The organism is bacterium (assembly GCA_030019025.1).
Classification (GTDB): domain Bacteria; phylum Hydrothermota; class Hydrothermia; order UBA1063; family UBA1063; genus UBA1063.
This window is the reverse complement of the sequence record JASEFR010000006.1, coordinates 1-43486: the sequence shown is the minus strand read 5'-3', so window position 1 is coordinate 43486 and position 43486 is coordinate 1. Positions and strand designations below refer to the sequence as shown.

The following is a 43486-nucleotide window of genomic DNA, read 5'->3' as shown; positions in this document are numbered from 1 at the left end:
GAGCGAAGAGGCTTATTTAGTTTTTTTTCAAGAGGAAGACACCCTCACGGAATTCTTAATTTTAAAGAATTCACAGGGAAATTTATTCAGAACTCCAATACCCCCTGAATTTCCACACTTCTACACCATATCAATTCTCGAAAAAGCGCCGGAAGAGGTTATTGACCTTTTAAAGTCAGAATTCGGGGAAATCCTTATAGCAAACCTTCTAATTAAAAAAAGAGACCCCGAGTATTTTAAAAATCACTTTCCAAATCTCTCTACGACAACCCGCAATTACATTAAATTAAAAGTACCCGAAGATTTTGAGCGGTGGGTGTACAAAGTTAAGCCTAAAAATCAAGAAAAGTTCGGCAAAATTCTTAAAGAATTAGTAAAAGGAAGAGTTGACGTAGTGCCAATCTCAGACCCCCTTGATGTGCAGCAGAAAGTAGAATCCGCTCTAAGCAAAACAACCAATCTACCCCTTCTATCGAGGAATTTAGTAGTAACGACGCTCTTTGAGTTACAAACAGTGGGCTTCGACTTCAACTATTACTCTTTTAAAGTAGAAGAGTGGGAAATTGGTGCTATACTCAGCCTTATCTATTTTAATACGCTCTATGTTATATTTCAGTGGACTTTTTACGAACACTCAAAATACGATATCGAAGACCTATTGGTACTTGCTATGCTAAAAGAAGCTTCAATCATCAAGGTAAATGAACTCATGATTTTACAGGATTTGAAATCGAGCGCAATTCCGAGTGAATCTGTAAACATTTGTGACCTCTATCTTTCAAAATGAACTCTTAAAACATTTCTATCTGCATCGAATTCACATACTCTCCCAATAGGGAAAGGTAAATTCATTTTACCGTGCCCTCCCGGAAAATTTGTGCTAAAGGGAATTTTGTTTTTTCTAAAAAAATTTATATACACATCGTAACCAACATCACTGAAACCTACAATTACACCTTTTACTTCTCGAAAAATCCCGCTGTATTTCAAAAAATGAAGCATTCTGTCAACGCGATATTCCTCTTCATTATACTCTTCAAGAAAGAGGATAAAATCTTGTATATGAGGTAAAAAATTAGTGTTAACAAGAAAAGAAAAGCAAGTCAAGTTTCCCCCGTAAATTTTTCCTGAAAATCTGCCTCCACTGGAATATCCTTCCCACCGAATTTCATAAGATACCTTATTTACTACTTTCTCCAAATAATGAAAAAGCTCATCACCACCAGCAAAGAAGTTTGTCGCAAGCATTGGACCATGAAATATATCAAAGTTCTCAAAAACAGAAAGAAAATTTAAAACAAAAGTTAAATCACTAAAACCTATCAACGTCTTTTTCACTTTTGCAAAGTTAAGCTTAACTATCTCATCCAAAATCCTCGACAATCCATATCCACCCCTGGAAGGAATAAGAATAGTAGAACGAGATTCAAAGAATGCCCACTTAAAGTCATTAAATCTTTCTTTATCCGAACTTACATCCAGCCCACGTCTTCCCAATAAATTGGGGGAAAGCTCAACTTTTATTCCACGGCTTTCAAGGTTAAGAATTGCTTTCTTCAATAGATTTTCATCGGGTTTCGAAGAAGGAGAAAAAGTTGCAATCTGCATTTACAAATTGAAATCCTTCCTTTCTACTTCGGACAGCCAAAATACTTTTTCTATAAGTTTTAAATAGGTTTCATCAGGAATTACATTCCTTCTTCGCATCATTTTCTTCGCAGTCTCGATAGCTTTCCCTAATTCGTGGATCTGCCATTCCTTTCCACCACCCCAGAAAAAAGATGGTATAAATTTGGGATGAAAACCACCACCGAAAATGTTAGTGAAAACTCCTACAATAGTACCTGAATTAAGCATGGTGTTAATTCCAGTTTTTACGTGATCCCCGAAAATGGTGCCTATGAACTGGGAGCCAGTATCCCATTCCTGCTTTCTATACCTTAGCCTGATGGTAGAATAATTATTCTTCAGGTCACTGGTTACCGTATCAGCCCCAATGTTTACCCAAGGTGCAACGTAAGAGTGACCCAAAAAACCATCATGTTGTTTATTAGAGTAGGAGTGAAAGATTGAGGATTCAATCTCCCCTCCAACCTTACATACAGGACCGATAGTCGTATTTTTAAAAATTTTACTAAAAGGTTTAATCAGTACACCTTCTCCTAAATAAACAGGCCCCTCAATGTAAGCAAAAGAAGAAACTACAGCGTTTCTTTCAATTATCACGGGGCCTTCTGTAGCATCAATAAATACAAAGGGTGATATTTGTGCTTCATCCGATATAAAAACAGCATCTCCCAAAATTCTTACATCCACCGGTATTCTAAAAGAAAAACGGTCGTAAAATCTCAAAAAATCTTGTGTTATAAAAATCCCATTCAGATTTATTAAATCCTCAAGCCTCCTAAAAAGTTCAACTCCTTGAACCTTCTTCCAGACTTTTACTCCCTGAATCAACTCTTTGATATCCGATATGTCTGCGTTAGATGGAAACTCCAAAGCAAAAGACAAAACCACCCCTTCTTCATCAACGCAACCCTCACCTGGCTCAACCTCGAGAAGAGTAGAAATTAGTTTTTGATACGGATTTAGCCTGGAATTAATAAAAACACAAATTCCAAAAGAAGAGCCATTTACCTTAAGATGTGGAAACAGGAATTGTGTATAATCCTTCAAAAAATCTCTGACTAAAAGAACATCAATCTGAGGTAAGACTTTTTCCCACTTCTCATATAGCGTCGAAACCCCAAGGCGCAGATTTAAAAAAGGATTCAACCAAACAAGAGGAAGAAAGCTGCTTATATGTTCGTCCTCAAACAAAATGAAATTTCTTTTCACGCTTTTCCTCCTTTATTGGAAAATATTCTTTCTTTCAAAACGGGGTAAAATTTTAAAGGGTAAACTATCAACACGAAAGAGAACAACGCGATGCTTAAAAACATAAAAACCCTCCCCAGGGTCTCGAAGTTGAGCAAGAAAGCAAAAAACATACCAAAGTAAAAAACGCCGGCAATTTTACCAAGCCAGAGCGAACCAAAGGCAAGTTTAAAACGAAAGAACAAGATGCTTCCTACTAAAAGTATGAGTAAATCTCTGAAAAAGAAAAACAAAAAAGCCCAAGTGGGTAAAAAAGAATATTTGTAAAAAATATAAGAGATAAACATCGAAAACACCTTATCAACACCATGGTCCAACACTTTCCCCATAGGATTTTCAAGGTGGTATTTTCTTGCAAAGTAACCGTCCAACACATCAGTTATAACAATCAAGATAAGAAAAAGACTCGTCAAAAAAATTCTGGACTCCTTCATAAAAACAAAGATCGGGCAAATCAGCAAAAGCCTGCAAACACTGAGAATATTTGGAAGAGTGAATATTTTAAACCTTACAGAGTGAAATCGAGTCACTTTATTAATGATACTTTATGCGCTAAGAAAAGTCAAAAATCTTAAACTACATAAAATATTTCTAACTCTAAAACACATTTGTGACATCGAATCAACGCGACCAATGGTGTTTTTGAATAAAAGCATGCTTGGAGTTATAATTTAGCAAAAACAAAGGAGGTAAACATGAGGAAGGTGTTACTTTTGGGGTTGTTTTTCTTTTTTATAGCCTGTGCAACAACCCCTCACAAATCATCCGGAATCATATATATGCAGCAGGGCCTGTATAACAAAGCAGTTACAGAATTTCAAGCGTGGGTTGCAGAAAATCCAAATAATCCTGAGGCCCATATATGGCTTGGCAGAGCCTACATAGGAACACGTAATTACATCAAAGCCGCCGATGAATTCATTAAAGCGTACGAGCTGGACGCAGACTCCGGAAAGTATCTCAAAGAATTTGGAGAAAACGAGATAAACACAATTTTGACAGCAGGGAAAAACTTATTCCAGCAGGGTGATGATTCTACAGCCCTAAAATACTTCACTTACGTTACGAAAATCAATCCCAAAGACGAGAGAGCTTACTTGGCAATCGCTGTAGTGTATAATAAACTGGGAAATTTAGAAGATGCCATTAACTATGCAAATCAAGCTATTGAAATTAATCCAAACGATTTGCAGGCACTTTACTACAGAGCGAAGTTTTACGCTCAAGCCGGGCAAAAAGAAGAAGCAAAAAGAGATTTAGTAAAAATAATTGAAAAAGACACAACCTTTGCTAAAGCATATTTTGACTTAGGAGTTCTCCATTTCGATGATCAGGAGTTCGAAAAAGCTGCACAATACTTCAAAAAGGCATACGAGCTTGACAAAGAAAATCTCGATGCACTGTTAAACATGGCTCTTTCTTATTACAGGCTTTCTAATTACGAAGAAGCGGAAAAATTATTCCGCGAGTATTTGGAAAAACAACCCGATGCTTACGATATCTGGTTTACGTTAGGGGCCTGCCTTTACAATGAAAATAAAATGCAAGAAGCTCTGAATGCCTTTGACAAGGCCATTGAATTGAAACCCGACTACGAAGACGCTTATAGTTTCAAGGCTCTAATTTATAACCAACTTAAAATGAACAAAGAACTTATGGAAACCATCAAAAAACTCCAGGAAATAAAAAGCAACAACGGAGGTAATAAAAAGTGAAGAAAGACTTTTTGTCAATCCTTGATCTCTCAATTGAAGAGGCACATGAGTTGTTAGATTTCTCACTTAAAGTAAAAAAAGGAAAGATAGCCGAAAAGACGCTTGACGGTAAAATCCTCGCCCTCATTTTTGAAAAGCCTTCCCTTCGTACAAGGGTAACTTTTGAAAGAGCCATTTACGACCTTGGTGGCAAACCCATTTACCTCTCTAACAATGACATAAAACTCGGCCAGAGAGAATCCGTAAAAGATGTTTCAAGAAATCTCGAAAAGTGGGTTGACGGTGTTGTAGCAAGGGTTTTTGCCCACTCTACATTAATTGAAATGGCACAGAATGTCAGAATACCTGTAATAAATGCCCTTTCAGACCTTGAACACCCTTGCCAGATTGTGGGGGATTATTTAACTATTCTCGAAAAATCAGGAAAAACTAAAGTTAACCTCACTTTTATAGGAGACGGGAATAACGTCGCCAACTCCTTAATGCTAATGACTTCTCTATTAGGAGGAAAATTTACCATCGCTTGCCCTCAAGGGTACGAACCCAACAAAAACTTATATGAGAAGGCAATGGAAATTTCAAAAATCACTGGCGCGAAAGTTGAAATCGTACGAGACCCGAAAGAAGCAGTCAAAGACGCAGATTTCATCTATACAGACGTATGGGCTTCAATGGGGCAGGAACAAGAAGCAGAACAAAGAAGGCAAATTTTCAAAAACTATCGTGTAGATAGTGAACTACTAAGGCTTGCTCCTTCTCATGTAGCAGTATTACATTGTCTTCCTGCTCACAGAGGTGAGGAAATTACCGACGAAGTCCTTGATGGACCTCATTCCATCGTGCTTGACCAGGCTGAAAACAGACTCCACTCAGAAAAAGCAATCCTGATAAAACTTTTCAGGAATATGTATTGAGAAATTCGGATTCTTTAATAAAAATAAAGGGGCCGAACGGCCCCTTTATTTTTAGGAGATTATCGCTCTTATTAGCCCTTGTTCACCATCTCTTTAAGGGTTGAGGATGCTCTGAATACGGGGACTATTCTGGCAGGAATCTTAATCTCCTGCTTGCTTCTGGGATTTCTGCCTTTTCTTTCAGCTCTTTTCCTTACATCGAAAGTACCGAAGCCGATGATTCTCACAGGATTCTTCTTTGCGAGGGAGTCTTTCACTACATCGATGAATGCATTCACCACAAGTGCTGCGTCTTTTTTGGTTACACCAGCTTTTTCTGCTACTTTGTTTATCAGTTCTTGTTTGTTCATACCTCACTCCTCCTTTTTTTATTTATCAAGCATTTCTGTAGGTACTATAATAAATAAAGCATAGCGCACATTTTGTCAAGATTTTTGCTGTCGGGAAAAGCGAATTTAAGAGAATGAACTAATAAGTCTTTCAGTAAGAAGGACTTACAAAAGTATTGCCTTTATGCGTTCCTGAGGCAAAATATCCAATATTTTATCCGCGAAATCAGCGCTCTCTATTATCTTGAATTCAGAAAGATACCTTTTTCCCCCAATCCACGTAAAAAGATCAATGTTTCCTCCCGATGAAACCTTTATCAGTTCGAAAAGCTCATCTATCTTTGGAATATCGATACCATCAAGATTGATCTCAATCGCCTTAACCCCCTCAAACTCAGTTATATCATTAATCCTCAGTTCCTTCCCATCCCCATTTTCTGAAACTCTGCCTGAGATTAAAACGATCTGATCTTCTTTTAGCAATTCTGCTTTGTCTTTAAACAATTGGGGATGAATATATCCTCTAACTTCACCTTCAAAATCGGCTATTTTAATACTAGCATAAACCTCTCCGTTCTTATTTTTCTTTTTTGAAACATCACTAATAACACCAACCAGCAACACCTCATCCCCATCCAGCAAATCATCTTTAATCTTAGAAGAATTTATAGGCTGAAATTTTACAAAAGGAAATTTGTCGAGGGGATGAATACTCAAATAAAGTCCAAGGGCCTCTCTTTCAAAATAAATGATATCATCTAAGGTAAAAGGTAAGTGCTTGTACTTTTCTATTGGACTTTGGTTAGAAGAGAATGTGAATAAAGTGCCCATCTTTACAGAAGATTTAGAGGATTGCAATAATTCATCCAACGCCTGAAGCAATGCTTTTCTGTTGGGATAAAACTCGTCAAAAGCCCCCGCCTTTATAAGGCTTTCCAGCGTTTTTCTATTAACCTTTCGCGTATCCACAAGGGATATAAAATCTTCAACACTTTCAAATTTACCTTTTGAACTTCTAACCTTCAATATTTCTTCAACCGCTGCTTTTCCAACATTTTTTATCGCCCCTAATCCATACATTATGGAGTTCTCACCTTCAATCTTAAATTCATAATCGCTTCTATTTATAGAAGGTGGGACGATACTAATTCCGAAGGTCTTGGCTTCATTCAAGAATTTGAAAATTTTTTCCTGGGCATCCTGAGTATTCATTTCTGCATTAAGATTAGCAACAATGAATTCAAGGGGATAATGGGCTTTTAAATACGCCGTAATATAAGCAAGTTTTGCATATCCGGCGGCATGAGACTTATTAAAACCGTATTCTGCAAAAGGTGCAATGAAATTGAATATTTGTTCAGCCTTCTCTTTTTCTATACCATTCTTGACACTGCCTTCGACAAAGGACTCCATCATTTTTTCCATAACTTCTTTTTGCTTCTTACCCATCGCCTTCCTTAACACATCTGCTTCACCAAGAGAGAATCCCGCAAGGGTAGATGCAAGGAGCATAACCTGCTCCTGATAGGCAATAACTCCGTAAGTCTCTTGAAGAATATCTTTTAACCTCTCGTCTAAATAATCAATTTTCTCCTCACCGTTTTTTCTCCTTATGTAGCTTTCAAGCATTCCACTCTTCATTGGTCCGGGGCGATATAAGGCAAGAACCGCAATTAAATCCTCTATCTTCCCTGGTTTTACACGTTTTAAAACATTTCTAAAACCTTCAGATTCCAACTGAAAAACACCTATTGTGTCCCCCTTTGAGAGCAACTCATAAGTTTTTATGTCATCGTAATTTATCCTATCAATGGAAAAATCCGGGGTTTTCCGTTTTACGAGCTTCTCCGTCTCATACACAATAGTGAGCGTCCTGAGTCCAAGAAGGTCAATTTTCAAAAGGCCTAACAATTCCAGAGACTTCATATCAAATTGAACAGTGACGGTGTCTTCATCTTCCGACCGGTAAAGGGGAGCAATTCTGTAAATTTCAACAGGTGCAACAACTACGCCTGCAGCATGGGTAGATATGTTTCTAACACGGCCTTCGATTCTACATGCATAATCGTAAACTTTTTTGTAAACTTCGTTGGAATTGATCAAATCTCTGAAAACAGGATTAGTTTCATATTCATCTTGAAGAGAACCAGTCTCAGTGATAGTTTTGGCAATTTTGTCACTCTCGCTGTAGGGAAGTCCTAAAACCCTTGCTACATCCTTAATTGCCTGTTTCGCTTTTGCTCTTCCAAAAGTTATAATTTGAGCAACGTTGTTTTCACCATATTTTTCTCTAATATATCTTATCATTTCGTCTCTTCTATTGTCAGCAAAATCTATGTCTACATCCGGTGGGGAAACTCTTTCTGGATTTAAAAACCTTTCAAAAAGCAAATTATACTTTATGGGATCCACATCCGTGACACCAAGAGCATACAAAACAAGAGAACCAACAGCCGATCCTCTTCCTGGACCAACGGGTATATTTCTTTTTTTCGCCTCGTTGATTAAGTCCCAGATAATGAGAAAATACATTGAGAAATTTAATTCCTTAATTACTTTAAGCTCTTTTTGGAGTCGCTCCATATACTCTGCTGGAATTTCACTCCCCCTAAATCGCTCCTTAAGGCCTCTTAAGGCCAGATCGGATAGCATTTCAAAAGCACTACTGTACTGTTCAGGAATATCAAAGCGAGGTAAGTGTATATTTGTTGGATCCAACTCAAGAGTCAAGTTAACCCTATTTGCAATCTCAACAGTATTTAGAAGAGCCTCTTCTAATTCTCCAAATATGTTCCACATTTCCTCTGGACTCTTAAAGTAGATTTGGTCAGTTTCTATTTTCATTCTTTTAGGATCATCAAGATGTGTCCCTGTCTGGATACAAAGAACAACTTCCTGAAGGATTTTATCGTCAGGTCTTAGAAAATGCACATCATTTGTAGCTACAACTCTTACATTATATTTACTCGAAAGCTCCAGCAATTTTCGATTTACAGTTTTGTTCTCATTAAGACCGATGTCTTGAAGTTCAAGGAAAAAGTTGTCTGGTCCAAAAATTTCAATGTAAGACTGAAGAGTTTTTTGTAATTCCGCTTCATCAAACCCGAGTAATATTTTCCTGGAAAGCTCACCCTGGAGGCAACCCGAAAGAGCAATAAGCCCCTTCGAGTTTTTTTTCAAGAATTCCTTGTCCACCCTCGGTTTATAATAAAATCCTTTCAGGTAAGATTCTGTGGAAATTTTTAAGAGATTTCGGTAACCTTCATCATTTTCAGCCAACAACGTGAGGTGGTATATTTCTCCAGTCTTCACTTTCTCATACATAGATCCATTGGTAACATAGGCTTCCATTCCTATAATGGGCTTAATTCCCTTTTCCGTTGCCTTCTTATAAAACTCTATAGCACCAAAAAGGTTACCATGGTCCGTAAGGGCAACTGCTGGCATTCCGAACTTCAAAGCGGTATTTACGATCTCATCGATAAAGAGTACTCCATCCAAAACACTATATTCAGAATGTAAATGCAAATGAACAAATTCTTTCATTTTGTGTAATGTTACAATTCTGAGGAAATAAAATTTCTCAAATCTTTTACAGAGTTTAAACTTTTAAGAACTTCCTTAGCTCTCCTGACAGTCAAATCATCTTTTAAAAGGCTGGCATACCTTCCCTTCGTCCCATGATACTTCTCTGAAATTTCTGCATCTAATAGCCGCCTTATCTGGTTAAGATTCTTTTCAAATTCTTCATCGGAATACTTCACATTGTTCCTTCTTAAGTATTCCTTAAACTCACTGATAACTGTACTGTTCATCCCCTGGTAAACTTTGTTCTTAGACTTATATTCAACGGCAAAGCCAAAAAAGTGCGGGTAGATTTCCTGAGTAAAATTGGATATTACTTCTTGTTTTACAATAATGTGAGGCGAAATACCTCCTCCACCCTTTAATGGCTTTTTAAGGACCTTTGTGTAGTAGGTGGCGGTATCCTTCCCCAAAGAATCAACCTTCTCCGACTTATGAATACAACGTCCAGAAGGTGTATAGTACTTGGCTGTCGTTAATTTCAACTCATACCCTTCCTGAAGTTTAAAAACCCTCTGAACCGATCCCTTTCCAAAGGTCGTATCACCTATAATAATACCCCTGTCCCAATCCTGGAACGCTCCCGCCACAATTTCGCTTGCACTCGCAGAACCTTTATCCACTAAGACAACCACTGGAACATCTCTGAACTTTCCATCCCCAACGGTTCTATACTCAAAGTTGTTATCAGGTGTTCTCCCCTTAGTAAAAACCACAAGGGTTCCTGGCTCAAAGAAAAAGCTGAGAAGATTAACTGCTTCATTTAACAAACCACCGGGATTGCCTCTAAGGTCAATAATCACTCTATTTACGCCCTTCATTCTCAGTGAATCAAGAACTGCTGAAAATTCCTTGGAAAGACCGTCCTGGAAGCTCGATACCCTGATGTAACCAGTTTTTTCATCCAAATTTCCATAGTAGGGGATCGGGTCGATAAAAATTGTGTCCCTAACCAGTTCTATTGAAAACTCCTTTTGACTAATTGGTCTATAAATTTTAATCCTCACAACCGTACCAGGTTCTCCCCTTAAAAGTTTAACGGCATCGTTTACCTTCATCCCCTCAGTGGATTTACCATCAATCTCTACGATGCGATCACCTGCAATTAGCCCAGCCCGGTAAGCTGGTGTTCCCTCAATTGGTGCAATAATGGTGACCCAATTATCTCTTATACCAATTTGAGCACCGATACCACCAAATTTCCCCGTTGTAGCAATAGAAAATTCCTCACTTTCTTCAGGATTAAGAAACTCGGAGAAGGGGTCAAGGGCACCAACCATACCTTTGATACTATTTTCAACAAGTTCTGATGGATTTCTTTCCTCCACATAGAACATCTGGATATAAGTAAGGACGTTGGAATAAATTTGCATCATCGTTCGAAGAGAAGCTCTTTCCTTGCAAACACCTATGCCATAACCGAGGAGTACGGATAAAAACACTACAGCTGCCAAAACTAAAGCTTTTCTGAATCTCATATCATAACACCTCTTATTTTTTTCTTTTCTTGCATTCTTGCTTTTATCAAACCAATGGCTTTCTCTAAAAGCTCATTCGGCGGGAGCGTGCCATCCAATATTTTAACCCTTTTGCCGGCGATTTTGGCAATTTTAAGGTAACCCTCCCTAACCCTTTGATGAAACCGAAGGTCTTCCCTTTCTATTCTATCAAACTCTTTTCCATTAATCCTTTGTAAACCCTTCAAGGGCTCCACGTCAATAAAAAGAGTAATGTCGGGCTTTATTCCGCCAGTTGCCAGTTTATTTAATCTCCGAAGTAGCTTAATAGGAAGGCCTCTCCCATATCCCTGATACGCTATGGTAGAGTCGGCATATCTATCGCAAACAACCACCTTACCGTCCCTTAATGCAGGCAGAATATTTCTTATAACATTTTCCCTTCGCGCCGCAAGGAACAAAAATACTTCAGTGTAAGAGTCCATACTTTCAACGCTATTGAGGATCACATCTCTTATGCGCTCACCTAAGGGAGTACCACCAGGCTCTCGAGTATATACAACGTCAAAACCTTTTTCTTTAAGAAAATTCAATATTCCTTCGGTTAATGTGCTCTTTCCACTACCTTCCGGCCCCTCGATGGTTATAAAGAAACCCCATCTACCCATTAACTATTCTCTTTAACTTCACCGTGACCGTACTTTCTTATCCATTCCTCTGTCAACTCCCTTGCCTTCCAATCAGGAAACTGTTGAGGCGGGGTCTTGAAAAAGTAGGATGATGGCTCAACTATTGCTCCTTTAAGTCCTCTATCCTTCGCAATTTTGGCGCATCTTATTGCATCAATCATGACTCCCGCAGAATTCGGAGAATCCCAGACTTCAAGCTTTAGCTCTATGTTCAAAGGAACATCACCAAAGGTTCTTCCTTCAAGTCTTATATAGGCCCATTTTCTGTCTTTTAACCAGGCGACATAGTCAGAAGGTCCTATGTAAATATTTTCATCGCCAATATCGTAAGGCAAAAGGGACCTTACAGCATTGGTTTTAGAAACCTTCTTGGAAGCAAGCCTTTCTCTTTCAAGCATGTTTAGAAAATCCGTATTACCGCCTACATTTAACTGCGCGGTTCTTTCAAGTTTCACTCCCCTGTCAATAAACAGCTGAGTCAGAACTCTATGCACTATCGTGGCACCAACCTGAGACTTTATATCATCTCCCAAAACTGGAAGACCTGCCTCCTCGAATCTTTTCTGCCAATATGGAGAACTTGCAAGAAAAACAGGAATACCATTCACAAAAGCGGCTCCAGCCTGAATAGCTTGTTCCACATACCACTTAGTGGCTTCTTCTGAACCCACGGGCAAAAAGTTTACGACGACGTCAACACCGAGATCTTTGAAAATCTTAACTAAATCATCAGTAGGACCAGGGGCTTTAACGATAATGTTTTCAAGATACTTTCCAATCCCATCGTGAGTCATTCCTCTGTAAACCTTAGCGTTCAGCTTAGGGACATCAGTAAACTTGTAAGTACAGTTAGGCTCGGCAAAAATAGCCTCGGACAAATCCTTTCCAACCTTGGTAATGTTGATATCAACACCCGCGACAAATTTGATGTCACTAATGTGGTAACCACCAAGCTCAACGTGCATGATTCCTGGAATAAAATCACCCGGCTTTGCATTTCTATAATAATATACACCCTGAACCAAACTGGAGGCGCAGTTCCCGACGCCAATTATGGCAACCCGGATTTCACCCATTATTTCCCTCCTTGTTTATCAAATCCCTGAATTCTTTAAATCTATTAATTACAGTCAAATAGACCAAAATCAACAAAAATCCCATGGCAATGTCAAAAACCACACTACTACCCGCAATAATAGAAAATAAGACGAGGTAAATGTATCGACCGGGTCTATCCATTGGTCCCGAGGTGGGAGAGAAACCTACTCCCTCCGCTCTTGCCCTTATGTAGCTTGTCATTATTGAACCAAGCAAAACAATATAGGTAATTATTGAAAGGAGGGCATTGACTTTAACCAGCGAATAATAGTATAAAATCCCCCCGTAGACAAAAAATTCTTCAAATCTATCAACGGTGGAATCAAAAAACGCACCAAACTTGCTTACTCTATTAGCCTTCCTTGCAACTTCGCCATCAATAGCATCACATAAACCGGCAAGGGCAAGGATAAGACCCGCCACTCTAAAATTGCCCTTGGCATACAAATAAGATGCAAAGAGAGTAATACCTAAACCGACTAAAGTAACAGCATTAGGGCTTATATTGAGCTTGATTGCAACTTTAACCAATGGAGAAAGCACATTTCTCGCTGTTTTTTTCACCTCTTCATTCACTGGACCCCTCCATAATAACTACAAACTCACCCTTTGTTTTCAAAGTACTCACATCAAGATCCGAAAGTCTGCAAAAAATATATTCTTCAAACAACTTAGTCATTTCTCTTGCAATAAATATAAACCTGTCATTAAGTTTTTCAAAACCCTTAAGCTCCTCAATTGTTCTTATGATCCGCTCCGGAGACTCATAAAAAATGATTGTCCTCGTCTCATCAATGAAACCCTGTATCAGCCTTTTCCTTTTACCTTCTTTTCTTGGAAGAAAACCATAAAAGACAAAACTATCCGTTGGGCAGCCAGACACAGAAAGAGCAGCAATAAGAGCAGAAGGGCCAGGAACCGGTATGACTTTAAATCCTTCCTGCCTTAGGGACCTCACTAATCTGTAACCGGGATCTTGTATGGTTGGGGTTCCAGCATTTGTTACAAGGGAAACTTTCATTCCACTCTTTAAGTACTCCTTTACTTCAGGGATTCTTTTCGCTTCAACATGCTCATCGTACCTCAAAAGCCTTGGACCCGAAATCTTATAATGATTTAAAAGTTTAAGCGTTTCCCTTGTATCTTCGCAAAGTATTATATCTGACTCTGAGAGAACTTTTAATGCCCTGATAGTAATATCCTCTAAATTACCTATAGGAGTTGAAACGACAAATAAAACTCCATTCTCACTTTGCATACTTCTCAAAATAAGCTGGAAACTCCTCAAGAAATTTTTCTAAAGAGGGAGAACCAAAATGCCCAGAAAACTTTTTATTACTGGGCAATACTAAACTTTTTCCAGCGGCCGCTTTGATAAATTCTGATATTTCGGCTCCTGTTAAATCTTTACATTTTAAATAAACCGGCTGAGGTCTGGTTACAAAAACCGTTTCCACAACCGCCCTTACTTTCTTAGGAGGCTGTGACTGAATCATGAAATGCTTTTCCGTTTCCAATGAAATCCTTCCTTGCACGGGTTTTAAGGTTATTCTAATTAGGTCCCCGCTTGTAATCTTTTCAGCAATTTCGAATGGTCCAGCCATTTTGCAGATAATCCTCATTATACCGTTGACCCTCTTAATTTCTACCTTTTTAACAAAGGAGTTGGGATAATTTCCTACGGGAAAATCACCTTTTATGATGCCTTTTATGTCAATCGTAAGTACCCCCTCATATGGAAAATCCTGAACTTCCACATTTGAAAAACTCCCTCTAACTGTTATGTCCACCATTCTTATATCCTGTTCTACTGAAATGAAGCCACTAATCATTAAAATCAATAGATAAGCAACTACCAATGCAAAACCTCGCGTTTGCCGTTATTCCACACCAAAATAACAGAATCTGCAAAGACGTTCTCCAACTTGAATGAACCAGCGTACTCTCCCTCTCGAAGTATGAATTTCTCATCTTCAGAAGACTTTAAAAATGCATACCCTTGATCTCCAAATTGTAATACTCCGCACAAAGCCAGCTTCTTTTCAGCAACTTGGGGTTTTTTCACCGTCACACCAATATCGCTCTCCTTCCGAAGTTCTGCCCTCTTAACTTTCGTTGTTGCAAATATTTCTCTTATATTCAAGGATTTACCGAACTTGATTACTTGTTCTTTTTGCGTAATCAGAAGTAACAAAATCAATAGGAGAGACGATGTTATGAGCAGAGGCCTTAAGGACAGTTTCTTTTTGCGAAAGTCGAATCTTAATATCATAGGGTGACTCCGAGAGCAAGTGAGTAGAGTGTTTGTTTTACCTCTTCAGGAGTCATAATACTAAAACCAGCAAAGGGATTTAAAATCTCAACATCAACATCCTCAGCAATTTCCTTCAATTCCATGGTCAACTCCTTAGTGTAATCACCTGAGACAACGGCAAGGGTAAGCCCCTCTTCGAAAAAGGTCTTAACCAACTCACTCACTATATTGGAATAGCTTTCCATCTCAGCAGAAGAAACCAACCTAATTGTTCCTTCCTTGCACACTGCGTAATAAAAACAACTTTTCCCAAAGTAGATAGCAAGAAAATCCTTGTACCTCGAAGAGAAATTGAGAGTATACAAAAGATCGTGAAAGACGAAAGGAGAAAAATCAATTCTTTTAATTCGGGAAATTTTTAAGCTTTCAATTAAATTCATCGCCGATTCATAGGTTTCTCTTTCTACCGCTCCAATGAAAGTGAGATTCTTATTACCAATTTTAAAGACTTTCTTTCTAATCTCAAAAGAAACGCCAAATTCCTCCTCAACCACTCGCTGATTCACTCTATTCTCGTAAAACTTACCAACGACCCTGGGAGCCGAGAACGATATGTAGATATCTTCGCCTTTTAATTTACCTAAATCTTTAACGCTCCCTTCAAGAAATTCAAGAATACGCCCCCTTTCTCGCCTGATAAATCGGAAGGTCTCAAAATCAAGATCTATCCCTATCAATTACCTTCTCCACCTCCGCTGGGCTCTGAACTTGCCTCTTCCACTTTTTCCTCTTCCTTCTTTACTTCCAGAAGGTCCAGATCATCTTTTTTCTTAACGATTACAAGATACGAAAGCAATGTTCCAACATTAAGCGAGTTCAGAAGCTGAGCAATGACAAGTAAAACCATCACATAGAGTCCTATGCCGAAGAAAAACCCTACCAGATTAACAAGACCCCCCTCCGCAGGAAGTGCAGATGGGATGCTCAGAATCTTCTGAACCCCAAGAAACTTGAGATAGGAATAAAGCGACCCAAATAGTGGTGTAGTTGTGAAAAAGTAAAGAGCACTCTCTTCAATGGCTTTAAACTTGGAACCCATAAGCCAGGATGCCGAAAGCACTTTGTCCATTATCCAGACCGCCCTTCCCAGAGCCCAAGCAAATAAGGAAGAGGTAAAAACAGCCAGAATTATCACATAAAGCTGATAAAGAACAAACCGAAATGGTTGCTCGTTTAATGTTGAAAAGACCTCAAACAAGGTATCAAAGGTATCCGATTCCTGAAGGGAAACGACTGAAACGGAAAGTATTAGTGAAATAATAAAAGCGAAGAAGAGATAAACAAGGAAAAAACACATTACAACAGCGGGGATAGCACCAATTAAAATGATAATCTCACCGAGATAGGGTATTTTCCCTAAAAGGCCGAGGACAACACCACAGAGAAGGATAAATAGGATTACGAATAATATACTTAAAGGAGTGGTGATAACTGGCCATCCCTTTTTCCTCGCATAACTTACGGCATCTTTTACCTCGTAAAATTCATCCCCTCTTAACTGTTCAACGGTAATTTTAGCTACAGCAACAGCATAAATATAAGTGAACACCAAAAGCCCTGCAATGCCTATTATCAAAAGAATCCAGCTCCAAAGGGATAATGGTTCTCCAACCGGTATTGGGACAAACTTCCAGTAATACCATATCTCTTTAATAGAATAACCGGACACAATTAGCGCTAAATAAGAAAATACCGAATAGATAAGTATTCCCAGAATTAGACCTTGCAGTTGGGTCCACAGTTTCTTGAAACTGAAACTGTACTTTATGCTATTCCATACATCTTTGTAGCTATAACTTAAATTGACTCTCATCAAACTCCTCCTGTTAATAAAAATATTTTAAGCCTTTTTGTAAAATCTATCCAGAAAATAAGAAACCACTTTATTAACCACAAATAATGTAGAAACCGCTACCAGCAATCCTTTTAAAAACCCAAAGGAAGTGAAAAAACTAACCAAAATCCCGGCTACCAAAACACCGAGAGAGATCGAGGAAAAGGCAAACCATTTATTCATTGACAAAAGGTAAGCAATTAACGCCCCAGTCCAAGCTCCCGTTCCAGGTAAGGGGATAGCAACGAAAAGAAAAAGGCCAAGAAACTCATACTTTTCAATGTATCCCTTATGTTTATTTGCCTTTGCCAAAATTTTATCCATTAATTTACTTAAAAAAGCAAATTTCCTAAAATGTTCTTCTGCAAAGCCTATCAGAAATACAAGGGGCACGGTAATTAAAACGTTTCCGACTACGGAAAGAGTGAAAGCCTTATAAAGAGGGAAATTATACTGAAAAACGGCAAGTGGAATTGCACCTCTTAGCTCCACTATAGGAAGCATTGACACAACAAATACCAGCAACTCCTTACTTGTAATAAAATTTGACATGTAAGATATTATTTTTTCAGTCATTTTTTAAAAACCTCACCATAATGTCATTCTGGAAACTTAACCGCTCAAAGAGCTTAAAATCTTTAATCGCCTCATCTATTGCTAAGGAAATGCCACCAAAGGGCTTCAATCCACTTCCAAGAATCAGATTTGAATAGAAAATAACCAACTCTTGAACAAGCCCAAGCTTTAAGAGTTCTCCCATGAGAAAACTCCCTCCCTCACAGAGAATAGATTGAATTCCTCTCTTTCCAAGAGCAACAAGAGCCTCCCTCAGATCAATGGCACCGTTTTCTAATACACCAACTTCAACGAGTTCTATGTTTGCCCTTAAATCTGATGGAACTCGCCATTCTGAATTCTTCACAGTCAGGACATAAACCATCCCCTCAGAATCAAAAATCTGGTAATCAAAATTCTTGAAGGGTTTCCTTGCGACAACAACCTTTGCAGGTACTCTGGGGGAATATATAAGTCGTGGCAGAAGAGAAGGATTGTCTTTTTCAATGGTGCCTTTCCCGACCATTATGGCATCAACATCTCCCCTTAACTTATGTACATACTTTCTGGAATCTTCACCGGTAATCCATTTTGAATTTCCGCTATTGTCTGCAATGAATCCATCCATACTCAAAGCCATCTTTCCAATTACGTATGGAAAGCCAGTCTTCATGTAATGAAAGAAAAATCGGTTGAGAAAATACCCTTCTTCTTCAAGAACCCCTGTGAGGACCTCTATACCCTTGCTCCTCAAATATTCGACTCCTTTTCCGCTAACGAGCGGATTGGGATCAATATTGGAGATCACCACTCTTTTAATCCCTGACTGAGCAACCACTGGTGCACAAGGTGGCGTAGAACCGTGATGAACACAAGGTTCCAGATTGATGTATAGGGTGGAACCTTCCAAATGTCCTACCGCATCTTCTATCGCCCTTATCTCAGCATGCTTGTCGCCTTTTTTCTTGTGATATCCGATACCGACGATCCTACCTTCTTTAACAATCACAGCGCCCACCATCGGATTAGGAGAAGTAAAACCCTCTCCCAGCTTTGCCAGTTCAAAGACCTTTCTCATATAGAAAATATCGTCAGGCATATACTTAAATTATAAAGGTTAGCCCATAGTCGGGCCCATTTTTGGGTAAGGTGATTTATAATTTAACCATGGGAGAAGTCAAAACTCCAGAGGAGGTACTACTCTTCAGTGGTATCATTTCCCAAGAGGAAAACATTGCGAAGCTTGGAGAGATACTGAACCCCATAGGTGAAATTGATTTCGTATCTGAAGTGTTACCCTTCGACAATTTTACTGATTATTACGCTGAGGAAATGGGCAAAGGACTTTTAAGATGCTGGGTCTTATTTAAGGGAATTAAGCCCTTAGAGGACCTTCACAAAGTAAAACTACTCTCCAATGAAATAGAAAACAGATTCTCAGTCTCCGGAAAGCGAACGATCAACATTGACCCCGGTTATATAACCCTCTCCAATGTGGTCCTTTTTACCACTAAAAACTACTCCCACAGGATTTACATATCTGATGGGATTTACGCAGAAGTAACCCTGGTATTCTCAAAGAAGGAAGGTTTTAAAGAGCTCCCCTGGACTTATCCAGATTATAAAACCCAAGCTGCAAAAGATTTCTTCAAAAAAGCCCGCGAGAAGCTTAAACTCTACCGAATTTACTAATTTCTGAATTTTTCAACTTCTGATGGATGGAAAGATTTTTCAATCCGGTAGCTAAAGTTTTCCCCTGAGGGCAATTTAATAAAAAATTCAACATTTTCCTTCTCGTCACAATACCTCGCTACAATTCCGAGGATGGTACTTAATGATTCTAAATCTAAATCTTGGCTTTCAAAAACCGCTACTGGACCTTTGGTACTTATGGGCTCAAAAATAGCCAACTTACCTGAAGCTATTCTCAAAATCTGTTGATTTTCTTTCTCGTTTCTACCTATTACCAATCTTCTGCCGTTTACAAAGAAATGCCTTCCCAACTTAATTAGGGCCACGTGAAATTGGTCCAGCTCATTTCTAAGCAAAACCTTTCTAAGGCGTTCTGAAAAACTTGGTACTGTTAACAAACATCCTCCTGCAGGTTGCTGAAATTCTGTCAATCCCAATTCCCTCGCCAGTTCAAGTTGTTCTTTTCTCCCTCTTCCCTTTATAGCCATAAGCCATTCTCTTTTTATAATTCCATCCAGCTCAGGCTTTGTAGGAGGTAACAATTTCCCCGAGAGTGGCCTTACGACGAGCCCTTCAACCCCCGCTTCTCTTTCAATGTGTAGTAAAGTATTCAGCATTTGCGACATCGACCTCTGCCCCAAAACTTCACCAGTTATGATAAAATTAGCACCGTATATACCCAGCAACTCCTTAGTCTTTCTTAGAAACAAGATTTTACAATCGACACAGGGGTTCAGGTTTTTACCATAACCATGCAGGGGATTTTTTACAATCTCAAAATATTCCTCAACAATTTCATAAACATCAACATCAATTCCAACTTTACTGTAATAAGCCCTCTTAGATTCTGAAACTCTTCTCAGGTCCACCTCAGAGGAAGAGAAGGGAGTGACGAAAACAATCCCCTTGACTTCAACTCCATGCTTTTGCATTATTAATGCTGAAAGTGTGGAATCAAGTCCCCCTGATAAAAGTGCCAAAGCTTTTACTTTGTTCTCAGCCATCAATTATACCCCCACCTACGACCATATCTCCCCGGTAAAACACCGCAACCTGTCCAGGAGTAATTGCAAAAAGCTTATCACTAAGAATAACCTTATAAGTACCATCGGATAAAGGAAAGAGGGTGCACTCAGCCATTTTACCCCTATATCTCACTCTCACTTCTAACCGCTCTCCCTCTACTACTTCTTCCAAAAAATTCATATCTTTAACGGAAAAACTGTTGTCGTACAATCTTTCAAAGGGAGCAACAACAACAAGATTTCTTTCAGGAAGGATTTCTTTTACATAAAACCTTTTGCCCATTGCTACTCCAATTCCTCTTCTTTGACCAATGGTAAAGAAATAATAGCCGTCGTGCTTTCCCAGAACATTGCCATTTTCGTCAACTATCAAGCCTTCTTTCTTTTCAAAGCCCTTTTTTAGAAGAAATACCCTATAATCCTTCCCCACAAAACAAACATCCTGACTCTCTTCTTTGTCATGAACTTCAAGCCCAAACTTTTTTGCCTTTTCTCTCACCTCATCCTTTGACATCTCACCAAGGGGAAGGATCAATTTCTCAAGATGTGCTTTTTCAATCAAAGCAAGATAATATTCCTGCGATTTGTTTTCCCACAGAGCCTTTCTCAAATGAACTTCTCCATTTTCTCGCGTTATCCTCGCATAATGACCTGTAGCAACAAAATCACACCCAAACCCTTTAGCAATCTTTATTCCCAAGCTCAATTTAACCTTCTTATTGCAAAGGGCACAAGGATTGGGAGTACGCCCTTTTTTGTATTCATCCAAGAAATATTGGATAATTTCTTTTTTAAAGTAATCAGAAACATCAAACACCTCGTGCCTTATGCCGATCTCTCTCGCCATCTTTTTAGCATCCTCAATATCTTGAACCCTCCCACACCTGGTATTAAAATTGAAAGTGACACCTATTACTTCATATCCCTGTTCCTTTAAAGTCAGAGCTGCAACAGTAGAATCAACTCCTCCACTCATCAAAGCTACAACTCTGGGAACCATTAAAATGCACCAGTCTTACTTGATCTCTTCAAAAACTATTCCAATAGCTCCTTTTTCAAGCATCTCAATAATCGCTCTTTCCGAATCTTCTGGCTGTACATTCACACCCTTCACCGCGTCAAGAAGCAAAAATACACAAAATCCAAATCTTAATGCATCAAGAACAGTAGCCTTTACACAGTAATCCGTTGCGAGTCCACCAATAAAAAGCCGGGTTATTCCTCTTCCCCTTAAAAGTTTCTCCAGGCCAGTCCCATCAAACCCAGAATAAGCCTCTTTCTCAGGTTCTGTCGCCTTAGATACTATTATTGCATCCTGGGGCAATTTCAAATCAGGGTGAAATTCAGCCCCCTTAGTATTCTGAACACAGTGTTTAGGCCATATGCCGCCCTGCTCCACGAAGGAAATGTGGCTTTCAGGATGCCAATCCCTTGTGGCTACTATCAACGATCTACCCGATGAAAAACGCTCTATATACGCATTCAAAACCGGGACAATCTTATCTCCATCAGGAACAGCCAGAGCACCCCCAGGACAGAAATCATTTTGCAAGTCAACGATAATCAATGCATCTTTTTCTCTTAACTTAATCTTCATTGCGAACCTCCCATTCTTTAAATAGTTCCAAGTTATAGTTTTTTGTATCATAACCCAAATGTTCGTAAGCCAGAGGGGTTGCTACTCTACCCCTCGTAGTTCTTTTCAGAAAACCTTCCCTTAAAAGGAAGGGTTCATAAACCTCTTCAATAGTGCCAGGGTCTTCCGAAACCGCATGGGAAAGAGTTTTTATCCCGACTGGTCCACCATTAAATTTCTCTATAATTGTTTTCAAAATCTTCTTGTCCATTTCATCGAGGCCTTTTTCGTCCACATCTAAATTGTTCAAAGCATAGATCGCAATCTCTTTATCTATAATCCCGTTAGATTTTACTTCTGCGTAATCCCTTACCCTTCTAAGAAGGCGGTTGGCGACCCTCGGAGTTCCCCTTGCCCTTCTTGCAATCTCCAACGCGCCTTCATCGCTAACCTCCACTTTCAACAATTTAGCCGATCGAAGAATTATTTTATAAAGTTCCTGAACGCTGTAATAATCAAGTCTGAAAGACATTCCAAAACGCGATATTAAGGGAGACGTTAACAATCCAACCCTGGTTGTTGCACCAATTAATGTAAATGGAGCGATATCTATTCTCACAGATTCTGCTTTGGGGCCCTTATCGAGAACTATATCAATTTTAAAGTCTTCCATCGCCGAATAAAGGTACTCTTCAACCGCTCGGGGAAGTCTGTGTATCTCATCGATAAAAAGCACATCCCTTTCCTTAAGAGAGGTTAAGATTCCGACAAGGTCAATAGGCCTTTCAATAATAGGGCCTGATGTGGTTTTAATGTTAACTCCCATCTCATTTGCAATAATATAAGCCAGAGTTGTTTTACCAAGACCGGGCGGGCCGAGAAGCAACACATGATCCAACTGCTCATTTCGCAAATTTGCAGCCTTTACGAAAATTTTCAAATTTTCTTTAATTTTTTCCTGCCCTATAAACTCTTCAAAAGAAAGAGGCCTCAGAGTTTTATCCAGTTCTCTGTCTTCGTCAAAAACCCCTTTAGGATCAGTTATTCTCACCGCCACCTCCCAATGCAGCTTTTATAAGCTCTTCAAGGTTAACAGGTTTTCCGATACTCTTTATTGCTTTATCTACCAAACTTGTAGCGTCCTGTTCCCTCAATCCGAGGGACATAAGGGCAGAGATCGCTTTTGACCTTACCGACTCTTCAACTTTTCTTTCTCCAGTTTTAATAGTAATCCCTTGGGCCTCAAAGATTATACGTTCAGCTCTCTTAGTTCCAACACCTTTTATTTGCGATAATCTATTAACATCACCCTTTTCCAAACAGTCTTTCAACTCCTCTACACTCAATGCCGACATTATTCGGAAAACCAGATTTGGTCCAATGCCTTGCAATTTGATGAGATAACTAAAAATCTCGCGCTCCTCAGAAGTTTTGAAACCATACAAGACAACACTCTCCTCAAAAACCACCATGCTGACGTAAATAAAATTAACAGCTCCAACTATCAGCTCTTCCGCAAAGGAGGGAGCAACAAGAATATCAAAGACAAGGCCATTAACGTTGAGAAAAACATGCACATCCCTTTTCTCAACTACTTTACCTTCTAAGGCGTAAAGCATTTTTTAGACTCCTCAAATAAGCAATACACACCCCAACGGCATCAAATTCATGTTCTGTCAAGTCTTTATTAAGCTTCACCAGATTCTTAACCATATAGGCAACCTGCTTCTTCCTTGCTCTTCCCTGCCCAGTAAGGCTAACCTTTACTTTGGTTGGGGAAATTTCTGCAACTTCAATTCCCCTCTGTGCAACCGCAAGAAGAAAGGTCCCCCTCACTGCACCAAGTGTAAGGGCTGTTTTTACATTCCTATAATAGATAGTGCTCTCTATCACAACCACATCAGGGTTCCAATCTTCAAGCACCTTACTGATTCCTTCGTAAATAACATTCAGACGCTCACCCAAGCCTCCTGCCTCGGTATAAAGAGTTTCAGAAAACTTAATGTTATAATTGTGGTCAATGATGGCAACGCCACTTGCCTTCAATCCGGGGTCAATTCCTAAAACCAACATCCAATCAAGATTTCGCTGCTATAGTCTGGAGCACATCTTCAGGTATATCAAAGTTCGCAAAAACCTTTTGAACATCGTCATTCTCCTCAAGGGCATCCATTAATTTCAGAATTTTTTCTGCGGTTTTTTCATCCTCAATTTTTACTGTGGATTGTGGAAGCATAGTAATATCGGCTTCAGAAATCTCTATACCCCTTTCTTTAAATGCATTCTTAACCCATTCAAAATCCTTAGGATCACAGTAGATAGCAAAGGAATCTCCTTCTTCTTTTACATCTTCTGCCCCTGCTTCCAGTGCAATTTCCAAGATTGCATCTTCAGAAACTTTATCCTTATCAACGTAAATTATCCCCTTCTCCGTAAACTGCCATGCAACACTTCCCGGTACCCCAAGATGACCACCGTGTTTGGAGAAAATATGCCTGATTTCTCCACTGGTTCTATTCTTGTTATCGGTAAGCACTTTCACTATGAAGGCAACACCTTCTGGACCATACCCTTCAAATACAGTCTCTACGTACTCAACTCCTTCAAGCTCTCCAGTACCTCTTTTAATAGCTCTTTCTATGTTTTCCCACGGCATATTTATTTCCTTAGCTTTTTCAATTGCAATACGAAGACGTGGATTATTTTCTGGGTTACCACCTCCAAGCTTCGCAGCAACCGTAATTTCCCTGATTATTTTCGTAAAAATTTTTCCACGCTGAGCATCAACCTTTGCTTTTTTATGTTTAATTTGAGCCCATTTGGAATGACCAGCCATATTTTCACCTCCATTTTAAAACTGCATTTGGTTAAGTATAAGTTAAAAACATCCTTTTTTCAACAAAAAGGTTAAAAACAAAAAGTTCAAAACAGCAGGGTTAAGAAAAACTAAAATTGGACTTTTGCGAGTTTTGATTTTAAAAATTAAAATTATCTTATGTATCAGACACCACTTCTTACCCAGTACAGAACCTTGAAAGAGAAAAACAAGGACACTTTGTTAGCCTTTAGAATTGGCGACTTTTATGAGTTTCTTTACGATGATGCACATGTAGCTTCAAAGGTATTAGGCATAACCCTTACATCCAAACCTCTTTATAAAAACCACAGGGCACCCCTTGCAGGCATTCCCGCAAAGGCAGCCTGGCAATATTTCGAAAAATTAGTAAAAAACGGCTATAAGGTTGCAATCTGTGAACAACTCGGCGAAGGTAAAAAATTGATGGAACGAGAAGTTGTTGAAATATTGACTCCAGGAACTTTTTATCATCCAGATTTTAGCGATGAAACTGAACACATATTTATTGGCTCTTTGACACTTTTGAAGGGGAAGGGGGCTATTGCCATAGCGGATATAGGTACAGGAGAAATCTTTGTAGAAGGAGGCACTCTGGAAGAGCTAATGAACCGTATAGAAACTTACAACATTCAGGAAATCCTGGTGGAAGATGATCTTTACTTTGAGCTGAAGGACAGATATGCACTTAATTACACAAGAATTGCATCAACGCTTCTATCCAGAGATTCAATTGTAGAAAAAATCTGCAAATTCTTCGGCGTTCCAGACATAAAGATTATAAATTTGCACGATGACCTGCCTGAGCTTCGTGCAATATTCAATCTAATAAACTATTTGGAAGAGAAAAAACCTGGAATGCTTAGTCACCTAAGAACCATCAAGCGAATTGACACCGATAAAATTCTAAAAATTGATGCTAAAACAGCAAAACATCTCGAGCTATTAGAAAAACCCTATGGAGCGCAAGACGATACCCTTTATTACCACCTAAAGGAGACAATAACTCCCCAAGGAAGTCGATACTTAAAAGAAACTATTTTGACTCCACCAAGGGATGCAAATTTAATTAATGAAAGACTATGCAAAGTTGAGTTCTTCTTAACAAACCAAGAAAAACATAAAAAGGTCCGAGAGCAATTAAAAAAAATTTCCGATTTGGAAAGAATCATCTCCAGATTTTCCACTCAAAAATTTCACATTAGAGACTTCTTAAGACTTCTTGAAAGTATTAAAGCCTTCAAAGAAATTGAGAATTTACTTAAAGGCGAGGAATTGTTTGCCTTCCCTTTAACATCAGAAAATTTTGAACTTTTGATGAGAAAGATTGAGTCTACCATTGAAGAGGATCCACCTGCTACCCCTCCGGGGTGGGTAAGAAGTGGTGTGAACAAGGAACTTGACGAATTGAAATTTCTCTTAACGCATTCCAAAGAAAAACTTCTGGAAATGGAGATAAGAGAAAGAGAACGAACAGGAATTCCAAACCTGAGAATTGGCTACAACCAAGTTTTTGGTTTTTACTATGAGGTAACAAAATCACACCTTGATAAGGTTCCCCCGTATTTCATCAGAAAACAAACTCTTCAAAATGCCGAGAGGTTCTATACTGAAGAGCTTAAAGAACTTGAAGAAAAGCTCCTATCGGCAGAAGAGAAAACCGTCTCCATTGAAAAAGAAATTGTTGAAAACCTCAGAAATTCTGTCTTAAATTTTTCAAAGGAAATTGTGGCTTTAACTGAATTTGTAAAAGAACTGGATTTAATTCAGGCTTTTGCAGAGGTTTCAAGAACATACAAATACACCAAACCCGTTTTTACAACGAGCACCAAGTTGCTTATAAAAGAAGGAAGACATCCGGTAGTGGAAAAAAACCTGAAATCTGCCTTTATTCCTAATGACACAGTGTTGGATACGGAAAGCAATATACTCTACATTATCACGGGTCCAAATATGTCAGGAAAATCAACCTATCTAAGGCAAGTAGCCATCATAATGATAATGGCCCATATGGGATGCTTCGTCCCTGCCTCTTATGCTGAAATCCCTCTTACCGACAGAATATTTGCAAGAATTGGGGCATCCGACGATATTACAAAAGGGGTTTCAACCTTTATGGCCGAAATGCTTGAAACTGCTGAGATAATGAGAAACGCAACCTCCAATTCAATGCTTATTCTTGATGAAATTGGTCGTGGCACCTCAACCACCGATGGCATTGCAATAGCTTGGGCATGTGTTGAATATATCGTTGAAAAAATTAAAGCAAAAACCCTCTTCGCAACTCATTACCATGAACTTTCAGAGATTTCGCGAATACATCCAGAGGTAAAAAACTATCACATGAAAGTGGCGGAGTGGGAAGGAAATGTAGTTTTTCTGCGAAAACTTGTAGAGGGAGTCGCAAATAAAAGTTATGGAATTCATGTTGCTGCCCTTTCTGGACTTCCAGAAGAAGTTATCGAGCGAGCAAGAGAAATAGCAAGCCAGTTGGAAAGAAAGGAAAGCGAGCTTATAAAGAGAATAAGGTCCAACATTAAACAGCTCAACCTCTTTGAAAGAGAAGAGGTAACAAAAAACCAATGTAAAATCTGCGAAATGTTATCGACTATCGATGTTGATGGAATAAGTCCGAGAGAAGCTTTAAACTTACTTTACAAACTTAAGGAGGAATTGAATAAATGTTCCGGTTCCTAAAAGGGTTAATAAGTTTTTTGAAAAATGAGATCGCTATTGACCTTGGAACTTCCAGCACGCTGATTTACGTAAAGGGGAAAGGTGTAGTTCTGGATGAACCTTCAGTGGTTTCAATGGACCTTTATACTGGTAAAATTATTTCCTGTGGAATTGAAGCCAAAAAAATGCTTGGAAAAACACCAGAAACGGTTGTGGCAAAACGCCCTATGAAGGATGGTGTAATTGCAGATTTTGATATGGTTCAAGAAATGATCATATACTTCCTAAACAAGGTATTGGAAAAGAATATCTTAATCAGACCAGTGGTTTTAATCTCTGTACCTTCAGGAATTACTGATGTCGAAAGGCGCGCAGTGAGAGACGCAGCGCTACTTGCTGGTGTTCAAAAGGTTCACATGGTATCTGAACCTGTTGCAGCTGCAGTAGGTTTGGGACTCCCTATAGAAGAACCAGTGGGAAATATGGTAATAGATATAGGTGCTGGCACCACGGAGATTGCGGTAATTTCTCTTTCTGGAATCGTGGTAAATAAATCCATAAGAACTGCCGGAGATGAAATGGATGAAGCAATAGCAACATATATAAAGGAAAAATATAGAATTGCAATTGGAGAACAAACAGCAGAAGAAATAAAGATTAAACTTGGAAATGCTTTCCCTACATATCCAGAGGAGAAAATGGAAGTAAGGGGGAGAGACCTCATAAGCGGTACGCCTAAAACCATAGAAATCTCAAGCTCCGAGGTCAGAAACGCTCTAAGAACTGCTCTTAACGAAATCGTCTTTGCATTAAAGAAAGCCCTGGAACAGACACCTCCAGAACTGGTCGCTGATATAATAGACAGAGGAATTTACCTCACAGGGGGTGGATCTTTGCTTAAAGGACTCCCAGATCTTCTTATGGAAGAAACGAATATCCTCATGAAAGTTTCAGAAAATCCAAGACATTGTGTGGTGTTGGGAGCAGGGAAAATATTGGAAAACATAGACAAATACCAGCAAGTGTTAACTGCTTCTTCTAAAACAATGGTTAAAAGAGCGGATTTTATCGATTGAATGGAGAAAAAACTCTTTATCTTGTTTTTATTACTAACGATTTTCGTTAACATAAGTGGCGTAAAGGAGCAAGTGGCATTAGTGCTATCAAAATCCTTTTATTTTCCCTTCATTTACACACGCAATCTCTTACTTTTACTCTCTAACGTAGAAAGGCGTTCAATTCAACTCAGCATTGAGAATCAAAGGCTAAGAGAACAACTCAATAGTAAAGATTTTGCTGAAAACAATGTTGTTGATACATCAATCAATTCGTTCATAGGAGAAATCTTTCAATACTTTCCTATGGGAATCCCTGAGGAAATATTGGTCAAAGTTAAATCTAAAAAAATAGGAGATTTAGTTGAAGGTACCGTTGTTGATTTAAATGGCTATCTGATAGGGAAAGTCGAAATGCAAATAGGAGAGCAAGTCAGGATAAAAACAATTTATAACGAAAGCTTTAAAGTGGGAGTTGAGTCAATCAATCCATACTATACAGGAATTCTGCAGGGCGGAGAATTTCCAATGGTTTTATACATACCCGTTGACGCAGAAATTCACACGGGAGACACAATTTACACTTCCCGACTCTCAAGTTATGCAAAGCCTTACGCTCCAGTTGGTGTGGTGAAAAACTACCAGAAAGACATTGATAATCCAATTTTTTACAGAGCAAAAATCGAACCGTTCTTCAAGCCTTTTACCTCAAGGATTGTTGTGATCTATGGAAAATCAAAAAATTAGTACCACGGGCGTTATTTTATTAATACTTGCCTCGGCATCAACGGTCATACTCCCTAAAACTTTTCCTGACATTTCTATAATTGCATTGCTATATCTCTCCCTTAAATATGAGACACCCGCTTTGCTTTTCTGGGCATTTTTGAGCGGTTTAGTACACGACGGATTCAATATTGATAAAATCTGGGTCTCACCAATTGTTTTTCCTGTACTAACACTATCAACTAATTGGGCAAAGAGCAATTTCAATTTAACCTTCGCGCCCGCTAAATTAATTTTCGTAACAAGTTTTGTTACATTATCCTTTGTTATTTACTCTTTATTCTGGAACATAAACTTGATGGCAATCGGGTTTAAATTTATCCTAACCCTTGCCTTAGCTATAATTACAGCATTTTTAGTATGAGTAAAGTAAACGTTCTCCGAACTTTACTCTGGTTAATCTCTGTAATTATTGTAATAAGGCTATTTCAATTTCAGATAATTGAGCATGAGTCTCTCCTACAAAAGGCAACATACAATTTTCTCAAAGAATATAAAATTCACGCACCACGGGGCAAGATATACGATAGGAACGGTGTATTACTTGCGTACTGGAAGCCAGCCTTCCGCCTGATGGTAATACCCAAGTTTTTAAAAGATGAAGACTACGTGACTCTTAAAGAACTCTTAGGAGATCTAACAATTAATCCCGACACTCTGAAGCATAAAGGAAATTATATTGAGATTAAAGGAAATCTCTCTTACGAAGTAACCACAAAATTACTGGAAAAATCGCCGAATATTAAAAGTATCGTGATAGACGCAGATCCAGTAAGAGTTTACACACCTTACGCCAAATACGCCGCACACCTTATAGGTTATGTTGGTGAAGCATCTAAAGATGAAGTGAAAAAATTCAATCTCGACCCAGGGGATTTCATTGGAAAAGCCGGGGTAGAAAGAAGTTTCGATTTATTACTGCGGGGAGAAGATGGCGCGAGATTCATTGCTTTAGACTCAAGAGGGAATGTGGTAACTACTAATCCTCGACCTCCAATAGAACCAATAGAAGGCGAAGAGGTCTTGCTAACAATAGACATAAAAATCCAGGCTTTATTAGACTCCTTATTTTAAAATTATCCGCGCGGTGCTGCCTTTGGAATGAACATCAAGACAGGAGAAGTATTGGTATTTTACTCAAAACCCTATTTTAACCCCGAAAGCCTTATCGTTAAATGGAATTATTACACTTCGGACAAGGAAAAACCTTTACTGAACCGAGTCTTACAGGGACTCTATCCACCTGGTTCAACTTTTAAACTCATTACCGCCCTTGTAGGTTTATACACTGGAGTGATAAGTGAGCAAACAACTTTCTACTGTACAGGGGGGTTTACCTTTGGAAAGAGGACATGGCTTTGCTGGAAAACAGAAGGACACGGCCCACTCAATCTAACCCAAGCAATTGCGCAATCGTGTAACGTATATTTTAATAATGTTGGAGCAAAGATAGGAACGCAGAACTTCATAGAAACCCTTGACCACTTTAACTTACCTGAAAAAACCGGAATCGACTTAATCGGCGAATATTCAATTCTAATTCCAACTACCAAGATGATGAAGAACAAACTACTCCTTCCAAGTTCTGTTATCAACTGGTCTATAGGTCAAGGAGAAATCCAAGTCACCCCTGCATGGATGGCCTTAGTAACTGGATTAATAGCTGGAAATGGGAGGTGCGCTAAACCAATAGTAAGAAAAGGCGAGAAAACCGGATATATTACCCTAAATCTTCCTTTGGAACATTTTGACATCATAAAAGAAGGCATGCGGTTAACCGTTGAAAGCCCGCAAGGAACTGTGGGATATCTCTATGATCCTTCCTACAAAATAGCTGGAAAAACAGGAACTGCGCAAAACCCACACGGGAAAGAGCATTCCTGGTTTACTTGCTTTTTCCCTTATGATGACCCCACATACGTGTTAACTGTTGTTGTAGAAAATGCGGGGCACGGAAGTGAAGCAGCAGCCCCAATAGCTATCAATATTGCAAGGAGGATGTTGAGTGAAAAGAAATAGTGTCCTCATCACCAGCGCTTTATTTTTGACCGCTATAGGGCTTTTAGAGTTATATTTTATCAACAACTCCTACTTCTTTTCCCAACTTTCTAAGGCTTTAATCTTTACTGTCTTTCTTTTTACAATTTCTCTTTTCATTAGGAAGGAACACATTCTCAATTACGGACATTTGATATACTACTTTTCCTTAATTCTCTTGATAATCGTCTTAATAGCAGGTAAAGGAAGAGTTAACCGATGGATAAACCTTGGATTCATGCAACTCCAGCCCTCAGAAATCGCAAAGCTTGGCCTTATTTTAGCATTAAGTAAAATCCTCTCCAATACCCAAAGGCCCCTAAAAATCAGGTTGATTAAAGCCTTTGCATATACGTTATTTCCCTTTATTCTCGTGATGCTTCAACCAGATCTCGGGACCGCTCTAACTTTTCTCTTCATCGCCTTTCTTATGAGTTGGATATCAGGGCTTGACCCCTTTCTTACCAGACTTCTAATTCTAACCCCTATCACCATGATAGCCTCCGCTCATTTACTTTCAACAACTATCCTATTCTTAACTCTATTGATTTTTCTCTTAATTTCAAAAGAGGTGTTGTATAAAAAGATTTTAACTATCAGCTTTCTCACTGTTGTCAGTTTATCAACACCCTTTGTATGGAAAAAAATGTTAAAACCATATCAGAGATACAGGCTAACTGCTTTTCTAAACCCCGAAAAAAGTAAAAGCAGAGAAGGTTGGCAAATATACCAGGCAAAAATTGCCGTAGGCTCTGGCGGTATCTTTGGTAAAGGTCCCGGAAAAGGCACTCAAAAAGGCCTTGCATTTCTACCCGCTGCCCACACCGACTTCATGTTTACGAGCATTGGTGAGGAATTCGGTTTTGTAGGCCTTATTATTATAATTGTTACTTTTATGGCTTTTCTCAGTTTTTTACTTAGAAAAATAGAATTGAAAGAAGGCCAGGAAAAATTGATACTAACTGGCATTTTTGCTTACTTCTTTTTTCACTTTTCTGTCAATATCCTGTCAAATCTTTCCTTACTTCCAGTAGTTGGCATTCCGCTTCCCTTTATCACTTACGGCGGAAGCCATCTGCTTACTGAAATAACAGCAATATTCTTGGTTTTGAAACTGGAGGATTAATATGTGCGGTTTTTTCAGTATAATCTATAAAAATGATCAGAAAGAGTTGGGAAGCATCCTTACAAAAGCAGGATTCAGGCTCGCATACAGAGGATACGATACTGTAGGAATTGGCTTTATTAAGGATAACGGAACATTTGAGATAAGAAAGGCACCTGGAAAGATTCACAGGGTTTACAAAGACCTGAACTTCGAGGAAATAGAAGGTAAAAGGGGAACCATACAATTAAGATGGGCAACCTACGGAGCACCCTCCTATGAAAATGCACAGCCACACTTCGACTGCAAAAAAAGTTTAATCGGTGCCCACAATGGTAACATCGTTAACTCGCCATTCTTAAGAGAAAATTTGATCCAAAAAGGACACCATTTTAATGGCGAAAATGACGGCGAAACCCTCGTCCACGTGATAGAAGATTATTATAACTCATCAGGAGACCTTAAAGACTCTATATTCCGGTCGTACGAAATTCTGAAGGGTGACTATGCATTTTCCATAACCGCAGTGAATGAAAACAAATTTTACGCCGTTAAAAAGGGGTCTTCTTTATTCTTAGGAATAGGTGAAAACTTCATTGCTGTATCCAGCGATCTTGTTGCCCTCCTCGACCTTACCAAAAATATTGTCACCCTCTACGACGGAGAAATGGTTGAATTTACAGAGAGTGAATATACCATATATAATTTGAACACCCGCGAAAAAATCCATAGAGAGCCAGTTTACACGGAAATGGATATCAAAGATGCTGAAAAGGGAAGCTTTCCACACTTCATGATCAAGGAGATAAATGAAATACCAGAAAAAGCAAGGAATATTATTAATTTTCTCCCGGAATTCAAGAAACTTGACCAGATAGTGGATGATATTCTCACATCAAAGAAAAAATTTATAACAGGTAGTGGTACTTCTCTACACGCAGGCATTCTCGGAAGCTTTTATTTATCCCGAATAGCTAAAGAAATGTTTATACCGGTAGCTGCTTCAGAATTTTCAGAGAGATACGGGAATGTTATTGAAGATGGGGACCTTCTGTTTGTAGTTACTCAGAGTGGTGAGACGAAAGATGTAAAGAATGCCATGGATTCTTTTGGAAATAGGGGGAGAACCATTGGACTTATAAATGTTCTTGGTTCAAGCATCGCCTTGAGGTGTGACCATGTAATTCCCGTTCTCTCTGACCTGGAAATCAGTGTGCCTGCAACAAAGACCTTTGTAAATCAGGTAATTGCTCTCCTCTACCTTTCGATAGAAATTGCGAAAAAGAAAGGGCTCTCTTACCCTGAAATAAACTTCGAAGAATTACCGAAGAAACTTAGTGAAACCATAAAAATCGCCGAAACTCATAAAAATGAAGTAATAAAGGCCCTAATTCCTTGGAGAGATTTCTATGTGCTTGGATTTGGATTGACCTATCCCATCGCTCTTGAAGGTGCATTAAAAATAAAAGAAGTGGTTTACATCCATGCGGAGGGTATGTATTCTGCAGAATTCAAACACGGTCCCTTATCCATCGTTGAGGAAGAGTATCCAGTCATCTTTGTCGCTACTCTTAAAGACAAGCATATGATCCTCTCCCACATTAATGAAGTAAAATGCCGTGGGGGTAAAATAATAACCATTGCTCCCGATGATGCAGAATTAAGAAAGGAAAGCCACATATTTGTGCCCATCCCCGACGGAAACGAGTACCTTACTCCAATTCTATCTGTCATACCCTTGCAGATCATTGCGTATCACATGAGCATCCATAAAGGGATAGATCCTGATTTTCCCAAAAATATTTCTAAAACCCTTACCGTGGACTAAATGAAAATAATATGTATACTTGGGCCAACAGCTTGTGGCAAAAAGGAAATTGCTAAATATTTGCTAACAAAATTTGGTGACAGAGTTCACTTCATCTCATGTGATTCAAGAAAAGTTTACAGGTACATGGATATAGGGACCGCAAAACCGGAAAAGCCCTTCAGGGAATTTTTTGAGCTCATAGATATAAAAAACCCCGACGAAATTTACAGCGCAGGTGACTTTGCCAGAGACGCAGAAAAAGTAGCAACGCAGATTTTAAATAGGGGAAAAGTCCCTGTAATCGTAGGAGGTACGCCTCTGTATTACAAAGCACTCTTTTCTGATTTTTTTGAAGAACCTAAGAAGGATCCTGAAATAAGGCAATATTTACTCAATAGACTAAATGAGGAGGGCGTGGAAAAACTATACGAAGAACTAAAGATAAAAGATCCTGAGACTGCAAAAAAACTCCATCCTAAGGATTGGCTGAGGATCACAAGGGCTCTTGAAATCTACTATAACACAGGAATGCCTGCCAGTGAGGCAAGAAGGAAACTTCGCAAAAAAAGGATTTTTGAGCCCGAATATATAGGTATAACACAACAAAACGCTGAACTATACAGGAAAATCGAAGAACGCACGAAAAGAATGTTTTCAGAAGGCCTCATCGAAGAAACTAAAAAAATTCTTGAAATGGGATACGATGAAAAATTACCATCACTCAACACAATAGGCTACAAAGAAACCATCAAATATCTGAAAGGGGAATTTAAATTAGAAGAAGCGATATCTAAAACTATAAAAAATACTAAGATTTACGCCCGCAGGCAAAAAATGTTTTTCAAAAATTTTAAAAATGTTAGCTGGTTCGATATAACAAAGGAAATCAACGACCTGTTTAATAGGCTCGACGAAGAAATTTTAAAAAGGATATCCTAAATTTCAATATCCTTTAAATTAAAAACCGGCCCATCCTTACAGGCTCGAAAGTATCCCGAGCCATAAGGCTTTTTAACTGAACAACCAAAGCAAAGTCCAATTCCACAAGCCATAACAGTTTCAACGGAAACCCACACATCAGAAGTTTTAAAGTTCTTCAAATTTCTAAGCATGGGAACAGGACCACAAGCATATATAATTCTATCCTCCTGTTCATTGATAAAATCCGTAACTAACCCTTTCTGACCTTCAGAACCATCCTCAGTGATTAAAAAAATATTTAATTCCCTCAATAGATTAGCCAAGCCCTGAGGAGGCTTACTTTTCAATCCCCACAAAAACCTTTTGAAATTCCCTACTTTTTTGGCATAAAAATAGAGAGGACCAAGGCCCGAACCGCCTGCAACAAGAGTCGGATTAGGTAGTTCAGGAAATCCCTTTCCAAGAGGACCTAATAAGCTTAAAGGTTCTCCCTTTCTCTTTTCGGAGAGAAGTTCGGTTCCGATTCCTACTACCTTTATCAAAAACAAAAGACTTTTAGCATCTGCAAAAAAAACACTGAAGGGCCGTGAAAGAAAAGGGCTAAGGCCTTTGCTCACTCTTAGTTGAAAAAATTGTCCAGGAGAAATGGATTCCCCCCATAAGTTCTCAACCTCAAGCAGGAAAAAACCATCGCCCAAAAACTCGTTAGAAATTACCTTTGTACTTAGCAATTCCATCCTTAAGCACCTTCACAATATACTCAACCCATTCTTCTTTCATGGTAGGGAAAAGAGGCAAAGTGATCTGCATCCGGTAGGCCTCTTCAGTAACGGGAAGCGGCCTATACGGATAGTGCTTCTGAACAGCACTAAAAAGATGCAAAGGTTTATAATGGATACTGGTCTGTATCCCATGTTCGAATAGGAAAAGTCTCAAAGCATCCCTGTCTACCTTGGAAAAAACCGAAAAAATATAATTTCCAGAAAGTTGGTAATTTTCAAACGGTATAATAATTTCAGGAACATCTTCTAACAACTTCCGATAAAGCCCCACCAATTCTCTTCTCCTTTGATTAATCCATTCAATCTTTTTTAGCTGTGATAAACCAAGGGCAGCTTGAATCTCTGTGGCACGGTAGGTGTAACCAATTTCGTATATATCGTAATCCAGTTCTAAACCCTTATAACGCTCATATGATGTGCTCGAAATACCCTGAGACCTTAAGGATTTACATCTCTTGTATATATTCTCATCATTCGTTAAAATTACCCCTCCCTCTCCCGTTGTAATACTTTTGTTGGCATAAAGAGACATTCCTGCCACAATGCCAAAATTACCGGCCCTTTTACCTTTCCATATCGACCCGTGACAATGGGATGCGTCCTCAACTAAAACAAGGTTCTTCTCTTTACAGTACTTTTGAACTTCATCAATTCCTTCCATAAAGCCAGCGTATGCGACGTAAATAGCGTGAGTTGCTCTACCTTTGACATTTTCTATAGTATCGGGTGAGATAACAGGCTTTTGAAGAGATTCAATATCCGCAAAAACAAACTTTGCACCCATCCAAATCAGGGGTGTCAAGGTGGAAATGTAAGTAAATGATGGCAGGACCACAATACTGTCAGGCCCTATACCAGCAGATATATATGCAAGATGAAGGGCAGCTGTACCCGAAGAGACAAAAAGCGCATATTTAACTCCAAAATAAGACTCAAAAGCCCTCTCTAATTCGTTGGTTTTAGGTCCAAGGGATACCCAACCAGTTTTGATAGTTGATGACACTGCTTCAATGTCAGATTCGTCAAAAAAGGTTTCAAAAAGTGGAATTTTAAATCCCTTACTCAGTGTCAATTGCTCCGAGTTCCTGCAAACCGCCTTTCAAGGCCCTTTTTCTCGATAGCTTAAACCTACCTGCTTCATCAATTTCGATTACCTTGACCAGAACCTTATCCCCCACCTTCAAGACATCTTCAACCTTTGAAATTTTGGAGTCGGAAATTTCTGAAATGTGTAAAAGGCCTTCTTTATTAGGCAAAATCTCTACAAAAGCGCCAAAAGGAGCAATTCTCTTCACAACCCCCATATAAACCTTACCGAGCTCTACTTCCTGAACCATTTCATTAATCATTTCCTTAGCACCTTCAACACCTTCTTCACTGTAACCTGAAATAAGCACCCTCCCTGTAGTGTCATCAATCTCAATTTTGGTGCCAGTCTGTTCAATGATCTTTTTGATAGTCCTTCCTCCAGGTCCTATTACAAGACCAATTTTGTCAGTGGGAATTGTTATTGAAGACACCTTTGGGGCATAAATGGATACACTATCCCGCGGTTTGGAAATCGTTGCATTCATTATATCAAGAATAAAGAGCCTGGCTTTCCTTGCCCTCTCAAAGGTCTCTTTTATAATATTCAGCGGTAATCCCCTGATCTTAAGATCGAGTTGGATAGCAGTAATTCCCTTAGAAGTACCTGCAATCTTAAAATCCATATCACCATAGTGATCTTCTGCACCCACGATGTCCGTGAGCAAAACATACCGATCACCCTCTTTAATCAAGCCCGTAGATATCCCCGCACAAGCTGCTTTAATTGGTACTCCGGCATCCATAAGGGACAAAGAACCACCACAAACGGTAGCCATTGAGGTAGAACCATTTGACTCCAAAACATCTGATACAACTCTGATTGTGTAAGGAAATTCTTCCTCAGAAGGTATCAGAGGAGCCAGTGCCTTTTCTGCGAGATTTCCGTGCCCAATTTCTCTCCTTGAAACCCCTCTTAGAGGTTTAACCTCACCCGTAGAGAAGGGAGGAAAGTTATAATGAAGCATAAAACGTTTCTCTTCTTCTGGCTCGAGCTCGGAAAGCTTCTGAACGTCTTCTTTTGTCCCTAGCGTTGTTACAACAAGGGTCTGCGTCTCACCTCTCTTGAAGAGAGCTGAACCATGTGTTCTGGGGAGTATCCCAACTTCACAGGTAATCGGCCTTATTTCCTCAAATCCCCTTCCATCAACTCTTTTTCCCTCATTCAATGTCATCTCGCGAAGTGCTTTCCTTTCGAGCTCATAAAGTGTTTGATTTAACTCATTGGTTAAATCTTCAGATGGATAAGTGTTTTTGACATATTCTTCCGCTTTTTTTCTAATAGCATCAAGACTTTCATTGCGCAACTTCTTCTCACTAATGTGCATTGCATCAACGATATCCTTGTACACGAGATCCTTAATTCCGGAATAAAATTCATCGGAGATTATCAGCCTCTGATACGGAACTTTCGACTTTCCTATTTTTTCTCTAAGTTCATTTTGAAAATCCTCTATTTCCTTAAGATATGGTATGGCAAATTCAATAGCCTGAAATACAACGCCTTCCGGAACTTCTTTACCGCCAAATTCAATCATGTTAATCTCGCCAGAAGAACCTGCAACAAGCAAATCGAAATCACTTTGCTCAATTTGAGAATTTGTCGGATTAAGGACAAATTCCCCGTTTATTCTTCCAACCCTACAGGCTGCTATGGGACCATCAAATTCGATTTCCGAAATGTGTAAACAGGCAGAAGCGCCTATTATCCCGAGAAAGTTTGTTTCATTCTCAAGATCATAAGACAAAAGATATGCTATGACTTCTATCTCATTCATCATATCCTTAGGGAATCTCGGTCTTATAGCCCTATCAATAGCCCTTCCATGCAGGATTTCTCTCTCTGTGGGTTTACCCTCTCTCTTCAGGTAACCACCGGGTATTTTACCGGCAGCGTATGACTGTTCTCTATATTCAACAAGTAGCGGGAGAAAATCCCTTTTCTCCTTTGACTCCTGGGTTACAACGGTTACGAGAAGTACTGTATCACCGTAAGATATTAATAGGGAAGATGTCGCCTGGTTTGCAACTCTACCTACTTCAATTTTTAGCGTCCGGCCAGCAATTTCACGTTCTAAAGAAAAAATCATCCTCTAATACCCAGCTTATCAATGAGTTCAGCATATCGGGCGAAATTCTCTCTCCTTAGGTAATTTAAAAGCCTCTTTCTTTTACCAACCAATTTGATTAAACCAGTCCTGGAATGCACATCCTTACGATGTACTTTAAGATGTTCTGTCAGATCTGCAATTCTCTTGGTCAATAGAGCAATTTGTATCTCCACAGAACCCGTGTCTTTTTCATGCTTTCTCCATTCTTTAATTATTTTTTCCTTCTCTTCCTTGCTAATGGTCATGAGAATTCTACCTCCATTTTTTCAGTTTAAATAAAAAACAAAAGCGGGAGACGGGACTCGAACCCGCAACCACCGGCTTGGAAGGCCGATGCTCTACCATTGAGCTACTCCCGCACATTTTAAAAGAACTTTTTTTCAACCCTTAGACGGGACTCGCCCCGCAACCATCCCCCGCATAGGGGATGCTCTACCATTGAGCTACTCCCGTTTTTTATTCTCACCTACTTTTTAAAGAACCAGACAGACTTGTCCTACAACCCAAAACATTTAAATATGGAGGGGGGTGGATTCGAACCACCGAAGGCCTAAAGCCAGCAGATTTACAGTCTGCCCCCTTTGGCCGCTTGGGTACCCCTCCATCATTCCCAGCTGGCGGAGGGATTTGAACCCCCGACCTGGTGATTACAAATCACCTGCTCTGCCGACTGAGCTACGCCAGCAACTTTAACAAAGAACAACCTCTGTTAGTATTTTAAATTTATAGTAAAGGAAGCGAATAGTCAATCTAAGCCAGATAACACACTACAAATATAAAGACTCTCCGTCTTTGAATATTCAGCCTTTTTGTTCTAAAATTTCCTACAACCAAAGGAGGAAGAATAATGGCAAAAAGATGTGATATTTGCGGGAAAGGTCCATTATATGGTAACAACGTTTCTCATGCCAATAAAAAGAGCTCAAGACGCTGGCTTCCAAATTTACGCAAAGTTGAGATAGAAGTAGATGGTTATTTGGTAAAAGCTAAAGTTTGTTCGAAGTGCTACAAAAAATTAAGAAAATCGGAATAGTCGCCCTTGTTGTCTCGTTCTTAACTGGGGCGACTTATATCGTTTTTAATTTATACTCGAAAATCCTAATACAAAAGTATCTGGAGAAGTCCTTAAATGAAAGGTGCAAAATAAGTGGTTATCATTTCAACATTTTTGGAAATTTGAATTTTAAAGAGTTAAAACTAGGAGATGCACTTTTAGTAAAGAACTTCACTCTCAAGTACAATCCCTTTTCTCTTATTTTTCTCAGGACTATAAGTTACATCCATGCCGAAGAATTTACAATCTATCCCTACAAGTTAAAAGGAACCGGCAATAAGAAAAGCCCTTCTTTTACCACAACATTAACAATCCCTGTCCAGTTCGAGGAAATAAGGATTAAAAAAGGTATAATCGTTCTGGATACAACAAAAATTGAGCTAAATTTCATTTACCTCACCGGTGAAGGCACAGGCAAACCCTATAGAATAAGAAGCTACATCAACGAAATATACTTTGAGGATGAAAACTTTTATTTTTACAGTGACATACTGATAAAAAACAACACAATCCTGATCAAGGATATGGAAATCCAAAACAACAAACTGGGCATTTCTGGTACCTTCGGAGCAATATATTTACCTGACTCAGCAAGACTAAAGATAAGTCTTATCAAATTACAACAAAACAGTGCAAAAGAACTAAATCTCCTTTATTTAATAAACAACGGCAAACTTTTTTTAAATGCCCGGGAAATTAACGTCCAAGGGCAAACCTTTAAAGATGTTTTTGCTGTAATGGACCAGGAATTCCCTGACTCTTTAATAATTGAAAAAGTCTTATTCAAGTACAGAGAAAATACAATTAACGGAAACGGGGTTTACTTAATCAAGGAAGGCAAGCTCTCAATTGGTGCACTCGATATTTCCCTTAACGAAGCAGGGCTAACGGGGTATATCACTTCAAGCCTAGAGTTTGAAAAAGGTAAACTTTTTGGAAAATTCAGCTCCAGTAATCTAAAGTACCTTAATTCCGAAGATTTTCAAATAAACTGTAAGTTCTCCTTTTATGACAGCAAACTCAACATCAATTTAGACAACATTACATCTACGAACTCCAACTTATCAGGAAAAGTCGTATTTACCGATAACAAGGCAAAAATTGTTGCTAACGGAGTTCTTTCACTGTCCGACCTTTTAAAAGACTTAGGAGGCATTGCCCACTTTAATATAAATTACACGCTTGGAAGAGATTACAGAGAGGGTTATGCTATCTTTAAAGCGAAGGCACTAAATTATGAGAAAACCAGCGCTAAGGAAATTCTCCTTACCATCTCGTCAAAAGGTCAAATAGACAGCTTAAAAATATTCGGCAAAGAATTAATGGCATCAAACTTACAGGCTGACTCAACAATAACTTTGCTTGTTTCCGATGAACTTAAGCACTTTTACATAACTCTCTCTGCTTTCCAAAACTGCTCATCGCTCAAAGGTAATTTTTTCTTTAGCAATTTAGGTGGTAAAAACTTTGACTTTCAAGTCACCAATTTGCAATTCCTTGTAGGAAAAACCGACACGTTTGAGATAACAGATCCCATAAATGTAGTCAAAAGGTATAACAAAGTATCCATTGACAGCGGTAAAATATGGGTAAACTCCTCTCCAGTCTTACTTAAAGCTAATCTTGATTTATCTACGAAAGAAATTGATGCGCAATTTTTGATTAATACACTAAAAATCAACAACTTAGCAGGAATTAGTTCGATATTATCAGGCTCACTCTACATTAGCGGAACCCTCGAAACTCCAAAGGCAAATGCGTGGATTCAGGCAGAAAACTTAAACTTTAGAGAATACAAAGACCTAAAATTATGTGTTTTTGCAAAAATCTACGAAAATGGCGTTATTCTTGATACTGTTTCAATTCTTGGCCCTTCGACGGATGTTGAGCTTAATGGTTTTTTTCCTCTAACTTTTTCCTTACTGCCTTTTAACTTCAAACCAGAGAATCAAGGGAAGTATGAAATCGAAGCAAGAATCCGTGATTTACCAGCTGAAAAAATAAACAACTTTACAGATAAACAACTAATATTGAATTCGCTCAATATATACGGGGAAGTGAAAATTTATGGTACATACGGATCACAGCCATATCTTTCGGGATTTCTAAGGAGCGAGAACATGTCGGGTATTTATACTCCTATACAACTTGAATTTTCCAAAGGTGAGATATTTACCGAACTTGAAGGAGATGGTTTTAAAATCAAGAGAGGAACCGCCCTTGTCGACCATGGAACAGTGAAAATATATGGACATGGTAAAAAGCTATTCGAAAAAAAGAGAGAAATATTCCTCACTTTTTCAGGCACCAACGTTACCCTATATCCATCTTATAACCTCTTTGCCTCAGGTGACACCAAAATTGATGTTTTAATCAGAGAAGATGGTATTATAGTGAAAGGCGATGCACTGATTAAAGAGGCAACAATTTTCCAAAGCATAAGACCACCAAAAGAATCTCACTCCCAATTTCCTCAAAATTTGAATCTCCTCCTCAATTTGCACCTCGAGGGTAATACCTTTTTGGTAAATGAGCTGGCAGATATTGAAATCAAAGGTAATCTTGTTTACCAGATAATGGGTGGTAAAATGCTTTTAGATGGGACTGTTGACGTAGTTAAAGGGTATTTTCTCTACTTAGATCGAATCTTTGATATCCAATCCGGATATGTGAATTTTAACTCTTCAGAAGACTTAGAACCGGAGTTTAATTTAAAAGCTTTCTCAAAGGTTGACACCTTCAATGTTTACCTTACGCTGGCTGGCACTATGAGAAATCCTCAAATTACACTAACTTCTGAACCACCCCTTGATGAGTTAAACATAATCTATCTTTTAACTCTTGGCAAACCATATGGCGACACGACTTCATCAGGGATAGAAGAGCTACAGGAGCTTAAAAATAGGGCTTTCACCCTGGCAAGCACTCTAATATCACAAAGCCTTAGAAGAACATTGAGGTTTCAAGAATTAAGGCTGTCCAGTTCCGAAACCACTGAAAATCCAGCACTTCTCATAGGGTTTTATCTAAATCCTCGCTTCTATCTCTGGTACTCGCACGATATCTTTGATATAACCAAGGACATGTTTAGAATAAGATACAAAGTTAACAATAATTTCGGAATATTTGCAGAGCGAGACCAAGAGCATAGGCTTTTCATAGGTCTTGACTATATTTATGAGTTCTAAAAAGTTTGCACACGTGGTGATACCAAGAACAAGCTTAGACCATTTTACTTACTCCATACCGGAAGAACTATTTGAAAAAACTTACCCGGGGGCGGTTGTTATTGTTCCATTTCAAAGAACTCGGTCAAAGGGTGTAGTCTGGGAAATCATTGATACCCCAGATTTACCTGAAGAAAAAATTAAACCGATAGAAGAAGTTCTTACTTCGGAGTTTGCAACAACTGAACCCTACCTTAAGCTTGCCGAATGGATGCGAGATTACTATCTGTGCAGTCTGGCTGACATCATACCTCTTCTATTTCCACCAGGAGTCGTTGAGAGGGGGGCTTACATTTATAAATTGTCAACTAAAAAAGATATA

The 43486-nt window shown here is 38.9% G+C and carries 42 protein-coding genes, 3 tRNA genes and 1 pseudogene; 16 read left to right on the top strand and 30 right to left on the bottom strand.

Annotation, left to right across the window (positions count from 1 at the left end; all coding sequences use genetic code 11):
- Window positions 1-787 (top strand): hypothetical protein (locus tag QMD82_02585; GenBank protein ID MDI6850806.1); only part of this gene is annotated, 787 nt, incomplete at its 5' end.
- On the opposite strand, the gene QMD82_02580 is transcribed toward QMD82_02585, so the two are convergent.
- The 3 genes from QMD82_02580 to QMD82_02570 are packed head-to-tail and all read right to left on the bottom strand — an operon-like array spanning window position 772 to window position 3407.
- A complete protein-coding gene (locus QMD82_02580) occupies window positions 772-1608 on the bottom strand; it encodes an LD-carboxypeptidase (protein ID MDI6850805.1) in 837 nt (278 codons plus the stop codon). The genes QMD82_02585 and QMD82_02580 overlap by 16 nt on opposite strands.
- Window positions 1609-2838 carry a putative sugar nucleotidyl transferase gene (locus QMD82_02575; protein ID MDI6850804.1) on the bottom strand — a complete coding sequence of 410 codons (1230 nt, stop codon included), beginning with the start codon at window positions 2836-2838 and terminating at the stop codon, window positions 1609-1611.
- On the bottom strand, window positions 2835-3407 hold the full coding sequence (locus tag QMD82_02570) for a CDP-alcohol phosphatidyltransferase family protein (protein ID MDI6850803.1): 573 nt from the start codon (window positions 3405-3407) through the stop codon (window positions 2835-2837). Before QMD82_02570 ends, QMD82_02575 begins: the two co-directional genes overlap by 4 nt.
- A 165-nt stretch (window positions 3408-3572) precedes the next feature.
- Here QMD82_02570 and QMD82_02565 point away from each other — a divergent pair, with 165 nt between their 5' ends.
- Window positions 3573-4592, top strand: coding sequence for a tetratricopeptide repeat protein (locus QMD82_02565; GenBank protein ID MDI6850802.1), 1020 nt, complete (start codon window positions 3573-3575; stop codon window positions 4590-4592).
- On the top strand, window positions 4589-5506 hold the full coding sequence (argF, locus tag QMD82_02560) for an ornithine carbamoyltransferase (protein ID MDI6850801.1): 918 nt from the start codon (window positions 4589-4591) through the stop codon (window positions 5504-5506). Before QMD82_02565 ends, argF begins: the two co-directional genes overlap by 4 nt.
- A 71-nt stretch (window positions 5507-5577) precedes the next feature.
- Here the strand turns inward: argF and QMD82_02555 are convergent, their stop codons facing one another.
- From QMD82_02555 to ribD, 13 genes are all read right to left on the bottom strand, one after another.
- Window positions 5578-5856 carry an HU family DNA-binding protein gene (locus QMD82_02555; protein MDI6850800.1) on the bottom strand — a complete coding sequence of 93 codons (279 nt, stop codon included), beginning with the start codon at window positions 5854-5856 and terminating at the stop codon, window positions 5578-5580.
- Between the two features lie 144 nt (window positions 5857-6000).
- Complete coding sequence (gene dnaE, locus QMD82_02550; protein MDI6850799.1) at window positions 6001-9381, bottom strand: DNA polymerase III subunit alpha; 3381 nt, start codon at window positions 9379-9381, stop codon at window positions 6001-6003.
- Between the two features lie 11 nt (window positions 9382-9392).
- On the bottom strand, window positions 9393-10898 hold the full coding sequence (locus tag QMD82_02545) for a S41 family peptidase (protein ID MDI6850798.1): 1506 nt from the start codon (window positions 10896-10898) through the stop codon (window positions 9393-9395).
- A complete protein-coding gene (gene tmk, locus QMD82_02540; GenBank protein MDI6850797.1) occupies window positions 10895-11545 on the bottom strand; it encodes a dTMP kinase in 651 nt (216 codons plus the stop codon). The genes QMD82_02545 and tmk overlap by 4 nt, the downstream gene beginning before the upstream one ends.
- Complete coding sequence (locus QMD82_02535; protein MDI6850796.1) at window positions 11545-12642, bottom strand: inositol-3-phosphate synthase; 1098 nt, start codon at window positions 12640-12642, stop codon at window positions 11545-11547. Before QMD82_02535 ends, tmk begins: the two co-directional genes overlap by 1 nt.
- The gene (locus QMD82_02530; protein MDI6850795.1) at window positions 12635-13240 is read right to left on the bottom strand and encodes a CDP-alcohol phosphatidyltransferase family protein; all 606 of its coding nucleotides are present in this window, start codon (window positions 13238-13240) and stop codon (window positions 12635-12637) included. Before QMD82_02530 ends, QMD82_02535 begins: the two co-directional genes overlap by 8 nt.
- Entirely contained in the window at window positions 13233-13922 is a 690-nt protein-coding gene (gene rsmI, locus QMD82_02525; protein MDI6850794.1) for a 16S rRNA (cytidine(1402)-2'-O)-methyltransferase, read from the bottom strand. Before rsmI ends, QMD82_02530 begins: the two co-directional genes overlap by 8 nt.
- Window positions 13912-14496, bottom strand: coding sequence for a hypothetical protein (locus QMD82_02520; protein MDI6850793.1), 585 nt, complete (start codon window positions 14494-14496; stop codon window positions 13912-13914). Before QMD82_02520 ends, rsmI begins: the two co-directional genes overlap by 11 nt.
- Window positions 14497-14516: 20 nt before the next feature.
- Window positions 14517-14936 carry a hypothetical protein gene (locus QMD82_02515; protein ID MDI6850792.1) on the bottom strand — a complete coding sequence of 140 codons (420 nt, stop codon included), beginning with the start codon at window positions 14934-14936 and terminating at the stop codon, window positions 14517-14519.
- Window positions 14933-15655 carry a hypothetical protein gene (locus QMD82_02510; protein MDI6850791.1) on the bottom strand — a complete coding sequence of 241 codons (723 nt, stop codon included), beginning with the start codon at window positions 15653-15655 and terminating at the stop codon, window positions 14933-14935. The genes QMD82_02515 and QMD82_02510 overlap by 4 nt, the downstream gene beginning before the upstream one ends.
- Window positions 15652-16791 carry a hypothetical protein gene (locus QMD82_02505; protein MDI6850790.1) on the bottom strand — a complete coding sequence of 380 codons (1140 nt, stop codon included), beginning with the start codon at window positions 16789-16791 and terminating at the stop codon, window positions 15652-15654. Before QMD82_02505 ends, QMD82_02510 begins: the two co-directional genes overlap by 4 nt.
- Before the next feature lie 27 nt (window positions 16792-16818).
- Window positions 16819-17388, bottom strand: a complete 570-nt coding sequence (locus QMD82_02500; protein MDI6850789.1) for a small multi-drug export protein — start codon at window positions 17386-17388, stop codon at window positions 16819-16821.
- Entirely contained in the window at window positions 17381-18466 is a 1086-nt protein-coding gene (gene ribD / locus QMD82_02495) for a bifunctional diaminohydroxyphosphoribosylaminopyrimidine deaminase/5-amino-6-(5-phosphoribosylamino)uracil reductase RibD (protein ID MDI6850788.1), read from the bottom strand. The genes QMD82_02500 and ribD overlap by 8 nt, the downstream gene beginning before the upstream one ends.
- Window positions 18467-18534: 68 nt before the next feature.
- Here ribD and QMD82_02490 point away from each other — a divergent pair, with 68 nt between their 5' ends.
- The gene (locus QMD82_02490; protein MDI6850787.1) at window positions 18535-19059 is read left to right on the top strand and encodes a DUF4416 family protein; all 525 of its coding nucleotides are present in this window, start codon (window positions 18535-18537) and stop codon (window positions 19057-19059) included.
- Here the strand turns inward: QMD82_02490 and QMD82_02485 are convergent.
- Genes QMD82_02485 through QMD82_02455 form a run of 7 tightly spaced genes read right to left on the bottom strand, consistent with a single transcriptional unit; the run spans window position 19056 to window position 24496 of the window.
- Window positions 19056-20063 (bottom strand): tRNA 4-thiouridine(8) synthase ThiI, encoded by a 1008-nt coding sequence (locus QMD82_02485; protein MDI6850786.1) that lies wholly within the window; start codon window positions 20061-20063, stop codon window positions 19056-19058. The two genes, QMD82_02490 and QMD82_02485, sit on opposite strands and share 4 nt — an antisense overlap.
- A complete protein-coding gene (gene mnmA, locus QMD82_02480; GenBank protein ID MDI6850785.1) occupies window positions 20056-21084 on the bottom strand; it encodes a tRNA 2-thiouridine(34) synthase MnmA in 1029 nt (342 codons plus the stop codon). The genes QMD82_02485 and mnmA overlap by 8 nt, the downstream gene beginning before the upstream one ends.
- Before the next feature lie 15 nt (window positions 21085-21099).
- On the bottom strand, window positions 21100-21681 hold the full coding sequence (gene pncA / locus QMD82_02475) for a bifunctional nicotinamidase/pyrazinamidase (GenBank protein MDI6850784.1): 582 nt from the start codon (window positions 21679-21681) through the stop codon (window positions 21100-21102).
- Complete coding sequence (gene ruvB / locus QMD82_02470) at window positions 21671-22711, bottom strand: Holliday junction branch migration DNA helicase RuvB (GenBank protein ID MDI6850783.1); 1041 nt, start codon at window positions 22709-22711, stop codon at window positions 21671-21673. The genes pncA and ruvB overlap by 11 nt, the downstream gene beginning before the upstream one ends.
- Window positions 22698-23279: a Holliday junction branch migration protein RuvA gene (gene ruvA, locus QMD82_02465; GenBank protein MDI6850782.1), complete on the bottom strand. Its 582-nt coding sequence runs from the start codon at window positions 23277-23279 to the stop codon at window positions 22698-22700. Before ruvA ends, ruvB begins: the two co-directional genes overlap by 14 nt.
- Entirely contained in the window at window positions 23257-23733 is a 477-nt protein-coding gene (locus QMD82_02460) for a crossover junction endodeoxyribonuclease RuvC (GenBank protein ID MDI6850781.1), read from the bottom strand. Before QMD82_02460 ends, ruvA begins: the two co-directional genes overlap by 23 nt.
- Before the next feature lie 4 nt (window positions 23734-23737).
- Entirely contained in the window at window positions 23738-24496 is a 759-nt protein-coding gene (locus QMD82_02455; protein ID MDI6850780.1) for a YebC/PmpR family DNA-binding transcriptional regulator, read from the bottom strand.
- 159 nt (window positions 24497-24655) lie between these two features.
- On the opposite strand from QMD82_02455, the gene mutS reads away from it, so the two are divergent.
- The 9 genes and pseudogenes from mutS (at window position 24656) to miaA (ending at window position 34922) form a co-directional block, all read left to right on the top strand.
- Complete coding sequence (mutS, locus tag QMD82_02450; protein MDI6850779.1) at window positions 24656-27211, top strand: DNA mismatch repair protein MutS; 2556 nt, start codon at window positions 24656-24658, stop codon at window positions 27209-27211.
- A complete protein-coding gene (locus tag QMD82_02445; protein ID MDI6850778.1) occupies window positions 27196-28266 on the top strand; it encodes a rod shape-determining protein in 1071 nt (356 codons plus the stop codon). The genes mutS and QMD82_02445 overlap by 16 nt, the downstream gene beginning before the upstream one ends.
- Before the next feature lie 21 nt (window positions 28267-28287).
- Window positions 28288-28992 (top strand): rod shape-determining protein MreC, encoded by a 705-nt coding sequence (locus QMD82_02440; GenBank protein MDI6850777.1) that lies wholly within the window; start codon window positions 28288-28290, stop codon window positions 28990-28992.
- Window positions 28973-29395, top strand: a complete 423-nt coding sequence (locus tag QMD82_02435; GenBank protein MDI6850776.1) for a hypothetical protein — start codon at window positions 28973-28975, stop codon at window positions 29393-29395. The genes QMD82_02440 and QMD82_02435 overlap by 20 nt, the downstream gene beginning before the upstream one ends.
- A complete protein-coding gene (locus tag QMD82_02430; protein MDI6850775.1) occupies window positions 29392-30105 on the top strand; it encodes a hypothetical protein in 714 nt (237 codons plus the stop codon). The genes QMD82_02435 and QMD82_02430 overlap by 4 nt, the downstream gene beginning before the upstream one ends.
- A 24-nt stretch (window positions 30106-30129) precedes the next feature.
- Window positions 30130-31050: pseudogene (locus tag QMD82_02425) on the top strand (penicillin-binding transpeptidase domain-containing protein).
- Window positions 31037-32194 (top strand): rod shape-determining protein RodA, encoded by a 1158-nt coding sequence (rodA, locus tag QMD82_02420; protein ID MDI6850774.1) that lies wholly within the window; start codon window positions 31037-31039, stop codon window positions 32192-32194. The pseudogene QMD82_02425 and the gene rodA overlap by 14 nt, the downstream one beginning before the upstream one ends.
- 1 nt (window position 32195) lies before the next feature.
- Entirely contained in the window at window positions 32196-34001 is a 1806-nt protein-coding gene (gene glmS / locus QMD82_02415) for a glutamine--fructose-6-phosphate transaminase (isomerizing) (protein MDI6850773.1), read from the top strand.
- Window positions 34002-34922 (top strand): tRNA (adenosine(37)-N6)-dimethylallyltransferase MiaA, encoded by a 921-nt coding sequence (gene miaA / locus QMD82_02410; protein MDI6850772.1) that lies wholly within the window; start codon window positions 34002-34004, stop codon window positions 34920-34922.
- Here the strand turns inward: miaA and QMD82_02405 are convergent.
- The 7 genes from QMD82_02405 to QMD82_02375 form a co-directional block, all read right to left on the bottom strand.
- A complete protein-coding gene (locus QMD82_02405; GenBank protein ID MDI6850771.1) occupies window positions 34919-35641 on the bottom strand; it encodes a dihydroorotate dehydrogenase electron transfer subunit in 723 nt (240 codons plus the stop codon). The two genes, miaA and QMD82_02405, sit on opposite strands and share 4 nt — an antisense overlap.
- Entirely contained in the window at window positions 35610-36758 is a 1149-nt protein-coding gene (locus tag QMD82_02400; GenBank protein MDI6850770.1) for a DegT/DnrJ/EryC1/StrS aminotransferase family protein, read from the bottom strand. Before QMD82_02400 ends, QMD82_02405 begins: the two co-directional genes overlap by 32 nt.
- Complete coding sequence (locus tag QMD82_02395) at window positions 36745-38862, bottom strand: polyribonucleotide nucleotidyltransferase (protein ID MDI6850769.1); 2118 nt, start codon at window positions 38860-38862, stop codon at window positions 36745-36747. Before QMD82_02395 ends, QMD82_02400 begins: the two co-directional genes overlap by 14 nt.
- Window positions 38859-39128 (bottom strand): 30S ribosomal protein S15, encoded by a 270-nt coding sequence (rpsO, locus tag QMD82_02390; protein ID MDI6850768.1) that lies wholly within the window; start codon window positions 39126-39128, stop codon window positions 38859-38861. The genes QMD82_02395 and rpsO overlap by 4 nt, the downstream gene beginning before the upstream one ends.
- Before the next feature lie 42 nt (window positions 39129-39170).
- Window positions 39171-39242: transfer RNA gene (locus tag QMD82_02385), tRNA-Gly, on the bottom strand.
- Between the two features lie 160 nt (window positions 39243-39402).
- Window positions 39403-39486 (bottom strand) — tRNA-Tyr (locus tag QMD82_02380).
- 9 nt (window positions 39487-39495) lie between these two features.
- Window positions 39496-39568, bottom strand: a tRNA-Thr gene (locus tag QMD82_02375).
- Window positions 39569-39730: 162 nt separating this feature from the next.
- Between QMD82_02375 and rpmB the strand changes: the two genes are divergently transcribed.
- The 3 genes from rpmB to QMD82_02360 form a co-directional block, all read left to right on the top strand.
- The gene (rpmB, locus tag QMD82_02370; protein MDI6850767.1) at window positions 39731-39916 is read left to right on the top strand and encodes a 50S ribosomal protein L28; all 186 of its coding nucleotides are present in this window, start codon (window positions 39731-39733) and stop codon (window positions 39914-39916) included.
- On the top strand, window positions 39886-43125 hold the full coding sequence (locus tag QMD82_02365; protein MDI6850766.1) for a translocation/assembly module TamB domain-containing protein: 3240 nt from the start codon (window positions 39886-39888) through the stop codon (window positions 43123-43125). The genes rpmB and QMD82_02365 overlap by 31 nt, the downstream gene beginning before the upstream one ends.
- Window positions 43115-43486 (top strand): hypothetical protein (locus QMD82_02360; GenBank protein ID MDI6850765.1); only part of this gene is annotated, 372 nt, incomplete at its 3' end. The genes QMD82_02365 and QMD82_02360, both read left to right, overlap by 11 nt.

What these genes read in the sequence shown, in the direction of transcription:
- QMD82_02580 (MDI6850805.1), bottom strand. Translation starts at nt 1,608, where the DNA reads ATGCAGATTGCAACTTTTTCTCCTTCTTCGAAACCCGATGAAAATCTA.
- QMD82_02565 (MDI6850802.1), top strand. Translation starts at nt 3,573, where the DNA reads ATGAGGAAGGTGTTACTTTTGGGGTTGTTTTTCTTTTTTATAGCCTGT.
- QMD82_02555 (MDI6850800.1), bottom strand. Translation starts at nt 5,856, where the DNA reads ATGAACAAACAAGAACTGATAAACAAAGTAGCAGAAAAAGCTGGTGTA.
- dnaE (MDI6850799.1), bottom strand. Translation starts at nt 9,381, where the DNA reads ATGAAAGAATTTGTTCATTTGCATTTACATTCTGAATATAGTGTTTTG.
- QMD82_02545 (MDI6850798.1), bottom strand. Translation starts at nt 10,898, where the DNA reads ATGAGATTCAGAAAAGCTTTAGTTTTGGCAGCTGTAGTGTTTTTATCC.
- tmk (MDI6850797.1), bottom strand. Translation starts at nt 11,545, where the DNA reads ATGGGTAGATGGGGTTTCTTTATAACCATCGAGGGGCCGGAAGGTAGT.
- QMD82_02535 (MDI6850796.1), bottom strand. Translation starts at nt 12,642, where the DNA reads ATGGGTGAAATCCGGGTTGCCATAATTGGCGTCGGGAACTGCGCCTCC.
- rsmI (MDI6850794.1), bottom strand. Translation starts at nt 13,922, where the DNA reads ATGCAAAGTGAGAATGGAGTTTTATTTGTCGTTTCAACTCCTATAGGT.
- QMD82_02520 (MDI6850793.1), bottom strand. Translation starts at nt 14,496, where the DNA reads ATGATTAGTGGCTTCATTTCAGTAGAACAGGATATAAGAATGGTGGAC.
- QMD82_02515 (MDI6850792.1), bottom strand. Translation starts at nt 14,936, where the DNA reads ATGATATTAAGATTCGACTTTCGCAAAAAGAAACTGTCCTTAAGGCCT.
- QMD82_02505 (MDI6850790.1), bottom strand. Translation starts at nt 16,791, where the DNA reads ATGAGAGTCAATTTAAGTTATAGCTACAAAGATGTATGGAATAGCATA.
- QMD82_02500 (MDI6850789.1), bottom strand. Translation starts at nt 17,388, where the DNA reads ATGACTGAAAAAATAATATCTTACATGTCAAATTTTATTACAAGTAAG.
- ribD (MDI6850788.1), bottom strand. Translation starts at nt 18,466, where the DNA reads ATGCCTGACGATATTTTCTATATGAGAAAGGTCTTTGAACTGGCAAAG.
- QMD82_02490 (MDI6850787.1), top strand. Translation starts at nt 18,535, where the DNA reads ATGGGAGAAGTCAAAACTCCAGAGGAGGTACTACTCTTCAGTGGTATC.
- QMD82_02485 (MDI6850786.1), bottom strand. Translation starts at nt 20,063, where the DNA reads ATGGCTGAGAACAAAGTAAAAGCTTTGGCACTTTTATCAGGGGGACTT.
- mnmA (MDI6850785.1), bottom strand. Translation starts at nt 21,084, where the DNA reads ATGGTTCCCAGAGTTGTAGCTTTGATGAGTGGAGGAGTTGATTCTACT.
- pncA (MDI6850784.1), bottom strand. Translation starts at nt 21,681, where the DNA reads ATGAAGATTAAGTTAAGAGAAAAAGATGCATTGATTATCGTTGACTTG.
- ruvA (MDI6850782.1), bottom strand. Translation starts at nt 23,279, where the DNA reads ATGCTTTACGCCTTAGAAGGTAAAGTAGTTGAGAAAAGGGATGTGCAT.
- QMD82_02460 (MDI6850781.1), bottom strand. Translation starts at nt 23,733, where the DNA reads ATGTTGGTTTTAGGAATTGACCCCGGATTGAAGGCAAGTGGCGTTGCC.
- QMD82_02455 (MDI6850780.1), bottom strand. Translation starts at nt 24,496, where the DNA reads ATGGCTGGTCATTCCAAATGGGCTCAAATTAAACATAAAAAAGCAAAG.
- mutS (MDI6850779.1), top strand. Translation starts at nt 24,656, where the DNA reads ATGTATCAGACACCACTTCTTACCCAGTACAGAACCTTGAAAGAGAAA.
- QMD82_02445 (MDI6850778.1), top strand. Translation starts at nt 27,196, where the DNA reads ATGTTCCGGTTCCTAAAAGGGTTAATAAGTTTTTTGAAAAATGAGATC.
- QMD82_02435 (MDI6850776.1), top strand. Translation starts at nt 28,973, where the DNA reads ATGGAAAATCAAAAAATTAGTACCACGGGCGTTATTTTATTAATACTT.
- QMD82_02430 (MDI6850775.1), top strand. Translation starts at nt 29,392, where the DNA reads ATGAGTAAAGTAAACGTTCTCCGAACTTTACTCTGGTTAATCTCTGTA.
- glmS (MDI6850773.1), top strand. Translation starts at nt 32,196, where the DNA reads ATGTGCGGTTTTTTCAGTATAATCTATAAAAATGATCAGAAAGAGTTG.
- miaA (MDI6850772.1), top strand. Translation starts at nt 34,002, where the DNA reads ATGAAAATAATATGTATACTTGGGCCAACAGCTTGTGGCAAAAAGGAA.
- QMD82_02405 (MDI6850771.1), bottom strand. Translation starts at nt 35,641, where the DNA reads ATGGAATTGCTAAGTACAAAGGTAATTTCTAACGAGTTTTTGGGCGAT.
- QMD82_02395 (MDI6850769.1), bottom strand. Translation starts at nt 38,862, where the DNA reads ATGATTTTTTCTTTAGAACGTGAAATTGCTGGCCGGACGCTAAAAATT.
- rpsO (MDI6850768.1), bottom strand. Translation starts at nt 39,128, where the DNA reads ATGACCATTAGCAAGGAAGAGAAGGAAAAAATAATTAAAGAATGGAGA.
- rpmB (MDI6850767.1), top strand. Translation starts at nt 39,731, where the DNA reads ATGGCAAAAAGATGTGATATTTGCGGGAAAGGTCCATTATATGGTAAC.